At 39.6% G+C, this 54,438-nt stretch carries 47 protein-coding genes; 9 read left to right on the top strand and 38 right to left on the bottom strand.

From position 1 onward, the window contains the following. Window positions 1-391 precede the first annotated feature (391 nt). The 11 genes from lysS to JOC36_RS08155 form a co-directional block, all read right to left on the bottom strand. The gene (gene lysS / locus JOC36_RS08205) at window positions 392-1,876 is read right to left on the bottom strand and encodes a lysine--tRNA ligase (protein WP_205146012.1); all 1,485 of its coding nucleotides are present in this window, start codon (window positions 1,874-1,876) and stop codon (window positions 392-394) included. 93 nt (window positions 1,877-1,969) lie between these two features. Beyond that, window positions 1,970-2,902 (bottom strand): Hsp33 family molecular chaperone HslO, encoded by a 933-nt coding sequence (hslO, locus tag JOC36_RS08200; RefSeq protein WP_205146011.1) that lies wholly within the window; start codon window positions 2,900-2,902, stop codon window positions 1,970-1,972. Between the two features lie 118 nt (window positions 2,903-3,020). Beyond that, entirely contained in the window at window positions 3,021-5,102 is a 2,082-nt protein-coding gene (gene ftsH / locus JOC36_RS08195) for an ATP-dependent zinc metalloprotease FtsH (RefSeq protein WP_205146010.1), read from the bottom strand. Between the two features lie 60 nt (window positions 5,103-5,162). Further along, window positions 5,163-5,759, bottom strand: a complete 597-nt coding sequence (hpt, locus tag JOC36_RS08190) for a hypoxanthine phosphoribosyltransferase (protein ID WP_239517571.1) — start codon at window positions 5,757-5,759, stop codon at window positions 5,163-5,165. Between the two features lie 105 nt (window positions 5,760-5,864). Next, window positions 5,865-6,842: a tRNA lysidine(34) synthetase TilS gene (gene tilS / locus JOC36_RS08185; RefSeq protein WP_205146009.1), complete on the bottom strand. Its 978-nt coding sequence runs from the start codon at window positions 6,840-6,842 to the stop codon at window positions 5,865-5,867. Window positions 6,843-6,902: 60 nt separating this feature from the next. Next, window positions 6,903-7,277 (bottom strand): FtsB family cell division protein, encoded by a 375-nt coding sequence (locus JOC36_RS08180; RefSeq protein ID WP_205146008.1) that lies wholly within the window; start codon window positions 7,275-7,277, stop codon window positions 6,903-6,905. A 115-nt stretch (window positions 7,278-7,392) separates the two neighbouring features. Continuing rightward, a complete protein-coding gene (locus tag JOC36_RS08175; RefSeq protein WP_205146007.1) occupies window positions 7,393-7,665 on the bottom strand; it encodes an RNA-binding S4 domain-containing protein in 273 nt (90 codons plus the stop codon). Continuing rightward, the gene (locus JOC36_RS08170; RefSeq protein WP_205146006.1) at window positions 7,652-9,241 is read right to left on the bottom strand and encodes a putative polysaccharide biosynthesis protein; all 1,590 of its coding nucleotides are present in this window, start codon (window positions 9,239-9,241) and stop codon (window positions 7,652-7,654) included. The genes JOC36_RS08175 and JOC36_RS08170 overlap by 14 nt, the downstream gene beginning before the upstream one ends. A 3-nt stretch (window positions 9,242-9,244) precedes the next feature. Further along, window positions 9,245-12,748 (bottom strand): transcription-repair coupling factor, encoded by a 3,504-nt coding sequence (mfd, locus tag JOC36_RS08165; protein WP_205146005.1) that lies wholly within the window; start codon window positions 12,746-12,748, stop codon window positions 9,245-9,247. A 15-nt stretch (window positions 12,749-12,763) separates the two neighbouring features. Then, window positions 12,764-13,330, bottom strand: a complete 567-nt coding sequence (pth, locus tag JOC36_RS08160; RefSeq protein ID WP_205146004.1) for an aminoacyl-tRNA hydrolase — start codon at window positions 13,328-13,330, stop codon at window positions 12,764-12,766. 182 nt (window positions 13,331-13,512) lie between these two features. Continuing rightward, on the bottom strand, window positions 13,513-16,011 hold the full coding sequence (locus JOC36_RS08155) for a YhgE/Pip domain-containing protein (protein ID WP_205146003.1): 2,499 nt from the start codon (window positions 16,009-16,011) through the stop codon (window positions 13,513-13,515). A 108-nt stretch (window positions 16,012-16,119) separates the two neighbouring features. Here JOC36_RS08155 and JOC36_RS08150 point away from each other — a divergent pair, with 108 nt between their 5' ends. From JOC36_RS08150 to JOC36_RS08140, 3 genes are all read left to right on the top strand, one after another. Then, a complete protein-coding gene (locus tag JOC36_RS08150; protein WP_205146002.1) occupies window positions 16,120-16,740 on the top strand; it encodes a TetR/AcrR family transcriptional regulator in 621 nt (206 codons plus the stop codon). A gap of 121 nt (window positions 16,741-16,861) precedes the next feature. Next, window positions 16,862-17,494, top strand: a complete 633-nt coding sequence (gene cbpA, locus JOC36_RS08145; protein WP_205146001.1) for a cyclic di-AMP binding protein CbpA — start codon at window positions 16,862-16,864, stop codon at window positions 17,492-17,494. Window positions 17,495-17,775: 281 nt separating this feature from the next. Then, a complete protein-coding gene (locus tag JOC36_RS08140) occupies window positions 17,776-18,678 on the top strand; it encodes an aspartate carbamoyltransferase catalytic subunit (protein WP_205146000.1) in 903 nt (300 codons plus the stop codon). A gap of 42 nt (window positions 18,679-18,720) precedes the next feature. On the opposite strand, the gene arcC is transcribed toward JOC36_RS08140, so the two are convergent. The 5 genes from arcC to dld all read right to left on the bottom strand — a co-directional run bounded on the left by arcC (window position 18,721) and on the right by dld (window position 25,703). Then, a complete protein-coding gene (gene arcC / locus JOC36_RS08135) occupies window positions 18,721-19,656 on the bottom strand; it encodes a carbamate kinase (RefSeq protein ID WP_205145999.1) in 936 nt (311 codons plus the stop codon). A gap of 28 nt (window positions 19,657-19,684) precedes the next feature. After that, entirely contained in the window at window positions 19,685-21,142 is a 1,458-nt protein-coding gene (locus tag JOC36_RS08130) for an amino acid permease (protein ID WP_205145998.1), read from the bottom strand. 90 nt (window positions 21,143-21,232) lie between these two features. After that, window positions 21,233-22,309 carry an ornithine carbamoyltransferase gene (argF, locus tag JOC36_RS08125; RefSeq protein ID WP_205145997.1) on the bottom strand — a complete coding sequence of 359 codons (1,077 nt, stop codon included), beginning with the start codon at window positions 22,307-22,309 and terminating at the stop codon, window positions 21,233-21,235. A 45-nt stretch (window positions 22,310-22,354) separates the two neighbouring features. Next, window positions 22,355-23,590, bottom strand: coding sequence for an arginine deiminase (arcA, locus tag JOC36_RS08120; RefSeq protein ID WP_205145996.1), 1,236 nt, complete (start codon window positions 23,588-23,590; stop codon window positions 22,355-22,357). A 427-nt stretch (window positions 23,591-24,017) separates the two neighbouring features. Further along, window positions 24,018-25,703 carry a D-lactate dehydrogenase gene (gene dld / locus JOC36_RS08115; protein ID WP_205145995.1) on the bottom strand — a complete coding sequence of 562 codons (1,686 nt, stop codon included), beginning with the start codon at window positions 25,701-25,703 and terminating at the stop codon, window positions 24,018-24,020. Between the two features lie 238 nt (window positions 25,704-25,941). Between dld and JOC36_RS08110 the strand changes: the two genes are divergently transcribed. Further along, entirely contained in the window at window positions 25,942-26,109 is a 168-nt protein-coding gene (locus tag JOC36_RS08110) for a hypothetical protein (protein WP_205145994.1), read from the top strand. Between the two features lie 71 nt (window positions 26,110-26,180). Here the strand turns inward: JOC36_RS08110 and JOC36_RS08105 are convergent, their stop codons facing one another. From JOC36_RS08105 to JOC36_RS08095, 3 genes are read right to left on the bottom strand one after another with little or no spacing between them, the layout of a single operon-like run. Beyond that, on the bottom strand, window positions 26,181-27,371 hold the full coding sequence (locus JOC36_RS08105) for an ABC transporter permease (protein WP_205145993.1): 1,191 nt from the start codon (window positions 27,369-27,371) through the stop codon (window positions 26,181-26,183). Next, window positions 27,361-28,038 (bottom strand): ABC transporter ATP-binding protein, encoded by a 678-nt coding sequence (locus JOC36_RS08100; RefSeq protein ID WP_205145992.1) that lies wholly within the window; start codon window positions 28,036-28,038, stop codon window positions 27,361-27,363. Before JOC36_RS08100 ends, JOC36_RS08105 begins: the two co-directional genes overlap by 11 nt. 8 nt (window positions 28,039-28,046) lie before the next feature. Then, complete coding sequence (locus JOC36_RS08095) at window positions 28,047-28,976, bottom strand: efflux RND transporter periplasmic adaptor subunit (protein ID WP_205145991.1); 930 nt, start codon at window positions 28,974-28,976, stop codon at window positions 28,047-28,049. Between the two features lie 373 nt (window positions 28,977-29,349). On the opposite strand from JOC36_RS08095, the gene JOC36_RS08090 reads away from it, so the two are divergent. Next, window positions 29,350-29,628, top strand: coding sequence for a hypothetical protein (locus JOC36_RS08090; protein WP_205145990.1), 279 nt, complete (start codon window positions 29,350-29,352; stop codon window positions 29,626-29,628). Between the two features lie 34 nt (window positions 29,629-29,662). Here JOC36_RS08090 and JOC36_RS08085 read toward each other — a convergent pair whose 3' ends face one another. The 3 genes from JOC36_RS08085 to JOC36_RS08075 form a co-directional block, all read right to left on the bottom strand. Beyond that, entirely contained in the window at window positions 29,663-30,451 is a 789-nt protein-coding gene (locus JOC36_RS08085; RefSeq protein WP_205145989.1) for a hypothetical protein, read from the bottom strand. Between the two features lie 111 nt (window positions 30,452-30,562). After that, entirely contained in the window at window positions 30,563-31,192 is a 630-nt protein-coding gene (locus JOC36_RS08080) for a hypothetical protein (RefSeq protein ID WP_205145988.1), read from the bottom strand. A 91-nt stretch (window positions 31,193-31,283) separates the two neighbouring features. Then, window positions 31,284-31,631 carry a winged helix-turn-helix transcriptional regulator gene (locus tag JOC36_RS08075; RefSeq protein ID WP_205145987.1) on the bottom strand — a complete coding sequence of 116 codons (348 nt, stop codon included), beginning with the start codon at window positions 31,629-31,631 and terminating at the stop codon, window positions 31,284-31,286. Window positions 31,632-31,754: 123 nt separating this feature from the next. Between JOC36_RS08075 and JOC36_RS08070 the strand changes: the two genes are divergently transcribed. Both JOC36_RS08070 and JOC36_RS08065 read left to right on the top strand, forming a co-directional pair. Continuing rightward, window positions 31,755-32,624, top strand: coding sequence for a YihY/virulence factor BrkB family protein (locus JOC36_RS08070; protein WP_205145986.1), 870 nt, complete (start codon window positions 31,755-31,757; stop codon window positions 32,622-32,624). Between the two features lie 1,016 nt (window positions 32,625-33,640). After that, entirely contained in the window at window positions 33,641-34,756 is a 1,116-nt protein-coding gene (locus tag JOC36_RS08065) for a hypothetical protein (protein ID WP_205145985.1), read from the top strand. Window positions 34,757-34,828: 72 nt separating this feature from the next. On the opposite strand, the gene JOC36_RS08060 is transcribed toward JOC36_RS08065, so the two are convergent. Continuing rightward, on the bottom strand, window positions 34,829-35,668 hold the full coding sequence (locus tag JOC36_RS08060; RefSeq protein WP_205145984.1) for an undecaprenyl-diphosphate phosphatase: 840 nt from the start codon (window positions 35,666-35,668) through the stop codon (window positions 34,829-34,831). Between the two features lie 211 nt (window positions 35,669-35,879). Here JOC36_RS08060 and JOC36_RS08055 point away from each other — a divergent pair, with 211 nt between their 5' ends. After that, window positions 35,880-36,134, top strand: a complete 255-nt coding sequence (locus JOC36_RS08055; RefSeq protein ID WP_205145983.1) for a PspC domain-containing protein — start codon at window positions 35,880-35,882, stop codon at window positions 36,132-36,134. A 196-nt stretch (window positions 36,135-36,330) separates the two neighbouring features. Here JOC36_RS08055 and JOC36_RS08050 read toward each other — a convergent pair whose 3' ends face one another. The 8 genes from JOC36_RS08050 to JOC36_RS08015 all read right to left on the bottom strand — a co-directional run bounded on the left by JOC36_RS08050 (window position 36,331) and on the right by JOC36_RS08015 (window position 44,076). Next, window positions 36,331-37,893, bottom strand: a complete 1,563-nt coding sequence (locus JOC36_RS08050) for a bifunctional metallophosphatase/5'-nucleotidase (RefSeq protein ID WP_205145982.1) — start codon at window positions 37,891-37,893, stop codon at window positions 36,331-36,333. A 15-nt stretch (window positions 37,894-37,908) separates the two neighbouring features. Beyond that, window positions 37,909-38,700, bottom strand: coding sequence for a phosphonate ABC transporter, permease protein PhnE (phnE, locus tag JOC36_RS08045; RefSeq protein ID WP_205145981.1), 792 nt, complete (start codon window positions 38,698-38,700; stop codon window positions 37,909-37,911). Next, window positions 38,700-39,482 (bottom strand): phosphonate ABC transporter, permease protein PhnE, encoded by a 783-nt coding sequence (phnE, locus tag JOC36_RS08040; RefSeq protein ID WP_205145980.1) that lies wholly within the window; start codon window positions 39,480-39,482, stop codon window positions 38,700-38,702. Before phnE (JOC36_RS08040) ends, phnE (JOC36_RS08045) begins: the two co-directional genes overlap by 1 nt. Beyond that, on the bottom strand, window positions 39,482-40,246 hold the full coding sequence (gene phnC / locus JOC36_RS08035; protein WP_205145979.1) for a phosphonate ABC transporter ATP-binding protein: 765 nt from the start codon (window positions 40,244-40,246) through the stop codon (window positions 39,482-39,484). Before phnC ends, phnE (JOC36_RS08040) begins: the two co-directional genes overlap by 1 nt. Window positions 40,247-40,377: 131 nt before the next feature. Then, window positions 40,378-41,310, bottom strand: a complete 933-nt coding sequence (locus tag JOC36_RS08030) for a phosphate/phosphite/phosphonate ABC transporter substrate-binding protein (RefSeq protein ID WP_205145978.1) — start codon at window positions 41,308-41,310, stop codon at window positions 40,378-40,380. A 181-nt stretch (window positions 41,311-41,491) separates the two neighbouring features. Beyond that, a complete protein-coding gene (locus JOC36_RS08025) occupies window positions 41,492-42,604 on the bottom strand; it encodes an LCP family protein (RefSeq protein ID WP_205145977.1) in 1,113 nt (370 codons plus the stop codon). A 20-nt stretch (window positions 42,605-42,624) separates the two neighbouring features. Next, a complete protein-coding gene (locus tag JOC36_RS08020) occupies window positions 42,625-43,581 on the bottom strand; it encodes a thymidylate synthase (protein ID WP_205145976.1) in 957 nt (318 codons plus the stop codon). Window positions 43,582-43,593: 12 nt separating this feature from the next. After that, the gene (locus JOC36_RS08015; RefSeq protein ID WP_205145975.1) at window positions 43,594-44,076 is read right to left on the bottom strand and encodes a deaminase; all 483 of its coding nucleotides are present in this window, start codon (window positions 44,074-44,076) and stop codon (window positions 43,594-43,596) included. 224 nt (window positions 44,077-44,300) lie between these two features. Here JOC36_RS08015 and JOC36_RS08010 point away from each other — a divergent pair, with 224 nt between their 5' ends. After that, window positions 44,301-44,546 carry a Veg family protein gene (locus JOC36_RS08010; protein ID WP_205145974.1) on the top strand — a complete coding sequence of 82 codons (246 nt, stop codon included), beginning with the start codon at window positions 44,301-44,303 and terminating at the stop codon, window positions 44,544-44,546. A gap of 184 nt (window positions 44,547-44,730) precedes the next feature. On the opposite strand, the gene JOC36_RS08005 is transcribed toward JOC36_RS08010, so the two are convergent. The 7 genes from JOC36_RS08005 to metG all read right to left on the bottom strand — a co-directional run bounded on the left by JOC36_RS08005 (window position 44,731) and on the right by metG (window position 54,203). Beyond that, window positions 44,731-46,092: a hemolysin family protein gene (locus JOC36_RS08005; protein ID WP_205145973.1), complete on the bottom strand. Its 1,362-nt coding sequence runs from the start codon at window positions 46,090-46,092 to the stop codon at window positions 44,731-44,733. A 48-nt stretch (window positions 46,093-46,140) separates the two neighbouring features. Further along, window positions 46,141-47,508, bottom strand: coding sequence for a hemolysin family protein (locus JOC36_RS08000; protein WP_205145972.1), 1,368 nt, complete (start codon window positions 47,506-47,508; stop codon window positions 46,141-46,143). A gap of 72 nt (window positions 47,509-47,580) precedes the next feature. Beyond that, window positions 47,581-48,477: a 16S rRNA (adenine(1518)-N(6)/adenine(1519)-N(6))-dimethyltransferase RsmA gene (rsmA, locus tag JOC36_RS07995; RefSeq protein WP_205145971.1), complete on the bottom strand. Its 897-nt coding sequence runs from the start codon at window positions 48,475-48,477 to the stop codon at window positions 47,581-47,583. Next, the gene (rnmV, locus tag JOC36_RS07990) at window positions 48,474-49,037 is read right to left on the bottom strand and encodes a ribonuclease M5 (protein WP_205145970.1); all 564 of its coding nucleotides are present in this window, start codon (window positions 49,035-49,037) and stop codon (window positions 48,474-48,476) included. Before rnmV ends, rsmA begins: the two co-directional genes overlap by 4 nt. 3 nt (window positions 49,038-49,040) lie before the next feature. Next, window positions 49,041-49,844 (bottom strand): TatD family hydrolase, encoded by an 804-nt coding sequence (locus tag JOC36_RS07985; RefSeq protein ID WP_205145969.1) that lies wholly within the window; start codon window positions 49,842-49,844, stop codon window positions 49,041-49,043. A gap of 130 nt (window positions 49,845-49,974) precedes the next feature. Beyond that, complete coding sequence (locus JOC36_RS07980) at window positions 49,975-52,131, bottom strand: cation:proton antiporter (protein WP_205145968.1); 2,157 nt, start codon at window positions 52,129-52,131, stop codon at window positions 49,975-49,977. A gap of 77 nt (window positions 52,132-52,208) precedes the next feature. Then, window positions 52,209-54,203 carry a methionine--tRNA ligase gene (gene metG / locus JOC36_RS07975; RefSeq protein ID WP_205145967.1) on the bottom strand — a complete coding sequence of 665 codons (1,995 nt, stop codon included), beginning with the start codon at window positions 54,201-54,203 and terminating at the stop codon, window positions 52,209-52,211. Between the last annotated feature and the right edge of the window lie 235 nt (window positions 54,204-54,438).

Raw genomic sequence — 54,438 nt, 5'->3', positions numbered from 1 at the left:
AAACTCTCATTTTGTAGTTTGATTGTACTCAATCAATTTTGTTGTTTAACAGAAGTTAAACGAATTTACTAGCGAATTGACTTCGCAAATGTTTTTCACCAACTATGTTGGTGACCCTACACATTTGTTAATATCGAAACGATATTCAGTTTTCAATGATCTACTGTTAGACGGAAAGGATAACTCCTCAACGCAACTTTTATATTATAGCAACTACTAAAACCTACGTCAATAATTATTTCCAATAAGTTTTTTCGTTGTTGTTTTCATGTCGTCACTGCCTGTGACAACTCTTAAGATAATACAGATATCTCAAACCATTGTCAACGATTTCACGCACAAAAAAAGGACAATTAGAAAAACTTAACTAATCGTCCTTTTTCATTTTTAATTAACGCATTGTTGGGAATAACAAAACGTCACGAATTGAATCCGCATCAGTCAATAACATAACCAAACGATCAATTCCAATTCCCAATCCACCAGTAGGTGGCATACCATATTCAAGCGCTTCGATAAAGTCTTCATCAATACCTTCGGCTTCATCATTACCGGCAGCACGTTCAGCAGCTTGTGCTTCGAAACGTTGGCGCTGATCAATTGGATCATTCAATTCAGTAAAGGCGTTGGCGTATTCGCCACCATCAATAAAGAGTTCAAAACGATCTGTAAAGCGTTCGTCATCAGCATTCTTCTTAGCCAATGGTGAGACTTCAACTGGGTGACCGTAAACAAATGTTGGTTGAATCAATGTCTTTTCAACAAATGTTTCAAAGAATTCATTAATGATATGACCAACAGTCCAGTAGTCTTCATACTTAACACCATGTTCATCAGCAAGCGCACGTGCTTCTTCCAATGTCTTTGGCTCCCAGAAATCGACACCCGTCTTTTCTTTAATCAGATCGACCATGTGCTTACGGGCAAATGGCTTGCCTAAATCAATTTCAGTCCCTTGATAAGTAATCTTTAGATCATCTGATACTACTTTAGCAGCAGCCTTGAAGATGTTTTCTGTTTCAGTCATCACATCATCAAAGTCCCAATAAGCGGCATATGTTTCCATAACCGTAAATTCAGGGTTATGCTTTTGATCCATTCCTTCATTACGGAAAACACGTCCAATTTCGTAAACGCGTTCCATACCACCAACAATCAAACGCTTTAAGTGTAACTCTAGCGCGATTCGCATATACATATCAATGTCTAAGGCATTATGATGTGTGACGAATGGACGCGCTGAGGCCCCACCAGCAGAATTTTGTAGCATTGGTGTTTCAACTTCGATGAACCCATCCTTATTCATATAATCACGGATAGCTGTAATAATTTGTGATCGCTTATAGAAACGCTCATACGTATCATCATTAGCAATCAAATCCAAGTACCGTTGACGATACTTAGTTTCCACATCATTCAAACCATGATATTTGTCAGGTAATGGGCGAAGTGCCTTAGACAAATGCGTGATTTCTTCAACGTTAATTGAAAGCTCACCAGCACGGGTCTTCATCACAGTACCCTTAAAGCCTAAGATGTCACCCAAATCTGACTTCTTAAACCACTCATAAACATCTTCACCAACAACAGGCTTTTGGATGAACACTTGGATACGACCAGTGCGATCCTTAATATCAGCAAAACTAATTTTACCTGAACGACGCTTCGTCATCATCCGCCCAGCAATTTGAACTTCATGATGCGCAGCCTCTAAATCTTCAGCTGATGTTTCATCATATAATTCATGTAACTCTTCCGCAGTATGTGTGCGATCAAAACGGTGTCCAAATGGATCAATCCCCGCTTCTCGCATCTCGTCAACTTTTTGACGGCGTGCAAGCATTTGATCATTCAATGACTCTTGTTGTTCTGCCATGTAATCTGCCCCTATCTATTCTTCTTCAATCTGTTTAAAAAAACTATCTATTTAAGATTGCCAAGGCTGAGGTGATTTTGCAAGCTTAAACAACTACTTATCTTCATTTTCGCTAGCATTATCCTTGTTTTCATTCTGCTTAGCTTGCATTTCACTAATAATGTTAGCTAATTCATCAGCCGCAAAGTCAATTGTCTTACCAGTAAAGCGATCCATAATTTGAAGTCCACCATCTTGATCATGCATTGCTTGCAACTCATCAATTGGTAGTGTCTCCAACATCTGGGCATAACGTGCCTTTGACGTTTCAGGATATGGCGTTACGCGCGTACGATCAACTTCTTCTAAATCATCAGCGCCAAACAATTCATCGAGCAGATCCATTGGATTGTGTTGCTTTTCTAAGATATCACCAATGGCTGGGTAATCAGCCAATTTTGCTTCTAGCTTATCAAGGTCTTCGTCCTTGGCATCTGGCAAAGTTGAAACAATAAATCCTCCGGCCGCAATAACTTGACCGCTCTCATCCAAATCAACAGAAACTGCCACAGCAGAAGGAATCTGCTCTGATTTAGCCATATAGTAAGTTAGATCATCACCAATTTCACCAGTCACTAATTGTACTTTACCAGTGAATGGTTCCATGTCTTCACCCATATCTTTAGTCACAGTCAAATAGCCATCAACACCAACGGCTTCTCCAACGTTTTGTGACCCATCTTCTTTAAGTGGTAACTCAACTTCAGGGTTCGTGACATAACCACGCACTTGTCCTTCAGCTGACGTTTCAACCACAATCTTACCAGCAGGTCCATTTCCATCAATTGTCAAAGCTAAACGATCATCATCCTTCAACAATGCATTTGAAAGCAATAATCCACCAATTAAGGCCCGTCCTAATACTGTAATACCAAGTTCAGAAGTTTGATGATATTCTGAAACCTTCTTAATCATTTGTGTTGCATCAACAGCAATTGCGCGAAAAGCATTATCTTTGGTAACTGCACGTACTAATTCATCTGTCATGGGATATTCTCCTTAATTGATATACTAATTACATTTTAATCACATTATACGCTATTTCTAACGATTCTTTAAACCAAAAAAGGACTAATCTGCGATTAGTCCTTTTTATTGTAGCTAATTAGATTTCCTCATCATTTGAGTCTTTTGGCGTCATTTCACGCTTTGAATCATCTGATGAAGTTTGTGCTTCATCTTCAGCTAATTTGTTATTAGCAGCAGCACGAGCTTCTTCGTATGACATTGGTTCTTCATCATCTTCTTGAACCGGTTGTTCGTCTGGCATATGACCAGTTTCAAACAAGCTCAAAATCTGCTTTTCATCCAAAGTCTCATACTCAAGCAAAGCTTGTGCAATCGCTTCATGTTTGTCTTGATATTCAGCAATAATTGACATCGCTGTATTGTAACCATCCGTAGTCAAACGACGAACTTCATCATCGATGACCTTGGCAGTGTCTTCTGAATAAGACAAACCGTTTCGACCCATTTGAGCAGAATTTTGGTTTTCCAACTCAACCATACCAAGCTTATCAGACATACCATATTGCGTTACCATTGAACGCGCAATTTGGGTTGCTTGCTGGAAGTCATTTGATGCTCCTGAAGATTGTTGATTAAAGATGAACATTTCAGCAGCACGTCCACCCATCAAACCAGCAATTTGGTCAGTTGCATCTTGCTTTGACATCAACATTTGATCTTCACGAGGCAACATAATGGCATATCCACCAGCACGTCCACGTGGGACAATCGTAACCTTATGCACAACACGGGCGTCATTCAAAACTAAACCAACAATGGCGTGTCCAGCTTCGTGGTAAGCCACCGTACGACGTTCCTTTTCAGAAATCGTTCGGTCCTTCTTAGCGGGTCCAGCAATGACACGATCTTCAGCTTCATCCAAATCTTTTGGTGTAATCACTGAATGATTTTGACGTGCAGCTAGCAAAGCCGCTTCATTAAGCAAGTTTTCCAAATCCGCCCCAACAAAACCAGGCGTCTGTTTGGCAACTTCCTTCAAATCAACTGTTGAGTCCAAAGGCTTATTTTTAGCATGAACCTTCAAAATCGCTTCACGTCCCTTGACATCTGGTTGGCCAACCAAAATCTTACGGTCAAAACGACCTGGACGAAGCAACGCTGGATCCAAAACATCAGAACGGTTAGTAGCAGCCATCACAATGACACCTTCACTACCAGAGAATCCATCCATTTCAACCAAGATTTGGTTCAAAGTCTGTTCACGTTCATCGTTACCACCACCGGTACCTGAACCACGTTGACGTCCAACCGCATCAATTTCATCAATAAAGATAATGGCTGGCGCCACTTTCTTAGCATTTTCAAACAAATCACGTACACGACTTGCTCCAACACCGACGAACATTTCAACGAAATCAGAACCTGAAATTGAGAAAAATGGCACTTTTGACTCACCCGCAACGGCACGAGCCAACAATGTTTTACCAGTTCCAGGAGGGCCCTCAAGTAGGACACCGGAAGGAATCCGCGCCCCTAATTTAGAGAACTTCTTTGGATCACGCAAGAATTCAACAACTTCTACCAATTCTTGCTTTTCTTCTTCTTCACCGGCAACATCCTTAAAGCGGACTTTGTTCTCGCTTGGATCTTCAGGCTTAGCCTTTGACTTACCAACGCCCATGATGTTTCCACCACCACGTCCGCCTTGGCCACCTTGCATACCGCTCATCATCATGTAGAACAAACCAACCATTAGCAAAACAGGTAGCAATGTTACTAACATGGTTCCCCAGAAGTTAGATGGTTGTGGCTTAGTATTAACTTCAGTCTTAGTGTCAGCAGCATCCTTTTGGATTTCTGAAATCACACTACCATTACTTACAACTTCGGTTTGGAACTTCTTTGTCTTACTATCATTTGATTCAGACATGATACCATTCAAAAGGCTACCGTTATTCTTTTGGTTATCCTTTGAATCCGATTGTGCTTTACGGTACTCACCAGAGATTTCATACACTCCTGCTCCAGGTTGAACCGTCATCTTTTTGATCTTTTTGTCTTGTAAATCAGTCATGAACTGCGACGTCGTTGTCGCCTTAGTTGTTGTGGATTGCGTAGGTCCAGCAACCCAGTAGAACAAACCAAGGAATCCTAAGGCCAGGATGACGTAGAACAGACTGTTGCGAACAAAATTACCATTGTTCTTTGGGTTTCGCATCTATTCCTCCTACGAATACAACACTTCGTTGTATTCGATTAGTTTAATTTAACAATTATATTAATGGTCAGGTGTGATATCAGTTGTATCAACCAAATCAGCATGTTCGGGATCATAAACAGATTGCTTTAACACACCAACATATGGCAAGTTACGATACAATTGCTTGTAATCAAGTCCGTACCCCACGACAAAGGCTTTTGGTACATCAAAACCAACATAGTCCACTTTGGCGTCGACAACACGACCATCCTTTTTGTCTAACAGGCTAGCAACTTTAATTGACTTGGCCCCACGCTCTGCCAGCAATTCTTTCATAAATTGCAATGAACGTCCTGTATCCACGATATCTTCCATAATAATAACATCACGGTCATGAATATCTGTTTGTAGATCAACTACTAAGTCAACCTCACCACTTGAGGCAATCCCTCCGTGATAACTTGAGACATCGATGAATTCTGTTTCAGCATATTGCATATAACGCATTACATCAACGGTCCACAAAACAGCTCCCTTTAATACAGAAATAATAACAGGAGTCCGGCCTTCATAATCAGCGGCTAATTGTTGCCCAACACGCTTTGCGGCCTCAGCGATGTCTTCTTCACTATATAAAACGCGTTCAATATCGTTATTCATGTCCCATTGGTTCATGTAGTTGTTCTCCTAAAATCTAATCCACCTATCGTTACACAGCTTTAAGAGTAACACAAATAAAACAGAATGTTTAGCAAAATTAACAAAACACCAACAAGTTCTTTAACCAATTTTAACTAAACTGATATACCGCCCTTTTCGACGTAATACATCAACTTGATTTAGACGAATTTCCCCACTTGAAATACTTGGATTTCGCATCATTTGAATCGCTTGTTTAATTTGGCTGTTTTTAACTGAAAAACAGCCTTGTTGATTTAACCAACGTTGCAAAATAATCTCTATCGCTGCGTCTGGCATTTTCCAATCAAAGGTACCCTCAGCTAACTGTTGATAATAAGTAGGCAACTGTTTTTCTAATAAATATTCCATACCAGCTAATTGGTCAGCAAATTCCTCAAGGTGCTTAGTCGTTTGCTGATTAATCTGCTCTAGCTCGGGCATCACAGCATTTCGAATCCGATTACGGGCAAATTGATTGTTTTGATTTGAGCTATCCGTCACCCATGTAGATAAAGGTTTATCAATAAGCTTATCAAGCGAGGCTTTAGGTATCCCTAAAAACGGGCGGATTAAAGCCAATCCATCATTAAGCTTTACACTAGCTTGCATCCCCTTTAGCTGAGTGATATTACCACCTCGGACAAGTTTATATAAAATCGTCTCAGCTTGGTCATCTTGATGATGCGCAGTTACTAATTTATTAGCACCAATCGCCTTAGCTTCATCAATGAGCGCAGCATACCGCCGATGACGCGCTTGCTCTTCCACCCTAGTTGTCGGCGTTTTTTCCCAGTCTAAGCGTACAATTTTTGATGACCAAAGGTTTTTTGTTTGATCAAGGCTTCGGCGCACACTGGCTTCTTCAGCCGCCGCATCCGGTCGTAATTGATGATTAACATACAATACACTGACTTTCGGTTGTAAATCTGCTGGCAATTGTCCATTGGTCAACCAAGCCAACAGGATTGAAGAATCATGCCCCCCCGAAAAAGCAACTAAAAGATGATCATCTGCATCAAACAGTTTAACTTGACGAACATATTCAATTAATTCACGCTGCCGTTTGTTCATTGGCATGCTTAATCTCCTTAACTCTACATAATAAAAAGGGTCGAGCACATGCTCGACCTTTTTTGACTAATTATCTGGTAGGTTGAAGACAACCTCACCCTTTTTTGAATACAAATAACGATCACGTGCTAACTTTGACAAATAAGTATCATCCTTAACATCACGACGTGTTTGCTTTAATTGCTTATTAGTAGCCTTAGCACTGTCCAACTTCTTTTGCATTTTGTTTGAAGCTTGAACGGTTTGGTTATAACGCGCTGAATGCGCTTGATATTGCCAAGCAAAAGTTAAGGTTAAGACACAAATCATCGCAGCACAAATCAAACGACGACGTCGATGTACTTTATGCTGATGTATCTGCTCTTGTTTTTTAAATTCTAACGATCGCTGACCAGCATCATTCAATGGTTGAATATTCTTATTGTTTTGATATTTTGCCATTGCTGGCCCCTCTCGTCTTCTCAATAATTTATACCCTAACAATAGCCGAAAAGGCGATGTTTCTTAAGCCCATTCATCTAATCTTAAACTTTTTATATAAAAAGATAACAGAACGTTATTCCGCCTCTCCATCCGTTGTGTATTGTTCATCAACAATCGAATACATCTCATCAGATTCGTCTTTTTTAGTCGTTTCAACAATTTTGTCGACCCGAATTACTGATACTTTATTCCCAAAACGAATTGTTAATTCATCCCCAACTGTCACGTCATTTGATGATTTAGCTGTTTTACCATTAATATCAATTCGACCCTGATCCGCAATATCTTTGGCAACGCTCCGTCGTTTAATCAGACGTGAAACTTTTAAAAACTTATCTAGGCGCATCTTTGTTCTCCTTTATTCGGTTAACTAGCCGATCACCTTTCGGCAAAGCTAGTAACTCATCTTCATTAAATATTTTTAAATACAATAATAAAATAATCCCGATGGCTCCGCCACCGACAACAGCGAAAACTGTAGTGACCACACTATCTAACCGGCCCTTTCCCAATAGTGTATCACCAACAACTCGGATAACCCCAGCGCTTAACACAACAGTGATTGTCGTTAAACCCAGTGATAGCCACCACCCTTTGCTACTCATTTTGTGCCATAACTGGCTTGGAATCCGATAGATTGTAAAAACAAGCAATGGTACTAAAGCAAGTAAAGTGGCGACTGCCGCCCCAATAATTCCAAAGTTCGGAATTAAAAACTGATTGAGCCCCCATTTAATAATAAGACTTACTCCAACTAACCAAAAGAGGCCCTTAGTTTTATTCAAACTTTGCAAAACATTCGTTAATACGGTGATTAAAGTGGCCGGAACGACAATTAAAGTGTACCAGGCTAATGCACTGTCACCCTGTCGTGAGCTAAAAAGCATCTCGTTAACCACTGGCAATACTGTGATTAATCCAGCTGCAGTTAATACCGAAAACACCAATGATATTCGGACAGTCATTTGAAATGTTTTTTTCAACTCTTGCCAGCGCTTATTTTGCCAATGCTCATGTAGGGCCGGCAAAAGCGCGGTTCCTAACCCGGTCGCTACCACCATCCCTAGTTGAACTAATGGTTGCCCACGATCATACACACCTTTTTGTACTTCAGCCGCACTAGCTGACAACCCATTGACTTGCAGTAATCCTTTAACCGTAAACGAGTCAATTAATTGCAACAGCACTAATAGAGCCGCTAAAACTGCTAAAAGTCCGCCCTCAAACCATAAGCGACGCCATAATGTCCGCCAAGCCACTGGAATATTACCAGTTTGAGATACCGAATTAGACCGCACAGTCCCTGTTTTAGGCCATAAAGATATTATCGCCGCAATCCCGGCCAGGGTTGCCGCAAACGTAGCCCAAGTTCCGATTTGATAGACATTCCATTGTTGTTGCATTCCCCACCAAGCAACGACTAAGATGATTCCGACACGAACAACTTGTTCAATAACTTGCGACACTGCCGTGGGGGCCATATCTAATTGCCCTTGCGTATACCCTCGGCCTACCGCCAAGAATGGCATACATAAAAACATCCAAGCGACCGCTTTGATTTCAGGAATTAATCGAACATCATGCATGCCCGTTGCAATCAGATTTGCTCCACCATAGATGGCCGTAAAAATAAGCACACTCAAGCCCATTAACAACCAAAACAAACGTTTTGCGACCTGCTGTTGTTCCTGTAAACTGCCTTGTTCAGCAACCATTTTAGAAATAAACAACGGCCAACCACTTAACGCCATCACCATCCCAATTCCATAAATAGGATACACTTGCTGATATACATAAAAGCCTTGATTACCAACAATATTTTGAAATGGTACGCGGTAAACAGCACTTAATATTTTTGCTACTAAGCCAGCTAAAGCTAGCAGCCCGGCTCCCGCAAAAATTCTCTGTGATTGCTTAGCCATATGCTATGCCTCCTCAACCAGTGCCTTGAACAAATGACGTAATTGATTCAACCAGTCCATCGGCTCTTGCTTAGGTTGAATGGCTAATTGTGCCTGCAATGGCTGGTGATTTTGCTTGATCTGTCCAGCCATCTTTTGAGCTTTGAATTGTGCTTGCAAGGCGTCGGCAGTGACTGGTGCGTCAGGCGTAAACTGCATCAATAACAACTGTTGCTTATTACCCTGTCGTTTAATCGACGCCACACCTAGCTTATCAGCCAATGCTTTAACGCGACCTACCAAGACTAGTTGTTGGGCTGAATTTGGTAGTTCGCCAAAACGATCAACCAAATCATCTTCAATTTCATCAAATTGCTCCGGTTGCGTTGATTTACGAATGCGCTGATAAATTTCGATTTTTTGTGGGCCATCAGGCACATAATCGTTCGGCAAATAAGCTTCCACTTGCAAGTCCAGCTCTGCATCTGAAGCCTTCGTCTTCGCCTTACCTTGTTTCTTGGCCACCGCTTCATTCAACATTTGCATATACAAGTCATAACCAACACTGTTGATAAAGCCGTGTTGGCTTTGACCCAGCAAATCTCCTGCACCACGAATAGATAAATCACGCATTGCAATTTTAAAACCAGAACCAAGCTCAGTGAAATCACGAATTGCTTCCAAACGCTTTTCACTTTCTTCATTCAACGTTCGTGTTCCTGGATACGTAAAGTAGGCATACGCAATATTATTTGAACGCCCAACCCGACCACGCAATTGGTATAACTGTGACAATCCCATGTGATCAGCATTTTCAACAAAAAGTGTATTCGCATTGGGAATATCCACACCAGTTTCAATAATGGTTGTGGTCACCAAGACATCATATTCACCATTAATGAAGTCAACCAATATTCCTTCCAACTGTGCTTCACTCATTTTACCGTGGACATAAGCTACTCGCGCTTCGGGTACCAAAGATTCAATCATCGCCACGACTCGTTCAATATCATCAACCCGATTATGCAAATAAAAGGTTTGTCCTCCACGCGCCATTTCGCGTTCAATTGCATTTGCTAAAGTACGACCGTTTTGTTCCATGACATATGTCTGAATCGGGTAGCGATTTGCTGGCGGCGTTTCAATGACTGATAAGTCACGCACCCCAACCATCGACATATTTAGCGTACGCGGAATTGGTGTCGCTGTTAAAGTCAACACATCAACATTCTTTTGCAATTCTTTTAGACGCTCTTTATGCTTCACGCCAAAACGTTGTTCTTCATCAATCACCAATAAGCCTAAATCAGCAAAGTGGATATCTTTGGATAAAATCCGATGCGTTCCAATCAAGATATCCAATTCATGATCTTCCATTTGCTTGATAATCGCTTTAGCTTCTTTAGTTGATTGGAAACGCGATAGTAGGCCAATACTAATGCCAGTTCCTTCAAAACGATTGGTAAAGCTATCATAATGTTGTTGCGCCAAAATTGTTGTTGGCACCAGAATGGCAACTTGTTTACCGGCATGCGCTGCCTTAAAAGCTGCCCGCATCGCAACTTCAGTTTTACCAAATCCAACGTCACCAACTAATAACCGATCCATTGGCCGCACCTTTTCCATATCACGTTTAATTTCTTCTGATGAACGCAATTGATCAGGTGTTTCAGGATAAGGAAAGGCATCTTCAAACTGCTTTTGGGCATCATCATCAGGTGGAAAGGCAAAACCTTGCTTTAACTCACGTTCGGCATACAAATCCAAAAGTTCATCCGCAATGTCTTCAACTTTTTTGGCCACTTTGGCTTTAGATTTCTGCCATTCTGTTCCGCCTAGTTTATTTAGCTTTGGTGCTTTTTCAGCCGCTCCAACGTACTTTTGTACTAAATCAAGCTGGGTAACGGGAATAAAGATTTTAGCATCTTTTTGATACCCAATCGTGATGTAATCTTGCTTTACACCATCCCGTTCGATGGTCTCCATGCCTTCATAAATACCAATACCATGATTAACGTGGACAACATAATCACCGACTTCTAGTTCGTTGTAACTCTTTAACCGTTCCGCATTTGTTAATGTTTGACGCCGTGGCGCCTTCTTTTTCACTTGCTGAAATAGCTCATGTTCGGTTAGGACAATCAACTTTTGTGCTGGCCAGTCAAAACCGGCACTCAATGGTTGCACTGTTAATTGGGTGCGATCAGATTTTAGTTCATTCGTTGGTACGACATTGACCTTAATATCAAAGTCATCCAACGTTTGTTCTAATTTTTCCGCACGTTCCTTGGTATTCGTCAAAAACAGAACAGTATTACCCTGCTTTTGCCAGCGTTCAACTTCATTTTTCAACATTGGCATCTGCCCAAAGAATTGTTGGCTTGGTCTAACTGTGACATTGGTCAATGACGTTTGTTTTAAATTACCAATGCCCCGTTGCAATGGTGAAATCATGATACTAGCTTGCTCAAGCTTTTGGGCCTGCTGCGTAAAATCAAATCCCAAGTCAATTTCATCCAATGCTTGTTGCTCATCAGCCTTTTGCTGCCACCACGCTGTATTTTCTTCAGCCAATTGTTTAGCATTATCAACTGCCCGTGGATAGTCATCAAAGACGACAAAAGCATCCCGTGGCAAATAATCAAACAAACTTGCCGCATCTGGATACAAATACTTCAAATACTGCCTAAACTCAGGTAAAATTTGCCCTTGATTTAATCCATCAATTAAGGGCGTCATGGCTTCAGTTAAGTGTCGCTTATCAGCGCCTTCCAGCCGATCTCGATTTTGGGTGAAAGCTAATTCAAAACGAGTCTTTGTTTGAGCCAATTGTTCATCTGTAGCAACCAAGTCAGTTGCTGGTAAAATTGTAACTTGATTTAAGTTTTCTTGACTACGTTGCGTTGCCACGTCAAACGTTCGTAATGAATCCAATTCCGTATCAAAGAAATCCATTCTAACTGGAAACTCAGCATCCAGAGGATATACGTCAACGATTGACCCACGCACCGCAAATTCACCTGGTTGACTCACCGCCTCACGCTTTTGATACCCCATCGTATGCAATTGCGCGCTTAAATCATCTAAAGCATATTCGTGTGAAAAATCAATTGTCAAACTGGCTGCCATAAAATCAGCCACTGGTGGTAAATAACGGGTAACCCCTGTAATACTAGTCACCACAATGGCTCGATTATCTTCTTGCAAAGCATGCAACGCTTTAACACGAGCAATCGGCACATCAAGCGCCGTTACCGCAATTTCATTGGCTAAACTTTCCTCAGCAGGAAAAATATGTACGGAACGCTCAGGCAATAAGCTAGCTAAATCCTCGGCAATCTGATCCGCATGAAACTGACTATCCGCAACCACCAACATTGGTTGATCCACCTGCTGATTTAAAGCCGCAATATAAGCATTCTTCGCCGCTCCCGACAAACCAGTAATCACATGGCGACCGCCGGATTTGGTAGCTGTTGCTAATTGAGTTAAATCTTGATCCTGTGCGATTAAATCAACTAACTGCATGTTAGGCTCCTTTACTTAGTTATAGTGATTCATCAACGTTTGAATATCATCTCCTGCTGCAAAATCTTCAAAAATGTCCAAAGCTTTATCAATTCCGGCTAATAGCTCAGGTTCTTCATCTTCACCAAACTTACCCAAGACAAAATCAATAACTGCTTGATGAGAATGTTTAGGGTGTGAAATTCCAAACTTTAGACGATTAAAGTTTTGTGTATTTAAATGGTTAGCAATGCTTTTGATTCCATTATGTCCACCAGCAGAACCTTTGGCCCGTAACCGTAGCTTCCCCAAATCCATATCCATATCATCATGAACAATTAAGATATCAGAAATATCAATTTTATAGTAATCCATCAAAGGACGCACCGCTTTACCAGAATCATTCATAAAAGTCGTTGGTTTAACTAGTAAAACTTTTTCCCCAGCGTAAAACCAATTAGCCACAAAAGCATGGTGGTCACTATCTTGTTTAAATGTTAAATCATTCCGATCGGCCAAGGCGTCTAGCGTAATAAACCCAATATTATGACGCGTTCGATCATACTCACGACCAACATTTCCTAATCCTACAATCATCTTCATTTGCTTCACCTACTTTTTTAATGCACGAAAGGGGCAGAATCAAATTGACCCTGCCCATTCCTTTAATTTTTTCTTTATCTTCAATTATTATACGCATCTTAGCTTAAAAGCACCATGACCATCCCAGACAAATTCTAAAATAAAAACAGGCATTCCATTACTGAAATACCTGTTCATCTTACTTATACACTCTGAAAATTGCGACGATGATACATCGCATAATAAAGCCACATTGCCACCAACGCCACAACTGTAATGCCAAGCATCACGTAAATATCATGAGTAGGTGTCCCCCCAATCATCATGGTCTGTCTTAGGCCATCAACAGTATATGTCATCGGTACAAAAGCATGTAACTTTTGATAAATCGCTGGTGATAACTGAATTGGATAAGTTCCCGCCGATAAACTCAATTGCGCAACCAACAGTACAATTGTCACAAAGGAACCAGCGCGACCAAACCAAAAATTCAAAGCAGTCACAATGGCTGCATCCATCCAAGCAATCAAAATTAGCAAACCTAAGGTTGCCATGTCATCATCAAAGGTCATTCCCAGAATCCATTTACTCAAATAGAACATCACGATCGCCATTAACGTTGCAATCACAAATAAAATGACTACCTTTGACCCAATCCAACGCCATCTGGCTTTAATATCCGTCCTTGGATCAACTAGATTAACCATCATGTTAATTGCCAACATTCCCACAAACAACCCAACCGAGAACATATATGGCGCCATTCCTGTCCCATTATTTGGCACATGATCCTCGTCGGTTTGGTTAGTTTTAACTGGCTTAGCAAATTGACGATAAACCTTTTTATTAGCAGGAATATCATCAATTTTTTTCACCCCTTTATCCAAACGATCAGACAACGTTTGATTCCCTTTACGGATTTTCCCTAAGGCCGGTTGCAACTGTTGACTACCAGATTGTAATTGATTGGCTCCTTGTGATAATTGATTGGCTCCTTGCGTCAACTGCGCTGACCCATTCGTAAGTTCATTCCCCTTTGACGCCAATGTATTAAGGCCTGATTGCAATTGTCCATTTCCCGCAACCAAGCTACCAACACCTTGTTGCATCGTTGGCACCTGGGCAGCAAGTGTGTGAACGCCTGTATTTAAGCGTTGACTACCACTGGCCAATTGCTTTTGTCCAGCAACTAGCTCTTGACTCCCAGCTTGCAATTGAGCCGACTGGTGATTGAGTTGTTGCAGTCCTGAGTTCAATTGGTTCACCGCGCCCGGAACTTCAGATAACGCTTGCGCTTGGCCTCGTACCTGTTGGAATTTGCCTGGTAGATGAGCGGCGATTTTTTGCAAGCGCTCCAGATCAGCTTGTTTATCCGATAGTTGCTCCAACATTGGACTAATCTGTGTTTGCAAAGTTTTTGTATTTGTCTGCAAGATGCCCAATTGAGCTTGCATTGCTTCTCGATCACTTGCTTGACTTTGCTGCACTGCTTGTTTAATAGCTTGAGTTTGTGCTGGGGTTAAATCTTGTGCCTTAGCGACCGTATCAATGGCAGTGGCTGTTTTGGCTTGCTGTCCAGCCAATATATTTTCCATTGTTTGCGCCGCTTGAGTCGTCGCTTCAATCTGCTTCAACACATTTTGTACTTTGGCTTGAGTCGTCGTACCCGAACTTTGCTTAACCGTTTGGCTTAGGCGCCCTAAATCAGCTTCGATTTCTTGCAAATCTTGGTCACTTAAGCGATTTGCATCCATTTTTGCTTGAGCTTGATTTAGCTTTGTTGACAAGGTCTGACTACCTTTGGCTAATTGATTAACCGCACCAGTATATGCTTGTATGCCATCGTTTAACTTTTCTTGACCGTCCCTTGCTTGATTCAACCCACTGGTCAAACTTTGTTGACCTCGAGACAATTGATCAACACCATTCGTCAACTGAGGCAATTGATTTTGCATCGCTTGCAAACCTTGTCCCAATTGTTGATTCCCAGCTTGCGCCTGATTCACACCCGCTACATATTGTTGTAAACCAACATTTAATTGCGTTGCCCCTGAATTAAAAGCTAGCGTTCCATTAGCTAAGTTTTGCAAACCATCAGTTAAACGAGCACTCCCCTTTGCTGCTTCATTGGCCCCATTGGCCAATTTTTGATTACCATCAGCTGCTTTAGCTAGTTGCTTACCACCCTTTTTGAGCTCCTTGAACATCGTCTTAGTATAAGCTTGTGTCACAGTTTGAGCCACGCGTCCTCGCAAACGTTCAGTGGCTGATTCAGACAACTTACTGGCAATAAAACTATGCCCCGCGCTCGTCTCAAAATCCAAAGCCATTTGTTGCGGATGATCAGTCATTAAAGATGTCGCATTTTTTGAAAAATCCTTTGGAATCTTCAAAACCATGTATGCGTCGCCCTTTTTCAAAGCTTGTTGCGCTTGTTGCTTATTTTTAAATTTAAAATCCAAATCATCCGATTTTTTTAACTCATCCACAAGCTGATCCCCAACATCAACTTGCTTGCCTTGAAATGTCACCGGTTGGTCTTGGTTAACAACAACAACCGGTAACTGATCAATCTTGCCGTAAGTATCCCATAGTGACCCCAAAAATGGTACCGCATAAATGGCAGGTACTAGACACAAGACCGCCACAACCAGCATCATAAAACGATTATTTTTTAAATATTTTAGTTCCGCCTTTAACATGCATATTCTCCCCCTCAAGTTTTGACTCTATCTATATTAAATCCTGCTATAATAACTTCAATAAGCAATAATGAACAATGTGTTCAACAAAATAAGAGGGGTCATGCTATGCGTCATACTGAACGGAACGTCCAAACTGAAGCCAAAATCAAAAATGCCTTTATCACGATGGTCGATGAAAAAGGCATTAATAAAGTCACCATTGCCGATATTGCACGTCAAGCGGGCATCAGTCGTGGTACTTTCTACGTCCACTATGTTGATAAATATGACCTATTAGAAAAAATTGAATCTGAAATTTTCGAAAAACTACAAAGCAGCTTTATCAGCGAACAACTTGAAGCTCCCTTACTAGCGCGTAACGATGAAGACATTGCAAGTTCGACTTACCGTATTTTTAACTATTGTTTGGCTTATATTGATAGTGAACGCGAAACTTTACGTGTCCTTTTGTCACCAAATGGTGATCCCTACTTCTTCAATCGCATCAAAGATATTGTAGATAAACTCTTTACTAATAAATTGAGTGAGTTAAATGGTCATTTTTCAGATGACTTACCAATTTCATACTCAAAAGAAATTTCATTAACAAATTTGCTTAACATCGTGCGCCATTGGCTCAATAGTGAAAACCCTGAAACACCGGAAGAGCTCGCCGAAATCTTAATGCACAGTCGTCTACTAGCGCCACGTGATTTACTAGTTTTTGATGAACAAAATCCATACTAGTCCAATTTTTAGACGTAAGAATCTTCCTTATATTTCTCATTTTTTTCTCACGAAGGCATCGACTTCCCTCAAAAACATGTTAAGATATAACTATTAAGTCTTATATTGGGGGGATAATGCGATGCTTGAAAAATTAGTAAAACCGAAAGAACGATTAACGACCGTCACTGAGTCAACCACACTTAGTGAAGCGCTAACCATTCTGGAGGACTATAATTTTCGAGCTATCCCCATTGTCGATTCAACTGGGCAATTGTATCGGGGTGTTGTTTACAAAATGCATTTATATCGCCATCTTGCCAAAGATGGCGATATGCAGTTACCCGTGACAGCTGTCATGCGAAACATGACCAAGTTTATCAACTTAGATGATTCATTTTTTGATTTAACATTTGCGATTCGTGATTTACCATTCATTTCCGTTCTTGACCAACAAAATCACTTCATTGGCATTATCACCCATACACGTTATATGAAATTACTTGAAGATTCTTGGGAACCTGAAGAAGGTAATTATGTCATTACCTTAGTTGCCGATGGAGAACGCGGTAGCCTTGATCGCGCTGCTAAGATTATGTCTCGTTATACAACATTGCTTTCAATCGTAACAGTCAACCCTACTGAACAATTACGCACAGGACGTATCATTGCCACATTACCAGGTAATTTAAGCGATAAGACACGTCAAAGAATGGTAAAAGCATTAGAGCGTAAAGGCTTTGTGGTTGAAAATACAGAAACCTTATATCGATAAAACGTACTTACAAACAGTGCGTTTTTTTATTTGCGTAAAACATATACCAGATTTTAGTAAAATTAGTAAAATATATTTTTTGAAATTACCGTTTTACTTTTTTTAAAACTGTGTTAGTATGAATACCAATATAACAAGAACCTTTTAAGTGTATCCGTGAGATGCAGAAGGGCTTACAATTTGGAATATTTCAAGGGGTCACGGTATTCACCTGACCAATCTTTGGAAAAGACCACATGTGAACCCAACGGTCTCACATGTGGTCTTTTTTTGGAGGAATTATGGAAAATTTTGTCAATTTAAATGAATTATCAACAAGCGAAGTGCAAAATCTAATCGACAACGCGTTAGCTTTTAAAAATGGTACTCGTGAACCTCAAAAATCAGAACATATGGTTGCCAACCTCTTCTTTGAAAACTCAACACGGACGCACTCAAGTTTCCAAGTTGCTGAACTTAAAATGGGCTGGGAACAAATCATGATTGACCCACAAACAAGTTCAACCAAGAAAGGTGAGAGCTTAAGCGATACCTTGAAGACGCTCGGTGCCCTTGGTATTGAATACGCTGTTATCCGTCATAGCATCAACGACTGGTACAAGCCCCTCATCGAAGAACATTCACCACTAATGCCACATTTGATTAATGCTGGTGATGGAAATGGACAACATCCATCACAAAGCTTGCTCGACTTAGTAACCATCTATGAAGAATTCGGTCACTTCGATGGCTTGAATGTCCGCATCGTCGGCGACTTGCTTCACTCACGGGTTGCCCGTTCAAATGCTGAAATCCTTCAACGCCTTGGTGCAAACGTTACCTTCTCTGGTCCCGAAGAATGGTATCCAGCTGACTTTGACCAATATGGTTCTTACGTACCATTGGACGAAGGCCTAGAAAATCTAGATATTATCATGTTCTTACGTGTGCAACACGAACGAATTGCCGAAATGGATCAAGCTGATTTTTCAGCCGTTGATTATCACCATAATTTTGGACTTACCAAGGATCGTTACGACAAGCTTAAGGACTCTGCAATCATTATGCATCCGGCTCCGGTAAACCGTGATGTTGAGATTGCCGACGCTTTAGTCGAAGCACCTAAATCACGAATCTTCAAGCAAATGACCAATGGGGTTTATGCTCGCATGGCCATCCTTGATGCTGTTTCAAATCACGAATAAGTAAAAAAAGACGCTAAGGGTTACCTTTAGCGTCTTTTTTATTTAATCAGGTACAACAATCGTTGCCCGTTGATTTTCTTGATAATCAGCAATATTATCCAAACTTGTCATAACTGCCTGCTTACCTGTTCGCTCAACAAATGAAATTAAAGCTTCAATCTTTGGCTTCATTGAGCCAGCTGCAAATTCACCGTCTGCAACATATTGCTTAGCTTGAGCTACCGTAATTTCGTGCAAAGCTTGTTCATCAGGCTTGCCAAAGTGCAAGTAAGCCATATCAACCGCCGTCAAAATCACTAATTCATCAGCTTCAACAACTTCTGCCAGCTTAGCAGCAGTAAAGTCCTTATCAATAACTGCTTCGACTCCGGTATAACCATGTTCTGTCTTAACAACTGGCACACCTCCGCCGCCACCGGCAATCAAAATCGCACCAGAGTTCACCAAGTCTTCAACTGCTTGTGCTTCCACAATATTGATTGGTTTTGGAGATGGCACAACTCGCCGGAAGCCACGCCCAGCATCTTCCTTAAATGCCCAGTCCGGGTGTTGTTGCTTCAAGTCAGTTAATTCAGCTTCTTGGTAGAACATCCCAATTGGCTTAGTTGGTTGTTGAAAGGCTGGGTCATCTTGATCAACAACCGCACGCGTTGCCATTGCGGCTGCATGATGTTCTGGTAATGCTTGATCCAAAGCATCTGCCATCCAATATCCAATTTGTCCTTGTGTCATCGCCACCACTGTATCTAATGGCATCGCAGGATTATCAGCTGTTGAACCTAACGCACCCTGCAACAAAAGATTTCCAACTTGTGGCCCGTTACCATGGGTGATTACGAGTTGTGTTTCCGGATTATTTTTCACATAACCAGCAAGTTTTTCAGCTGTATCTTGCAAAGCTCGTTGCTGTGCTTGTGCTGAAGCATCCTTAGTTAAAATGGCATTTCCGCCTAAAGCAAAAATCACGCGTTTTGACATTTTATTCACCTTTTATCTCTCATTTCGACTAAATTGTAATGTATCCCGTTGCCAGAGCAATCACAGTTCCAATTGCAATTAACGTGATAACCCCCATAATTACCCATTCGGTTGTCTTAATCCGCTTTGACCCTACCGTATAAATGTAGAAACCAAATCCTAAGACTAATACCAACGAACTAAGGGCCAAATATTGCAATCCTGATACTGCTACGGCAATAATTTCAAAAGCAACTACAATCAAACCAGGCAACCAAGTTTTAACTTGATGCTGACGCAAACCTAATTGCATTTGATAAGTTCCCACAAAGAAATAGCTAATAACGATTGTGACCGTACATAAGCTAAGAGCAAATTCATAAGCTGAATCCGTAAAAATCAAAGTTAAAATCAAAATTTGTAATAGAATTTGCGTGAAAACTAAACTACCAACTGGTGATCCAACTGCGTTGGTCTTCCCCATCCACTTTGGGAAAATCCCTTGGTCAGCCAAACGTTCCAAAGGCTCAACCGGTAGTAGGAACCAGCTCAAAAGTGCTCCGACAAGCGTAATAATCAATGCCACACTCATGAAGGCTGAGCCAATTGGCCCCACCGTATTTTCAGTAACATAAACCAAACCAGGTTGACTAATCGTAGCCAATTCTTGCTGGCTAAGCATTCCGAAAGGCAACAATGAAATCACGAAGTAAAGGAAGAATAAAACGATTGTTCCAATCATCGTTGCTTTTCCAATATCAGATTTCTTAGCAGCTCGATCACCTAACATTGAAGCTGACTCGATTCCAACAAATAGGAAAATCATTGAGAACAATCCGGTCCCGAACTGCTTAACAAAGTTACCAAATGTCATCTTGCCATAAGTTAGCTGACCGGCATTATCAGCGACCGCTTTCCAGAAGTGCGCTGTAAAAATACCTGAGCGGAAGAAAATAACTCCAAAAATAACGAAAACAAACAAGGCACTGACTTTAAAGAAAGTCACAATCGTATTAAAACTCGAGACCTTTTCAGCACCAAACTTAATCACAGCCCAAGTTAGGAACCATGAAAATAATGAAACAAAAATCAACGTTGCCGGGCTGTTACCCTTTTCAAACGTCGCCAAGAAGGGAACGTACTTTGAAAAAATACTAAACGCTTGCGTAAGCATTAATAAGAACGCTAAGTTTCCACAAAAACCACTTACGAAATAAGCAATTCCCGATGATGCAGCGGCCAACTTTCCTGCCCCCGCATAAGCATAGTCAGTAACTCCGGTCAATTCAGGCTTGGCTTTTGAAAGGCTAGTAAACACCCATGAGAGTGCCCCAATCCCAACCATCACGAAAATCCAGGCAACAATACTGACACCAACGGTACTACCTTGGGCGAGCGTTGATGAGACATTAAAAATTCCCGATCCCAAACAGCTCGTCACCACACCACTAATTAGGGCGATTAACCCTAATTTTTTGGCTCCACCTTTATTTTGGTCTTGATCCATTTTTCTACTCCATTTATGAATAAGAGAGGCCTATCATTCGATACGCCCCTCTCCTTGCTAACGCAATCTCACCGTGCGTTTTTTATTTAATTATGCTTCTGGATACATTGAGACGTCACCCAATGTCGCCACCATAATCGCCTTGATTGAGTGCTTACGGTTTTCAGCTTCTTCGAATTGACGACCTTGTGGTCCTTCAAAGACATCGTTAGTTACTTCAATACCGTCTTCACCAACTAAGTCAGGGAAGTTTTCATGCGCTTGTTGCGCCATCTTTGTATTCATATCATGGTACGCAGGCAAGCAGTGCATCAAAATTGTATCCTTGCGACCAGTTTTTGCCATCGTGTCAGCATTGATTTGGTAATCCTTCAATTCCTTTAGACGCTCTTCCCAATTGTCTTCACCCATTGATACCCAAACATCACCATAAATGACATTTGAATCTTTAACACCTTCGGCCACATCGCTCGTAATCATTGGCTTAGCACCTGTTTGCTCAGCATACTTTTCAGCAATTTCAATAACATCGCTAGCTGGTTGCAATTCCTTAGGAGCCACAATATGCACGTTGACCCCAAGCATTGTTCCAGCAACCAATAATGAATGCGCCACGTTGTTACGTCCATCACCAACGAATGAAAGGGTGATGTCATTACCAAGATGACCAAATTCTTCCTTCACCGTCATGAAGTCAGCAATCATTTGCGTTGGATGCCATTCGTCAGTCAAACCATTCCATACTGGCTTATGACGTCCCTTGGTATCAACAGCATTCTTAGCCATTTCTTCCATGTCTGATTGGGCAAATCCACGATATTCAATTCCATCGGCCATGCCCGCAAAGACACGTGCTGAATCCGCAACTGATTCCTTCTTACCAAATTGACTTGAGTTTGGATCAATATAAACTGTGTTGGCACCTAATTCATCGCCGCCAAATTCAAATGACAAGCGTGTCCGTGTTGATGTCTTAGCAAATAGCAAAATAATGTTCTTATCATGCAAATACTTGGTAACCGTCTTACCACCATTCTTTTGCGTTTCAAGTTCGTCACGCAAATCAATACTTAAGTTGATTAACTCGTGCAATTCTTCAGGTGTAAAATCAATTTCCTTCAAGAATGAACGTCCGTGCATTCCGCGTAATACATCATAATTTGTCATTTTCAGTCCTCACTTTTTAACGTATAATTTGCAATAAAATTCAGCTTAGATATTCTCACGCCAAATTGGTTGTGACATACAACGGCCACCACCACGACCACGTGCCAACTCACTTGATAGGATTTCATTCACCTTAATACCGTGCTCACGCATCAACTTAATTGAAACGTAGTTACGGTCATAAGTGACAACTTCACCTGGTGCAATTGTCAAATTGTTTGATCCATCATTCCATTGCTCACGTGGGGCCACGATTGGGTCTCCACCACCAGTTTCAATCAAATCCAAATCATCAAGGTTCAAAACTTCCTTCAATGATTCCTTTAGATTATCACGGTGTTCCATCTTTACTTCACCGTTATCACCAGCGTGTAAGATGTTAATGTTCATCTTACCTTCATCATTCATAATGCCTGGGAATACTGTGAATTGGTCATAGTTAACCATTGTAAACACAGTATCCAAGTGCATCATCGCGTGATTATGTGGAATTTCAACGGCCAAAATTGTGTCAAAGTTACTATCATCATTTGAGAACAATTCTTCAGCCAAAGCTTGAATTGCACGGCTTGAAGTACGCTCTGAAACTCCGATTGCCAATGTATGGTCGTTCAAAACCAGTTCATCGCCACCTTCGATACGTGCGTTAGTGTTACGGTCAAGCCAGACATCAACCTTACCAGTGAAACGTGGGTGATACTTCATCACAAATTCTGTAATTAATGACTCTGGACGACGAGCTTCAAAGCTCATGTGATTAATCGTCAAACCATTTCCCATCATTGCTTGTGGGTCACGGGTAAAGTAAGCATTTGGTAGCGGATCCATTAAGAATGGGTTTTCTGCGTCTGATCCTGCCACGTCGTGTAGATTTGGATGAGTGAAATCAACTAAATCACGACGCAAACCAGCGTAAATTGTTGCAACTAAATCATGAATTTCAAGTGAGTTTAGATAAGCTTTAATATCCTTCATCGCATCATTCAAGTAATGATGTTCAAATAGGTAACGTGTCAAGAATTCATCACGAACAGCATCATCTTGCAAAACATCTTCTAATAATTGCTCAATATAAACGGTTTCAACCCCGTGGTCTTGCAATGTCTTAGCAAAATAATCATGTTCTTTTTGCGCATTTTGTAAGAATGGAATGTCATCAAAAAGTAGACGTTCCATTGTGTCTGGTGTAATGTTTTCAATTTCTGCACCGGGACGGTGAAGCAATACAGACTTCAAAGTTCCAATTTCTGAATTAACTTGAATTGCTGGATTCTCAATCATATCGAAATCTCCTGTGTAATATTTCATACTGCGACAATAGTTGTCTTTACTACCAAGTTGAAAGCGCTTACTTGATATTTATTATATTAAACCTCCTTATACGGCTTGTAAAATGCCATTATTAATACAATTACAATATTAATCCATTATGCAATTTAATAATCATGCAAAAAATTACTATCTAATCAAAAATTAATCAAACCACTCTAAAACATTAAGGCAATCGGTTCCCTTTTCTCTTATGTGAAATAATTAACAAAACATTATGCATATTTTCATGCTTTTAGGTGCATATTTTTTTTAAATATACAGTCCAACCAGCATTTTGCATACTTTTATTAAAAATATGTTTTTTTCAATTTTTTTCTAAAAAAAACTACAAAAAAAGTTGGCAAACACTATTTCAGCGTTTGCCAACGGCATCTAATTAGTAATTACCCCAATATTTATGAGTTGACGTCATACCAATTCCAGGATTGAAACTGTTTGTTGGGTCGTTCTTTTGATAGTGGGCCTTCAATGCTGGTGCAGCTTCATAAAGATGACCAACATTATGTTCAGCTGGATAAATCGCACCACGTTCATCAAAAATCTTCAACATTTCTTGCTTCACTTCATGGGCATCAACACCTGGCTTTAGGACATAGTCTTGATGCATCACGTGGTCTAAGAAATGTCCATAATATAATTTATATTGAATCTTATCTTCTAATTCTTGTGGAAGCTTCTCAAACCAATTAAATTCATTTCGTGGTAGGGCAACATCAATTGGCAAGATTTGTACATGATCATCTTGATATACTTCCTCCAAACGAATTGCCACACTAGCTGTTACATAACGATGGGTGGCAGCCACCTTGGCTTCATGTGGGGTACACTCAAAGAAATCACCGTCTTCTTCAGCAAAGAAGTCTTTCAAGTACAAACGCGCCTCCTGAATACCCGCTCCTTCCATCTTCAATTGAAGGTAATGCTGGTACTTATCACGGTACTCTTCCATCCGCTTTGGTAACTGATTTGGAATCCAGTTACTCATCATTTGGAGCATCCGATCAGGGAAATATGGTTTAAACGTTGGTACGTGATCAAGAACACGTTCAGCAGTTGCCCGCAAATTGAATAGGTATGGTAACGCATCCGTTCCAATGGTATCAATAACAACAAGTGAATCCTTACCATACTTCTTGGCCAAATCATAAGCCTCGCGGTGCATATATTCACCGGAAACAGGCAAGTTTTTAAATTCCGTCAAAATATGACGACGTAGCCGCTCCAATGCATCTGGATCATTCGTTCCAATATAAAAGACTTGAGATTCACTCGCTTTTGGATAAGTATCCATCCGCACAGCAAAGGTCGCTAACTTTCCAGCGGCCCCAGATACCTCGTATAATTCATCCGGATTGGCATTGTAACGGGTTGGCTCTGATGAATCCACATCACGCACCCGTTGTTCATAATTACGCATATGCGCAACTCGATCATTTGAATCTTTCACATCATTAATATCAAAGTTACGATCTTCTAGATTTTGAATGATTTCTTCTGGTGTATCTCCTAAATCGATTCCCAAATGATTGACGAGTTTTAATTCATCATTTTCATCAATCTGAGCATACAAAGCCAATTCTGTATAAGCGGGGCCACGTTGAATCAAGGCTCCACCAGAACTATTGTTTACACCACCAACCACGGTCGCACCAATATTTGATGAACCAATGACTGAATGAGGTTCTCGATTAACTTTATCTAGTGATTCTTCTAATTTGTGTAATGTTGTTCCAGGGAAGGCCAACACTTGTCGGTTATGATTAATTAATTGCAAGCCCTTAATTCGAAGCCCATTAATAATCACAACATCGCGATCATACTGATCGGCTGGAATTGAGCCTTCCGTTAAACCAGTATTCGCACCTTGCATTAAAATAATAATATTATTATTGTGCAAAACCTTAAGAACCTCCCACAGTTCCATCAAGGTTCCTGGCTTAACGACGGCTAAAGCATCACCTTTTCCAGAACGATAGCCTTCTCGATAAGGTCGTGAACGTTCCTTAGAAGTAATTACATGTTGCTTCCCTACAATGCTCTCAAGTTCATCTACAACTGCCATAATAACCCTCCACCTATTTTATAGTTACACTTTAAGTATAACACTCTCTAAGTAAAACTGTATTATCTAGTTAATCATTTCACAATGTACTTCATTAAAAGGGCCTCATATTTTAAAAAAGATGGTGCTTTTACTCAGATTAGCATTGAAACATTCCTAAATCGCGAAAATTGATGTTATAATTAATCAACATTTTAATGGTACTTATTAAAATACAACAGATAAGGAGATTATCAACATGGGACTATTTAGTAATGACGATTATCAAGTTTTTGAAAAAGGCGGATTACTCTCATCTGATAAGCTGGTTTTAGACAATGTGTCTCAAAAAGAAGCCGAAAAGTTCATTGATGACAAGTCAGGATTTTTTGGTGATGGCAAAGACTACTACATTAAGAAAAAATAGTTTATAAAAAAGACCGCCCATTAAGGACGGTCTTTTTTATTTTAAGCTTTCCATGACGGAAGCAATATCTTTTAACGCAGAATATCAATTAAGTTTTTATCAGCAGCTTGTTTAGCTGGCAACCAGCCAAATACTAATCCAACCGCAGTCGAAACCCCAACTGCAAAGACAACGTCTTGCAAGGTAATGATTGCCTTAATATGCAGCTCATCAGGAATAAATTTTACCGCAATTGTCGCCGCCAAATATCCCATCAATAGTCCAACTAAACCACCAATTGCCGTTAGGATCATTGCTTCAATCAGGAATTGATTACGAATGTTCGACTCAGTCGCCCCTACTGCTAGACGGATTCCAATCTCTTGCGTTCGTTCAGAAACGGAAATATACATCATATTCATCACTCCGATTCCTGCAATAAAAAGAGAAATCGCGGCCACTGCTGAAACAAAGAAAGTTAAGCCATTCAATACCTTACTAATGGTTCCAATTAAAGCGTTCGTATCAAAATACTCGTAAGTTCCTTTATTGCGATTAGTCCCATCCTTTTTCAACATACGTTCAGCTGCCCGACCAATTTTTTGCGGATTTTGACCTTTCTTAACCCGCAAAATTAAATTAGTACCTTCATTCCCCGCAGCTTTCAGATAGGCCTGATATGGGATAATTGCACTACCATAAACATCATCCGTCGCGTAAGTTCCAATAATTGTGTAAGCCTGGTTACCCAACATCACGGACTTACCTAGTGCTTGCTGCGCCGTTCCAAAGTAACGCTTAGCCACACTATCTTGAATTAAAATATCACTTTGTCCAACGGCCAGTTCAGTTGCATTAAAGTAACGTCCATGGGTTAAATGGCTCGGCGCCTTTTTAACGTGGTGCGCGACTGTATAATCAAGTGTGGTTGTAGTTCTCCCTATTTGTGCCTCATCTTGCCCATCATCTTCATTTAATGCTGAAATGTCGATGCGGGAAATTTTATCGCCCAAATTACTTTGTTTCAACAAATTAACATCAGCTTGAGTAAAACCATCGAGATCATTTTCATCATCCGCTGTAAAACCAATTTGCGCATTTTGCGCGCCTTTATTTGAAGACTTAATCTGGCTAGTGGCCATATGGTTAACACCATTACCAACCGCCATAATCGTAATCACGGCCGCAATTCCTATCACAATACCAATAATCGTCATGATTGAGCGCTTTGGATTCATTTTCAATGCTTGAAACGCCGTTAAGACAGTATCTTTAAATTTCATCGGCATCTCCCATCACTTGGCCATCCAAGATTTTAATCATGCGTTGCGCTTGCACCCCCACGGCTTCATCATGGGTCACAATAATTAAAGTCGTACCCTGGGCATGTAACTGCTTAAATACCGTCATAATTTCGTCAGTTGTCTGACTATCCAACGCTCCAGTCGGCTCATCAGCAATAACAATGTTTGGTTGCGTAACGATAGCGCGGGCAATGGCAACCCGTTGTTGTTGACCCCCTGATAATAATTTTGGATAAGTTTGTCCCTTGTCAGCCAAGCCGACTTGATCTAAAACAAATTGCACTTTTTCATCAATATCCGCATGACGCTGACCTTGATAAAGCAATGGTAGACCAATGTTTTTAGCTACCGTCATATTATCAATCAATTTAAAGTTCTGAAAAACCCAACCAACATTTTGATTACGAAAACGCGTATATTGTTTTTTCGATAAAGCTTTTGTATCAATACCATTTAATTCATAGCTGCCTTCAAAATTGCGATCTAACAACCCAATGATATTTAACAATGTCGACTTACCAGAACCCGAATGCCCCATAATCGAAACAAATTCACCATCGTCAATGGTCATATTAATATCTTTCAAAACACGTTGCTGCGTTTTACCACGGGTAAACGACTTATTGATCTGTTTTAATTCCAGCATCACAACACCTAAACTTTCTTACCATCTAACTGACGATTACCTGGATTTTTAATAACCGACACGTCAGCATCCAAGTCTTTGGCATCAAAAATATACGTTGCGCCTGAACGCTTTGCAGTAATCGCCTCTTTGGTTGCGTGACCATTTTGCACAATATAGATATATTTGTGCCCTTGCGTAGTCTGTACCGCTGAAGCTGGAAGAATTAATTTATCTTGTGGGATTTTGATTGTTACTTGTTGGCCAATCCGGTACTTGGGGTTCGCCGTTGTTTTAAATTCATAACTGGTCATCTTCCCACCATTCTGGGCAACTTGGGAAACATAACTAATCTTTTCTGTCGATTTCATATTCCCTGCATTGGTGGTGACATGTACCCGATTTCCAGTAACAACATTATCGTAATCATAGTCGGTCACTGAAGAATCAATGTATTTATTTTGCGATAAAATCATGATTTTCACATTACTGGTATCTTCATCATTAATATCTAAAATACCAGCGTATGGTGCAACAATTTGTCGAGTTGCTTTTTGTAAGGCACCCTGTGCTTTAGTTTGTTCACTCTGAAGCTGTGTCGTTGCTTTCCCAGCAGCTTGTGTATTCGCAATCTCAGTCGCAAGTTTTTGCAAAGTCTCACGTGCTGCCTGTTCTGCTTTGACATCAACCACTTGTCCAATCACTTCACCTGCATTAACTGAAGCGCCATTCACTTCATATAATTGAACTTTACCTGCTGGAACTGGGATGGCTTGTTGATGTCGTGCCTTAACTTCACCAGATTCTGATAAAGCCTGCATTTTAGTCGGCTTTACAGTTTCTTCAGATTGGTCTGGTTTTGCTTGCTGTTGTGGTCGCAATGCCCATATTGTAATCCCCAGCACTAAAATGACTGCAATGACTAACCCAACCCACAACAACTTTCGACTCCTACGCATACAAATTCTCCTCTTTTTGCATCCATTGACCATAAATCACACTTACTATTACGACAATTACTCATTATCCTAATGATATGGTATTTTGCATCGGCAAAGCAACTAAATTACCTGTTCATAATCATTACTATCCTAACGAAAATATTTACTTTCTACAGACTTGTTTTTTGAATCAACTGATGAACCCTAGGTAAAATAGGATTTCTCAAGCGGAACACTTCAAATTTAATTCAACTTTGCTCTAATTTTTTAACGCTTATTTGAATTTATTTATCTAACTGAAAAAAATTAGTTTGACTAAGCTGGATTATTTACCTAAAATTTGTCTACAGACCTACTATCATTTCGATGGGACTCACTGAGGAGAAACGCCATGCAACGTTGGATCAAGCAACTCAACAATCATGAACTTAACTTTTTACGTCAAATTATTGAAGCCGATTTTAAATTAAAAAATTATCAAGCAAATACTGGCACTTCATATTTTGTAGCCAAACGTCAATTAGCTAACCTACAGACCAAAATTGCCAAATATTCGGCCGAAGAATCAGAATTCAAACAGTATTTAGATTATTTAGTGTTCCAAAACGCCGTCGCACCATCCATTGCTGAAGTTATTTATAAAAAGCACTTACAAGAATTGCATGAATAAATTAATTTGTTCAAAAAAAAAGCTAGGTTAAATCCTAGCGCATTTTTATTTTCACTTTTTTTCCAGCAATCGTAAATAAACTCCAACAAAACATCACAATTGGTAACAGAATGGTCAAATAAAATCCCAATCCAAAGAATTGATTAACATTGATATTAAATGTACTTAACCCGGCATTTTGTAGATGTGTATAAATGTTAGCACCTAAAAATACCACTACCGCAAATTGGGCAAAAGCAATTAACAATCCCACGGCTTTCATAAAAAAGCTAGGTATCAATTGGGTAATGATATAGATGATTGGGCAAAGACTCATCACCATAATTGCTACTTTAAGGCTGTTATCACTCATCCCCAACATGTTAAGAGCCGAATCAGACTGCTTCAATAGATCAGACAAATAAACAGTCTGTTCGCCAACACTTGGTAAACTGATTTGCAAAAAAGGTAGCTTATAAAAACTAAATAGGCTTACCAATCCAATTAAAGCACCAATCACGCTAACTCGCGCACGCCGTCCAGCTGTAATTGTCGTAGTTTGGACTAAATCATCAGGCTGACTAACCGGCTCCTTCGGTTCATCATTAGGATTTGGATTTGAATCATCTGATGCTTCTGATACAACATCTTCTTTTGCCTTATGTTGACGCCCAAGATGTTTAGCCCGCATTTGTTGCCGCTCTGCACGTTTTTGATTTCTAGCGACCCGTGACATTGGTTGTCCTTCATCTGAATGTGTCTCAGCAAAATCCTTTAATTCAGTTTCTGTTGGCGTATGACCATAACGGGCTTTGAAATCCGCGATTAACTCATCTTCTTGCATTACCTTTTCCTCCATTTCTGAAAATAGAGCCGTTTATCCAGCAGCACTAAAGACTTCATAATCACTCCACCCCTTTAGAGCAATATAAATCAGCCAAACTTTGCTAGCTCATTAACGGTATTCTTTAATTAACTGCTTCAGCTTCTTTTGAGCTGCTTTATCCTTGGATACGACAAATTTTTCATTCGTCTTAATGTAATTATTCTTCTTACCATTATCGGTATATTCACCAAAACCAGTTGTTACAGACACTGGCTTTTTATCATCTAACTTTAACTCATAAACCGTTCCTGTATCAGCCAAAACATACTTCGTTACTGGCTTTTTGAAATTCATCCGCATTGAATAGTTTTGAGCTAAAGTGTTGTTTTTATGCAGATTTTGCTTACCAACACGACCACTTTTATCAGTATAAAAAACAACACCACCTAAAGCGTGTTGCTTAAACGCTTGCCGGCCTGGCTTACCATAATCTTGTATTTGCAGTTCGCCTTGCGTCGTCTTAGCATACCAATCACCACTTCCAGCTGCCCCATGATCAAAATACCAATCACTCACAGCCATATTACCTTTTTGAGCTCGTTGCCCAGCCCAATTATAAAACGCGCGATTCACTTGGCTAGTCTGCTTGGCATTCAGCTTAACTGGCTTACTATCAGCAGATACATTTTCGGCAATCATGCTCCCGCCAAACAATGCAATACTTCCAAGCAATCCCATCCATACTGTATTCTTATTCATATCGAATACTCCTTAATCGTTTTATCTTATACGCTCATTTTAGCAAACTATTAGGTACAGACAAAGCTTTCCCTTTTGCTAGTTTGCCGGATTACTTGTTTTGCGAACCTGTTTCCACCTCAGCATATCCTTCACCCCACTCCGCCATGGCTCTAATAACTGGTGCAAAGGTTTTTCCAAATTCTGTTAATCGATATTCCGTACGGACTGGGACTTCAGGATAAATCGTCTTTTCAATAAGTTGATCTGCCTCTAATTCGGCTAGTTGTTTAGCAATCATCCGCTTTGACACTGAGGGCAGCTTTTTTTGAAAATCAGAAAAGCGTAAGACATGCTCATTAAATAAATGATATAACATAACACTTTTCCATTTTCCTGAAATAAACTGTAAGGTCGTCTCAACTGGGCAACCTTCAGCGCAATCATAAATTTTAGCCATTTGTCACGCTCCATTCTTAGTTTTCATACCAATAGCTACAAGTTGTCGTATTCATATATTCACTTATATTACAAAATCCGCTAAACTAGTTAAGTTAACTTATTCTAGCAGGAGGAAGCCGTAATGCGCCAACGCTTTAAACAATTTATGCAAAAGCCAGCCGTACAAACAATCCTAGATTACTGTACGCGCATTTATCTAGGCTATTCGAGTGCGGCGATTACGTATTATGCCCTTTTGGCAATTTTCCCCAGTTTAATTGTCATCGGTAATTTACTCTCTATTTTAAATCTCAACTTGAATGGCGTGATGCATTTTTTAAACCGCTCAATGCCAGCATCAGCCACCAGTATTCTCCAACCAATCATTAAGTCGATTTTGACCCAACATGATATTGGAACCCTTTCAATTTCCTTAGTTGTTATGCTTTGGACAATGTCCCGACTGGTCGCATCAATTCGAATCTCTCAAAACACCATTTATGGCGTTCATCCCAAAAACGTTGCCATTATTGATCAATTTATTTCCTTTTTTTGGCTAATTATTATTTTAGGTATCATCTCAGCCATTTTGCTATTTGCCGCCTTCGGTTCTAATATTCTTGAAGCCTTACCAGTCAAACATCAACTCGTTTCCCAAATTAACGTTTTTAAACCTTATGTCGTTTGGATTAGCTTATTCATTGGCGTTAGTTTATTCAATTGGCTCCTACCCGTTAAGAAGCCTTGGTTGCCCTGGGCCTTAGTAGGAACTTTCTTAGAAGTTAGTGCCTTTACCCTACTCACTCAATTTTTCAGTAATTACGTCTCGGTGATCGCCAAGGCCTATTCTTTCTACAAAGCAATGGGATCAGTAATTGTGGCCATGCTCTGGATTAATTTCATGGCTTTGATTAGTATTATTTGTACAATTATTACAGCAATTCTAAATGAATTTTGGCCAGGCAGTTCTTTAAACCGACGCGACCGACTCTATTCTAAAATTAAAAGCTAAATGATTTAAGCATTTTTTCAGCTCCAATTATGGAAGGTTTAACTTTACCCGCTTAGACTGAAGTCATACCTAATTAAGAAGAAAGCTTCTCATAAACTTTTTTCACATCCTACTCCTATAAATCACCTGATATACCATCAGGTGATTTTTTTACACTTGAATATTCTCATTAAGTCATTAATTCTTAGATTTAAGTTCCCTTTTAGGGCCAGTTATTAATGTTTTAAGTTCTCACCATTACACTTGGGTCATACCCAATTAAGAAGAAAGCCTTTCATAATTACTTTTTTCATATCCTACTCCTATTAAAACATCTAGCTTCCCACTAGGTGTTTTTTTGTGCCCACACTGTTTTAGCTGGACTTTAAATTTTTAAATTTAAGCTTACTTTTAGTAACAGTTATTACTCATTTAAGTTACCGTCCTTATACTTAGGTCATACCTAATTAAGCAAAAGTTTTTTCATTAACTTTTCATATCCTACTCCTAATTAAAACACCTAGTTTCCCGCTGGGTGTTTTTTGGTGCCCACAATATATTAGATGCACTTTAAAATCTTAAATTTAAGCTTACTTTTAGTAATAGTTATTACTCATTTAAGTTGCCCTGCTTATACTTAGGCCATACCTAATTAAGAAGAAAGCCTCTCATAAACTTTTTTCATATCCTACTCCTAATTAAAACACCTAGTTTCCCACTAGGTGTTTTTTTGTGCAGAAAAACTTCAGTTGTCAGTCCTTTAATCCTTTTACGCACTTCACTCCGCAATTCAACCCTATACATATTTGTTTAATTTATTAAAACATTTAGTGTTGACAATCAGTTGAATAAGATTAGAATTTTCTAATAAACATACACTTACCACTGTTTTAAAGAGCATCAGATGAGATAGCAATTATTCCATTAACCACAAAATTTTTCACGTAAATTGAGCATGATCGGCGGTTTTATAAAATGAAAAAAACAGCGCTAGCACTTACAACTTCGTCTTATTCTTTTTCACCTTCTATTTCATTATGGCGATTGCTTCATTTTTTCAAGTCATTTATTATCAACAAGCACACGCCCTAACTAATTTTGGCTACTCATATGGTGCTATGGCCATCGCAGGTGCCTTAACTCAAACCTTTTTTATTTATCTACAATGGATTCCAAGTAAAGTATTAATCCCCGCCTCGTTCATCATTTATAGTTGTTCAATGCTCTTCAGAATTTATGCACAATCAAGTCTATTGAGTATTCTATCTGGCCTGCTAGGTGGCATCGGCGCAACACTCATTTCTATCTATATTCGACTCAATTTAATGCACATCGCCGAAAATAGTTCTAAAGACAAGCAAAAAATCATCAGTTCGCGTTATCTAACTGTCCAAATTGCAACATTAGGCGGAACGGCCCTTGCTGGATATTTGATGACTAATATCGCTTCAACTTTCGACTTGAATCTCAAATCACTAGTTTTAATCAGTAGTTTTTCAATGCTACTACTTACTTTTTGGCCCAAAGAAACTAACATTAATCTATATAACAAAAAAACTAACTCAACAAAATTTCATATCAAAAGTATTTCACATATCGATCATAACTTCATATTTATTGCGCTAGCGGCTACCATTTGTGGTTTGTTAATTTCTACTTTTGATCCATTAATCCCAGCTTTTTTCAAAAGTTACCTTAACAGTCCCAAAATAGTTAGTTGGGATACAACTTTAGCTGGCGTACTCACCATCATTGGTGCGTATATTTTTAGTAAAAAATTTATAACAGCTAAACCACTAACCAATATGATTTTGATTATATTATCAACCAGTATCATTTTTCTGATTTCATTTAACTTCCATTCTGATTTAAAATATTATCTTTCAATTTTCTGGTATGCCTTAATCACTTCAGCCTTTATCCAATTAAAAGAGGTCTATGAATTTAACATACAACAACATAAAAAAATTGATAAGGCAAGCTTAGTTGCACTGTCCCAAACCGCCTTCTTAATCGGTGATTCAATTGGAACGCCCATTAGTAGTAAAATCTTCGAAAGTGCCGGCTATGATACCATCCTTATTAGTTACAGTATTTTTGGTGTCATAAGCGCTTTGCTCCTAATTCTCTCAAGAAAATATCTCCTAAAATAAAAACTCCACCATTATTAGAGGTGTGCTCTGACAATAGTGGAGTTTTTATATATTTAATCTAGCAAATTTAAATTATGCTGTAATAACACCCATTAAGATTAAGGCGATTACTACGAAACCAACAACGATTCGGTAGTAACCAAAGGCCTTAAAGTCGTTCTTCTTGATGTAGTCAAGCAAGAACTTAATCGCAATATAAGCAACAATCCATGAAACCAAGAACCCAACTGCTAATACGCCAGCTTGCAACATGGTAAACGTACCACCCTTAAGGAAGTAAGTTCCCAACTTAACTGCAGCGATTCCAAGCATCATTGGAATACTCATGAAGAACGAGAACTCAGTTGCTACGAAACGAGAGGTTCCCAACAACAAAGCCCCTAAAATGGTTGCCCCTGAACGAGACGTACCTGGAATAATCGCCAAAACTTGGAAGATTCCAATAAACAAAGCCATCTTATAGCTCATGGCATTTAGATCCGTTAACCAAGGCTTCTTATCCTTCAAATAATTTTCAATTAAGATGAACAAGACACCATAAAGGATTAACATGGCTGCCACAACCCAAACGTTGTCTTCCATGAAGTCGTTTAGGGCAAAGCCAACTACAACGGCAGGCAAAACACCAACTACAACCTTTGACCACAAACGCCAAGTCTGATTTTTTTCATCAGTTGTTTTTGATGGTGAGAACGGGTTTAACTTTTTAAAGTAAAGTTGAATAACCGCCATAATCGCACCTAATTGGATCACATATTCATACATATGGGTAAAGGCACTCGTCCAGACCGCTCCTCCGGGAATCCCCATCAAAGCGTCTGCGATAATAATATGTCCTGTTGATGAAATTGGGAGGAATTCAGTAATTCCTTCAACAATTCCAACAATCAATGACTTTAATAATTCAAGCATGATTTCTCTCCTATTTTTACTTACAGCTTACCTTACCAAAATTTTCATATGAGCTAAAGCACTCCTAGCACTTTTTTAAAGCTTCTTAAGACAGCTTAGATTATACTAACCTCTAACCCTAGAAAATTAAAATAAGTCCGCTTGAAACATTATACAACGTATAGTATAATGTTGTATATAGAATAAAGACAAACAACAAGGAGGCTTCAACATGAAAAAGAAGTTATATAAGTCAGATGATCGCGTACTTTGTGGTGTGCTTGGCGGCATCGCCAATTATCTCAATGTCGATCCAACCGTCGTACGCCTACTTTTCGTGATTTTAACAGCATTTAGTTTCGGTTTTGCCCTAATTTTCTATATTGGTGCTGCTCTAATTATGCCTGATATGCCACATTTCTCAGCTAAGGCCCGTGAAGACAACGATGCCAAAGCTGATAAAAACGACAAAGATAATGAAATCTAATTAAAACTCAGCTGATGTTTTTTAAAGATAAACCCATTTTAACGGTTAGTTATTGGTATTAAATCAATGACTAACCTTTTTTTGTCTCTAATAGTTCTTTAAACACCTATTTACATTATTCATAAAGCAAATAACCTTTATATATCAGCTAAAATAAACTCACTGGTTAATCCCAGTGAGTTTATCAAAAAGATTATTAAAGCCTTGTGTAACCAATTGATGTAATATTTGTCGGCTGGCCAATCTTGATCTGTGGATGACTGCGGATATATTCTCCAATCAAATCAGCCGTTTCAACTTGAATTTCCCTAACAATTTTTTGAGTCGAAAAAGAAGAGAACCCGCCAGCTCCAGTCGCCCGATAATTATTCATGGCTACTTCATAAAATACCCCATCTTCGAGGGGTTGCCCTTGATACATAACCGTAACTAAACGTTGCCCCATAGGCTGACTAAAATCAAATTTATAATCAATCCCTGACCATACGTCATAATTATAGTGTTGTACTTTTGGATTCAAATAATGTGGATTAACCACAAGTTTACCATTCGGTTCAACAATAAAATAACAAGCATTAACCTCAAGAGCTTCTTTGATATCTGCACCACTTAATCGCTCAACTACTAAGGTATTAGGATAAATATAATTCGTCATAATATCACGCTGTGTAACCGCATCGGGCAATCCTTGCATCTCGTTATTAAACAACGCGGTATTAGCAATCGTCGTGTTACCCGCATCCATTTGAACTTGGTTAACTAACTCTAAAAATGGATGATGATGTAGTCGTGCCGCAAAATGATCAGTAATTTTCATATTTTCTCCGACATGCCCAATTGGATTGGCCAACCACTGATTAGTTGCCGTATATACAGCCCTACTATGCACAACAATTTCTTGTTGCTCCGCAAAATCTCCTGTTGCAATAAGTGTAGCCTGCCCATGCTTGATTTGATGCATCGCATCTAATTGCAGATCAATTTTCCCAATCTGATTAGCTCGATAGCCTGGTTGAGTCGTTGGCACACCATCTACAACTTGAGCCAGCTCGCGATGCTGATGACCTGTAACCAACGCATCGACACCTGGTAGATGTAACAATTGATACCCCTGATTTTCGCCAGTTGGTAATTCAATTGGTTTACCTGTTGATAAATCTTGAGCAAATCCACCATGGTACGCCAAAATTAAAACATCTACCGTTGGTCGTAATTTTTGAATGTATGTTTTTGCCGTTTCAACTGGATCTAAAAAAACTAAATTTTTAATATGGTCCTCTGTTTCCCAATGAGGGATATAATCCGTCGTTAGTCCAATTATCCCAATCCGCAAGCCATTTTGCGTGATAATTCGGTAAGGCTGACCAACAAAAAGCTGTTTTGAAACCTGATCAATGATATTCGCATTTAACAATGTCGCGTCATTTTCAAACAATCGTTCTAAATAATCACGACCATAATTAAATTCATGGTTTCCCAAAACACGTACATCATATCCAACATCGTCAGCCAACTTGGCATACAAACCACTTTTTGAAAACGGCTGACGCGTAATATAACTAGTTAAGGGCGATCCTTGAATAAAATCACCATTTTCAATCGTAATGACCACATTATCAGGGATATTCTGATCCTTAATTTGCTCTATCACTGTCGCTGCACGCGATAATCCTAAGTGCTTGTTAACATTTGGCCGTTGAAAATCATCAGCTTGAAAATATCCATGCACATCTGAAGTTGATAAAATCGTTACCTGCATAAATACCCCTCATCTTTAAACTAAACGCTTACGAATTTGTCCCGATAGATAATCAATGACTGTCACCATCACAATAATCCCTAATAAGATAATCCCAACACGTGACCAATTACGAGTTTGAAGCGCAAAAATTAACGGGGCCCCAATTCCGCCAGCTCCAACAATTCCAAGAATTGAAGCCGAACGCACAGCAATTTCAAAACGATAAAGTGTATAATTCATCAAAGCTGGCATGACTGATGGGAAAGTCGCTAAAGTCATACCATCTAGGCTGGTTCCGCCAGCTGCAGTAATTGCCTCATTAGGCCCATAATCAATATCTTCAATTGCTTCAGAAAATAATTTTCCTAACATCCCGATTGAATGAATTGACACAGCTAAGACACCCGCATAAGCACCTGGACCAACTGCCTTAATAAACATTAGGGCTAGCACAATTTCAGGAAATACTCGGATTACCGTCAAAATGAATTTCCCAATCGATGCATGCGCACTAAATCCACGTTTAGTATGGGCCGCTAAGAATGCAAATGGCAAGGTCAAAAACGCTGAAATAAATGTTCCTAAAAATGCAATCGCTAGGGTTTCAATCAATGCATTAATTAAATCTTCTCCATCCCCTGTGTAAACATAAGCCCAATCGGGGTGGAATAATCCGTTCAAAATTGATTGGGTAACTTCTCCAGCAGTTTCTTTGATGGATGATAAATCAATCCCTGAAAAAGCCCAAATATAAATCAAGATGACAATTAAAGTAATCACCCACGGTTTACTTTGTTGCCAAAGCGTACGTTTTGTATGTTGCATTATGCCAAAACCTCCCGTAAATGATTTGAAATCCCATCAACTACCATCACAACAACTAAGATACCAAGAATCACCACTGCTGTTCGATTATACAAAAACATTGAAAGAGTCTGATCTAAGTATAAACCAACCCCACCAGCACCTAAATAACCCAGTACTGTTGAAGCACGAACATTAATTTCTAATGTATATAAGAAATAGCTCAAGAATTGATTAAAAACTTGAGGAATTACGCCAAACGCCACCACTTGAATGCCGTTGGCTCCAGCTGCTCGTAATGCTTCAATTGGTCCTTCATCAATGGTTTCGATCGCCTCATAAAACAATTTAGAAATCATACCAAAACTAAAAACGGTCAAGGCACCAACACCAGCCATCGGTCCAATCCCAATTACCGCTACAAATAAAGCAGCTAATAACATATCCGGAATGGCTCGGACAATATTTAAGAAAAAACGAACAATACTAAGAATAAGCTTACTTTTAATAATATTGCGTGCTGCCAAAAGGCTAAAAGGAATCGCTAGAATTGTTCCAAAAAGTGTCCCAACTAAAGCCATCTGAATCGTTTGCATAATCGGTTGGATAATCACCGAAATGTATGACCAATCTGGATGCGCCATTTCTTGCCAAATTTCAAAAAATTGATCCCAACTAAAATCACCAGTCACCTCGACCTTTTTCATTGAAGTTAGCAAAATCAACACCAATAAGATAATGGTCAAAAGCCCTTTAACATGCCACTTTTGACTAAACTGTTTTTCTGGTAAAGCTGCTCCCATTAATCTTGGACCTCACTTTCATTATAAATATCAGCGAAGTCTTGCTCAGATACATTTTCAATGGGCTGGTCGTAAACCAATTTTCCGTCACGTAAACCAACAATGCGTGTTGCATAAGCCATCGCTAACGGCACACTATGCAAATTGACGATGACCGTCATACCAAACTCTTCATTCAAACGCTTTAAGTCATCCATCACTAAACGCGTCGTTTTTGGGTCCAACGAGGCAATCGGTTCATCCGCTAAAAAGACTGTTGGCGATTGCATCATAGCACGAGCAATCGCGACACGTTGTTGTTGTCCCCCTGACAATTGATCTGCACGCGTATAATACTTATCCAACATATTGACACGCTTTAAATTTTCTTGAGCACGTTCTTTATCTGCTTTAGAAAATAAGCCCAAGACACTCTTTAGACTAGAATAATATCCAACTCGCCCATTAAAAACATTTCGCGCAACAGAAACCCGCTTTACCAAATTGAAATTTTGGAAAATCATCGCAATATTACGACGGATATGACGTAACTGCTTACCTTTCGCGGTTGTAATATCTTGGTCATCGATATAAATGTGACCTTTTGAGACATCATGCAAACGATTAATCGCACGCAACAGAGTACTTTTACCAGCACCTGACAGCCCAACCACGATTACAAATTCGCCGGATTGAATATCTAGATTAATATCATCTAAGCCAACCGTGCCGTTATCATATACCTTTGAAACATGTTCAATTTTTACTGTGCCCTTTTCAGCCATACCTATTCTTTCACCCTCACTAAATTATGTGTTTATCACCACAGCGCATGCGATGACCTTAGAGAAAAAGGAACTAATCACATGATTAGTTCCCTTCACTTTTAGAATGCTAATAATACGAAGCTGCTTAATTATTTAATATCTTCCAGCTTCTTTTGGTAATCACGAACTTTATCAAAGTTAGAATCCTTGGTATCAGTCACGCCTTCCCAAGTATAAACATCCTTCATAATCTTCTTACCTTGCTTATCGTCATTAGCAACATGCTTCATAGCCTTCTTAATTGCCTTTTGATCATGCTTTGAAACGCCCTTACGGATTGAAATTGTGTCATTTGGAATTTCAGTCGTGTACTTCAAAACACGTGTTTTCTTAAAGACGTTCTTATTATCATTCTTAACTAAATTACGGGCGTCATCAAAGACAAAAGCTGCATCCGTATCACCATTCAATACTGACATAACTCCTTGATCATGCCCCTTAACAGTCACAAGGTTAGAATTTTTCACAACGTTCATCCCATCTTTATTAAGGTCAACAATTGGGAAAATATAACCGGCATCAGAAGTCGTATTTTGTACGGCAATTGACTTATTCTTCAAATCTTTTACATTTTTAATTTTTGAATCTTTCTTAACGAGTACCATAGCGCGGTATGTTTTCGTTAAATTCTTCTTATTTGATCCATCACCCTTTTTATCATTAATATCATAACGTTCTGATTGCAAAAGTGGCTCGACACCATACTTTTTGTGGGCATGTACATATGGGTCAGGTGGCAAGAATCCCATATCGACCTTCTTTGAACCCATCGCCTCAACAACTGTGTTGTAATCAGTTGAAACTGATACGTGGACTGGTACGCCCAATTGCTTAGACAATAACTTTTCTAGTGGCTTTGTCTTTGCTTCCATCTTGTCGGCTTGCGCTGATGGTACAAATTGAACATTGACCTCTTTCATATCAACCTTTTTTTCAGCTGCATCTGCATCTGTCGCTGTAAACAAACCAGCAGATGATACAGCCAAAGTAAGTGCTGTCCCTACAAACAGTTTCTTTAACATCAGAACTATTATCCTCCAAAAATTCGTCACCCAGGGTGAATTCCTAATATTTATGCCTCGTTAAAGGTTACTTACAGTATAAAACCGAACTATAATCCCGTCAACGTTTTTTTATTCGTATTTTATAAATATTTGATTTGAGGCACAAAAAAAGTTCGCGTTTTCACGCGAACTCCCTCTTTTATGGTGTTGGTAATTCTTCTTTATCAGTCTGCTCATAGTTTACATTTCCAGCATAAACTGGCCCTGTTTTAGCTGGCGACAGACCAAGTTCCTTACGCAAACGATTGGTAATAGGTTGCTTAACATCATTACTGATATATTCTGCCGAACCTGCCGAAGTATTATAGGTTACCCCAGTTAAATGGCCTGTTTTAATATTGCCTGCTGCAGCAATATAATTACCACCTATATTTTCCATATCGTTAAACTTTAAATCTGTTTTGATTGATTTACTCATCGCTTCCAAGAAGTCTGGATTAGCTAATTTAAGTGGATTCGACTTCACCTTTTTGGCAAGCGCTTCTAGTACTAACCGTTGCCGTGCTTGCCGACCATAATCGCCTTCTGGATCTTGATAACGCATCCGTGAGAAAGCTAAGGCCGCTTTTCCATCCATTTCATGGTAGGTCTTTTTAACATTGTCCTTACCCGTATGTGTAAAGTCAGATGAGCCTTGTTTAAAGGCATATAAATTACCTGGATCTTCATGTGCCGTATCCGGATTATATTTAAAGGTCAGCGGTGAAGTCACTTTAATGCCACCGATTTCATTCACAACTTGTTCAAGACCACGCATGTTTACCAAAGCATAGTAATCCACTGGAACATTTAGCCAAGCTTGAACCGTCTGCATTGTTGTCTTAGCTGAACCAAATTCATAGGCCGAATTTAGCTTGGCCGGGAACTGATTTTCATACCCAATGGGTGCCACGATTGTATCTCGTGGTAATGAGACTAAGGTCGTTGTTTTATCCTTTGGATTAACTACTGCTAACATCAAAGAATCGGTCCGTCCTTTATACGTTCGTCCCAATTCCCCAGTATCAGTTCCTAACAGTAGAATTGAAAAAGGTTTACGCTCTTTAATTAATGATTTAGTATCACGAGCTTTTTTAAATCCAGCGCTTTGATAAGAATTTTGGAGGGCATGCCGGGCATTACCAGTTGCCCGAATACCAAATATCGCACCAATGACTAAAATCACAGCCACGATGAGTAAAATAATATTACGCTCACGATAGGCGTGCTCAACGTAGCGTGAACCTCGTCTGCCTTCCCTATGCTCAGGCATAGCAAAACCCCTTCTTTCTCTTAAACTGCCACTGGCGCCTTAATCGACTTGCCTGGGTGGTAGTCTTTGATTTTAATATCATCCATGGTGTAATCAAAAATTGACTTCACTTCTGGATTTAACCATAGTTCTGGTAAGTCAGCCATTGGACGAGTTAATTGTTCATTAACTTGGTCAATATGATTATTGTAAATATGCGCATCCCCAAGCGTATGCACAAATTCACCTGCTTCATAACCTGTTTGTGTCGCCACCATATGCAATAACAATGAATATGAGGCAATGTTAAATGGCACCCCTAGGAACATATCCGCTGAGCGTTGATATAATTGTAGGCTCAATTTACCGTCTGCAACATAGAATTGGAATAATACATGACATGGTGGCAAAGCTTGCGTTGGAATTGACTCAGGATTCCATGCCGAAACAATCAAGCGCCGTGAATCAGGATGGGCTTTAATTTGATCAATCACGTCTTGAATTTGGTCGATGAAACCGCCTTGTACTTTTTGCCAATGTCGCCATTGCGCCCCGTAAACATCACCAAGTTCACCATACTTTTGAGCAAAATCATCATCATTCAAAATGCGGTCAACAAATAGTTGATGTTGTTTATCATATTCAGCAGCAAATTCTTCATCAACTAATGACCGACGACCAAAATCATGCATGTCAGGGCCAGTATATTCGTCAGAATCAATCCACTTTTCAAAAGCCCACTCATCCCAAATATGGTTATTGTTTTCAAGTAAATATTTAATATTTGTATTACCTTGTAAGAACCATAGTAATTCATTTTTGATTAGTTTAAATGGTACCCGCTTGGTCGTTAGTAACGGGAATCCTTCCGCCATATCAAAACGCATTTGCCGTCCAAAAACAGAATGGGTTCCCGTACCTGTCCGGTCAGTTTTGATGGCACCGTTATCTAGAATGTCCTGCAGGGTATCCAAATATGCTTGTTCATTTTGGCTCATCTCATCTATCTCCTAATCACTCGTGATGTAACGTTCAAAATGCATTTTTTCAACATCCGAAGCGCTAATTTCAACCTGTTCTAGTTCGACTTGTTTTTCATCAATCAACTCCATTGCAAAATCATCATTTCGATAATTTCTAAGGTAATTAATTTTTTTAATGCCTGCTTGTAATAACAACTTCGTGCAATATACACATGGAAAATCAGTGACATAAATTTCGGCTCCATCAGAAGCAATGCCCATTTTAGCCATCTGCATAAGTGCGTTTTGTTCAGCATGAACAGCACGAATACAATGGCCATCGACCATTAAGTCGCCGACATCCTCACAATGGGGGGTGCCCGCCACTGATCCATTATAACCACTCGCAATGATTCGCCCTTGCTTGACCACTACTGCACCTACCTGTAAACGCGTACAAGTTCCACGCGAAGCCATCATCACAGCTTGCAACATAAAATATTTAGGCCATGATACACGTTCTTCAGTCATAAGCTCTCCAATCCAAAATTACATTAGTACTATCATACCGCAAAATATAAACATACCGCAAAGTGCAAAAAGTAAACTTTTGTTCTGAAAATTATTTTCTTCCAAAAATGCCATAAATATGGTAAAATGAAAAACGAGCTTGTTGTACATAATTTCAGGCTGAACTAGTCTCGATTTCATTTGTCGAGAGATTGCGAGTGTGACTCGCGAAAGGAAGTGTTTCTATGCCTGCAACATTAGCAGAAATTAAGCAGAACCTTGATCGTCATCTCGGAGAAGACGTAGTCTTGATCACTCACGAGAGTCGTCATCGAACTGTTGAACATAAAGCAGTCGTCCGTGAAACTTTCCCCGCTGTCTTTGTCTTGGACTTAGAGCAGGAAGGGCATGAATTTGACCGGGCATCATTTAGTTATACTGATGTTTTAACTGAAAATATTGAAATTAATTTTAAGGATACACCAGCATAAACTAGTTGATTCTTCGCCTAGTTTTGCTTTTGTTTTATTATACTAAAGCCCATTTCGCTGAAAAAGTGAAATGGGCATTTTTTAATATTTTATTTTTTATACAAAAAAACCACTCGCTACATCATGCACCAAAAAGTTCGTTTAACTTTAAGCCGCATCATATTTTCATGAGTGGTCTCTTTATTTAATTTTGTGTTGGCTCAACTTTTGACTCAGGAATTTTTGTAACTTCAAAATCACTAATGTAAGCGTCCTTATAGTGCAATGCCTTAAAGTGGAATGGACCCACTTGCATTTCACTACCAGCTCGCGCATTTGGATTGTTATCAAGCATATATCCTGTGAGTGTTACCATATCAGAACGGTCAAATTCCTTTAATTCGGTCTTGAAATAGCGTTCAAAATCATACAAAGTCATTTTTCCAGAGACACGATAATGCATAATCCCCTCATCGTCGGAACCTAATTTTTCAACGAGATTATCGGCAACATCATCAACTTCATCGCGCACTGTACCAAAGAGCTCTTCATAAATATCCTTATCAGTAACGATTCCAGACGTTCCACCATATTCGTCCTTTACGACAACCATTGGTGTTCGCTTATCAATCATTTCTTGAAGAGCATCTTGGATTGGCATACTTTCAGGTACAGTTGGCATTTGCCGCAGAATCTTGCGCACTGATGGTGTATCATCAGCCGCTGCTTGGCGCATCAAATCATAATTGAAAATGTAGCCCAAAACTTTGTCTTTATCATTGTCCGCAACAACCGGAAGACGTGAGTACTTTGTTTTAAAGTAAACTTGCACGGCTTCTTTAATCGTCGTATTAATATCAACAACTTCCATTTGCGTCCGATCAATCATGATATCAACAACGTTTTTATCATTCATTTCAAACGCACGTTGCATCAATAAGTAATCTTCATCTTGCAATTGTCCTTGTTGCGCTGCGTTTCGTGACAAACTCAAAATTTCTGCTTCTGAGTAAACATCACTATCTTCAGATGCCGTCTTTAGTCCCAGCACATGGGTAACCCCATTTGCCGATACATTCAACAACCAAACAAATGGATAGAAGATAATGTGGAAAAAGTGAAGCGGTCCTGAAACTGCCAAACCGACTTTCACCGGAAATTCAATTGAGACATTCTTTGGCACTAACTCAGTAAACACCACTTCAACATATGTCAAAAGGACCAAAGCAATTACAGAAGCTATCACTCCAGCACTAGGACCGGTCATTTCTTGAATGATACCCATCTTCAACAACAAGTGCGCCACAGTTGATTCCCCCATAAATCCAAGCAATAGCCCAGACAATGTGATTCCAACTTGTGTCGTTGACAAATATTCATTTAAATTATCGACCATATAGATGGTGCGATTAATTTTACGTGATGGCTTATCACGTTCATTTTGCATCTCTTCTAAAGTACTACGTCTAACTTTAACCAATGCGAATTCTGCTGCCACAAAGATAGCTGCAAAAACGAGTACCAGAATAATAATTAATAATGAAAGCCACAGCTGTACAGTAGTCAATTATTTTTCCTTCTTTCTTTAATAACCGTTATTAAACAAGCAGCGTTTTTAATCTTCTTCAACTTCTACTTCATCAGCATTATCTTCAGTTAACGGATACTCAGTTACCTCAAAGTAATTAATATAAGCATCCTTAAAGTCTAAGGCCGTAATTTCAAAATTGGCAACTTGATTTGGTTCATTGACGACCAGATTTGGGAAATTATCCAACATGTATCCTGTTAGCGTGACCTTTTCTGAATCTTCGAATGACGCAATATTTTCATGGAAATAACGTTCAAAATCATCAAGGTTCAATTTACCTGACACGCGATAATGCATATTTCCATCATCGTCAGATCGAATCTTAGTAATTAAATCATCAATCGTGTCATCAATTTCATCACGAACTGTTCCAAACAATTCTTCATAGATATCTTTATCCGTAACAATTCCAGATGTTCCACCGTACTCATCCTTAACAACAACCATTGGTACCCGATGATCAATCATTTCTTGTAGAATTTCAGTAATTGGTTGATCCTCAGAGATATTTGGCAAGTTCCGGAGAATCGTTCGAACCGGTGCATCCATATCAATCCGACCTTGACGCACCAAATCGTATGAATAAATATAGCCTAAAATTTTATCTTTATCATTGTTGGCAACAACTGGAATTCGTGAATGCTTGGTTTCCAAATACATGTTTAACCCATCACGAATAGTTTGTGTCACATCAATCACATCTAGTTGCGTCCGATCAATCATAATATCGCCCGCAACTTTATCATTCATTTCAAAGGCACGCTTCATATAGCGTAAGTCGTCTTCATCAATCTCACCAGCTTGAGCCGCATCCTTTGATAATGAGACAATTTCAGCTTGTGAATAGATGTCTTCATCAGGATGAGAATTATAACCCAAAATCTTTGTAACCCAGGCCGCTGTACGATCAAATAACCAAATCATTGGATAAAAGACTACGTGGAAAAAGCGCACGGGGCGTTCAATCTTAAGCAAAACATTTGTTGGATCATCAATGGCAATATTCTTAGGCACCAAGTCAGTAAAGACCGCGTGAATAAACGTAAACAACAGAATTGCAGCAATTGAGGCAATGCTGTGCGCAAACTCAGGTGGCAAAAGATGCGTACTCAAAATTAAGCCCGCAATAAACCCTTCACCTAACCAACCTAAGATAAGTGATGTCAAAGTAATTCCAACTTGCGCAGTTGAAAGATATTCAGTTAAATGATCGAGCATGTAAAGAGCACGATCAATCTTTGGTGATGGCTCCTTACGATCAGCTTGCATCGCCTTCAAGGCACTTGGACGTACCTTTACCAGTGAATACTCTGTTAATGTAAACAATACTGCTAATGCCAAAATGACAACAATAACAATCAGATTAATAATTATAGACGGACCGGAATCCATGTGTGTGTACCTTCTTTCAAAATATATAATTTATTGTAATTTTACAAAATAATTGGAGATTATCTCATTATTTTAGACGTTATACACGCCCGCGTCAAATAGGGCATTGTGCAAACGAATAAAGTCCTCAAGGGTTAATTTTTCAGCCCGAATTTTTGGACTAATATCTGCGGATTCTAATGCATTTGTAAGTTTTTCCTTCATAGTGTCATCTTTACCAAATGCAGTAATCAAATTATTCCATAAAGTCTTACGCCGCATCGCAAATCCGATTTTAAAGAGCTGGAAGAGCTTCTTTTCATCTTTAGGCTGCACCTTTAATGGCTCACGTGGCGTTAACGTCACGATCGCCGAATCCACATTCGGGTTAGGCACAAAGGCTGTTCGTGAAACATTAAATGCCAAATGAGCTTGCATCCGATAATTGACCGCTAAGGTTAGTGCACCATAATCTTTGGTCCCTGTCTCAGCAGACAAACGATCGGCCACTTCCTTTTGCATCATCACAACAATATCATCAAAAGCGATGCCAGATTGAAGCACCTGCATCAAAATTGGCGTTGTAATGTAATATGGTAAATTAGCCACCAATTTAAGCGGCGCATCAGGATCATCAAAATTAGCTTGAATTTCTTCGGCCAAGTTAACATTTAAAATGTCTTGATTAACAATTTTGACATTGTCATATGGCGACATCGTATGGTCTAAAACGGGAATTAGTCGTTCGTCAATTTCAAAAGCGACTACCTGTTTGGCTTGCCGAGCTAATTGCTCTGTTAGTGCACCAATTCCAGGTCCAATTTCAATGACATTATCAGTTGGTTGGACATCCCCAGCCGCTACAATATTTTTTAGAATATTGATATCAGTTAGGAAGTTTTGCCCCAAAGATTTTTTCGTATTAATACCATACTGATTCATAATTGCTTGCGTCCGGACGGGCGTTGCAATATCTGGTACATCTGTCATGCATTTTCCTCTTTTATTTCTTGAATTGTCTTTTCTAAGGTCGCTTGGTTAACACCAAACATTTGGAGTCGCTTTAAAAACTGCTTACCATTGACATACCCTAGCTTTAATTTTTCCGAGACTTGCTGGCGTAATTGAGCCGCTTGCGGACCAGCTAATAAACCGAGCTTTAATAAAGCTTGCCTCGTCACATCTGAAGTTGTCTGCTGATCAGTAACCGTCACAACATCAGCTAACGCCTTTTGAATGGTTGCACGGTCCGCATACTCAATCCCCAAACTGTGGTGCTTGATTTGGCGCCCCGCTTCATCCTTTGTCAGAAAGGCATGCTTGGCATCTGGTACCGCTTGCGTGATTAATTGTCGCAATCGTTCCCCATTAAAATCAGGATCTGTAAAAACAATGACACCACGTTGCTGAGCAGCTGATTGAATGGCTGCAATAGTATCAGCACTTAACGCTGATCCATTCGTCTCTAATGTATCGGCATCTACTGCATGTTGAACAGCTTGCGTATCCGCTTTGCCTTCCACAACTATGACTTCTTGAATCTTTGACATTAATTAACGCTCCAACCAAAGCCGATGAGCATTTTCAGTCGTAATTTGGGCTAACTCATTGTATGACATTCCCAATTGTTCCGCCATATTTTCAAGGGTATAGTGTGTAAACATTGGTTCGTTCATTTTACCACGCATTGGCGTTGGGGCTAAGAAAGGCGCATCCGTCTCAACCACAATCCGATCAAGCGGTACAACTTGCAAAGCTGCCTTAATATCATCAGACTTCTTGAAAGTTACCATCCCAGAAAAGCCAATATACATTCCCAAATCTAAAAAGCGTTGTACTTCTTCTGGTCCGCCAGTAAATGAGTGCATCACCCCACCAAATTCTTCAACATGATGTGCTTTTAACATTTCATAAACGTCATCAAAAGCATCACGTGAATGAACTGTTACTGGCTTGTTTGTTTCACGCGCTAAGTCTAATTGTGCCCCAAAAGCCGCTTTTTGAACTTCTACACTTGGATTTTCATCCCAATGATAGTCCAAGCCCATTTCACCCAAGCCAACAACTTTATCATCGTTTAATTGGTCCCGTAAAATGGCTAATTCTTGCTCATTAAATTCACGGACATCTTCAGGTTGGAAGCCCACAATCGCATGAACACCTTCTAATTCGTGGGCCATTTCCACAGCACGTGCGTTTCCAATGTGATTATAACCAACCACATTCATTTCCATAATACGATACTCACGAGCACGCGCCCAATAAGCTGGAACGTCTTCTAAAAACTCATCTTCATTTAAATGTGTGTGTGTGTCATAAGCATCGCTTGGACGCTTTGACGGATCATAAATTGCCATACTTTGCCTCTTTAATGTTCATTTCAGTGTTAAGTACCTCTATCATACCAAAAAATATGGGCTGACTTAACCTATCCCTTAAAATAAAGAGAACGCTATTTAACATAGCGCTCCCGGGGTTGTTGCAACCTTATTCTTCTTCTTCTTTTTCAATTGCCAAAACCAGTGATTGTGCCGCATTAACTTCATCGTAAAGGGCTTTAGCCAAGCCTGAATTCAATGAACCATTTTCGCGACCATCTTGAATGTACTGCAATTCTGCTTGCAACGCATCCATCATAACTTCTTGTTCGGCCACATCCGAGTCAAAAGAATTCTGGATTGCATTTTGTTGCCTAATTTGCATGTTCCGCATCGCGACTGCTAGACGAGGATCATCACCTGCTTGTTCAATCGATTGGATATCTGTTTCAACAGCTGGATCAACCACTTTTTGAATTTCTTTCATGGCACTTGACCAACGTTCACGTTGCTTTTGCTTAAGCTTTTTCAAATCCTTACGACCATCTTCAGTCGTATCCAAAGCCAAGTATTCACGTTGTTCATTAATTCGTGCTTTAACCGCCTCTTGCTGATCAGCGGGCAAATGCTTCAAGTGTTTAAGCTCACGTTGAATATACTTTTCAATCCGTGCTTGCTTACGCTTCTTGCGTCGTTCTGATGATACATGCTGATCAACCCAATGCATTTGCAATTGTTCCAGTTTATGCCAAAAAACACGCGCACGGTGTTGCAAACCACGCCAACCACCATTACGTGAATTATGGGACATTCGTTGATAGAACATCGCTGCATCACTTGATAACTGATCAGTATCCATGGCATCTTCGACTGCTTGGTTTGACACCTTCTGCATGCGGTTCGCCGCTTGTTCCCAAACATCGCGATCCAACTGTTCTTCCCCGTAACCAAGTTGACTTTGTAGTTGGCGCGTTACTTGTTGTTTAACCTGTGGCGCCGCCGATGAATCTTCGACCGCATCCATTCCTTGGCTGATCATCTCAAGATGTGCCTTATCAAAGTCTTCCGTTTCAAATTCAGGTTCCACCGCTGGTAACACTCTTGGTAGTACGAATAAAGGTACCACCAAACTTAGAATAATCACGACTGTCGCGATTAACAAAATATTATCACGGTAAGGAAAGGCGTTTCCATTATTCAAGGTATATGGCAAAGATAGCGCCATGGCCATCGTCATAGCCCCATGTACGCCACCGATGGCAAAGACAAAAGCATCTTTTTTTTGTTCCCCTTTATCAATAAAACGCTGTACATCTTCACGCCGTGAAAATGCCATCGAAAGAAAACGAACTGCCAACATAATGAGGTACATCAGAATACCAACACCTACCATTGGAATCCAGCCATTTCCAGTTGTATGGATAAAGGTCTGCACAACCCGCACCAATTCTAGTCCTAGTAAGACGAAAACAATACCATTTAATACTTGCGAAATCATTTCCCAAACTTGATTAGATAGATTACTCAATTTAGCTGAAATAAATTGTAGACGAGAACGCTCTTCGTTATGCACAACCCCAGCAATTACCACCGCAATAATTCCAGAAACATGCAAATAATGTTCTGCAATTAAATAAATAGCAATTGGGCTAATCACTTGAATTAAAATTTGTGCCGTATAATCATCCAGTTGAAAACGAATCAGATTTTGACGAAGCCATACAACAAACATTCCTAGAACTAATCCAACAATGGCGCCACCAAAGGCTGCCACTAAGAACTCTTTAAATCCAGAAAGAAATGAAAAATGTCCCGTATTTAACCACAAGAGGGCTAGTTCCAAAATAACTAGACCACTTGCATCATTAAACAATGATTCCAAGTTCAAAGCTCGTTTAATTCCAGATGGCATTTCAACACCTGATGTGACCGAATCCAATGCGGTCGCATCAGTTGGTGTTACAATCGCCGCTAACGCAACTGTTAATGGCAATACCCAATGTAGTAATGATTGCTCCGTAAATCCAAGAATCACGACCGTTAACACAGCTAAAACTCCAGCCAAGCGAATAATCGATGAAAAATTCTTAGATAGTACACTCGCATTTGTATGTTGTCCTTCATAGAACAAAAGCGGTGCAATCACCAACATTAGAAATAAATCTGGTTCTAATCGAATTTGATGCAATGAACCTGGGATCAAGGCCAAAATAACTCCACCTAAAATCTGCCAAAATGCTTTTGGAATTTTAGGCATTAATTGTGATAAAAAATTAGCCACAATTATCGCAATCAAAATGACGACCATGCCAAATAATATATCCATTTAAATCCTCCTGCTTGCCAAAGTTTCAGAGCAAAATAAAAGGCTCAAACAAACTTGAGCCTTTTATTATTCTTAACTTAGCCCAAATCAGCACCTGGCTCGATTGAATCAGGTAAGAATGTCAAAGTAACTTCTCCATCCTTTTCGGCAGATAGAATCATACCTTCTGAATACTCACCCATCATCTTACGAGGCTTCAAATTGGCAATAAAGGCAACCTTCTTACCAACTAAGTCTTGGTATTCAGGGTAGAATTTCTTCATCCCTGACAAAATTGTCCGACCGTTCTTTGAACCATCATCTAATTTAAAACGTAGTAACTTATTTGACTTCTCGACTTCAGATACATCAGTAATTAGACCAACTCGAAGATCAAGTTTCTCAAAATCATCAAATTCAACTTCAGGCTTTGTCTCAAGTTTTTCTGGCTTTTCATCCCCGGCCTTTTCTTGCTTATCTGAACCACCCGTCATTTCATCACGAATGTAAGCAACTTCGGCATCAACGTCAACACGTGGGAAAATTGGTTGACCCTTAGGCACAACGTGACCACCGGTTGGCAAATCTTCGAACTTCAAACCAGCAATTTGTAGATTTGAATCTGACAAACCAAGTTGTTCAAAGATTGCCTTTGGTGCAGATGTCAAAATTGGTTGAAGTAAGATTGCGACAACCCGAAGTGATGCAGCCAAGTGAGCCATAACTGCACTCAAATTATCTGCTTGTGCTGGATCCTTAGCCATCGTCCATGGAGTCGTTTCATCAATGTACTTATTGGCACGCGAAATCAACTTCCAAACTTCAGCTAATGCATCTGAAGTATGCAATTCTTGCATATACTTATTGTAATTTTCAATAACTGAGGCAGCTGTTGCTTCCAAATCAGCATCAAATTCAGTTGAACCAACTGTCAATTCAGGAATGACACCATCGTCATACTTATTAATCATTGCCACAGTCCGATTCAACAAATTACCTAAGTCATTTGCTAAATCATAATTCAACTTTGATACGAAGTCCTCTGGTGTAAATAGGCCATCATTTCCATATGGCATTGCACGTAACAAGTAGTAACGCACTGCGTCAACACCATAACGTTCGGCCAAAGTATCAGGATAAACGACATTACCCTTTGACTTAGACATCTTTCCATCACGCATTGTTAACCATCCGTGGGCAAAGATTTTCTTTGGCAATGGCAAGCCTAAGGCGTGCAACATAATTGGCCAATAAATTGTATGGAAACGCACGATTTCCTTACCAACTAATTGCACATTAGCAGGCCAAAACTTATCAAATAACTCAGTATTATCACTGTCATAACCCAAAGCAGTAATATAATTTGAAAGCGCATCAATCCATACGTACACGACGTGCTTTGGATCAGATGCCACAGGAACACCCCAGTTGAAGGCAGTCCGTGTCACAGCCAAATCTTCTAGTCCTGGCTTAAGGAAGTTATTAATCATTTCATTCATGCGTGAGTTTGGCTCAACGAAATCAGGATGTTCCTTATAATAATTCATCAACCAGTCAGAATACTTACTCATTCTAAAGAAGTAAGATTCTTCTTTAACTAATTCAACTTCGTGGCCTGATGGCGCTTTACCACCAATGACATTTCCGTCTTCGTCGCGATAAACTTCAGCTAATTGTGATTCAGTAAAATACTCTTCATCATCAACTGAATACCAACCTTCATATTGACCCTTGTAAATATCACCTTGATCTAAGAAACGTTGGAAAATCTTTTGAATTGCTTTTTCATGTTGTTCATCAGTCGTACGGATGAATCCATCGTTACTAATGTCCAACTTCTTCCAAAGTTCTTTAATATCCTTAGCCATGCCATCCACATATTCTTGAGGAGACATGTTTAGCTTTTCAGCTTTTTGTTCAATCTTTAAACCATGTTCATCAGTTCCTGTAAGGAAATAAACATCATCACCTAACAAACGATGGTAACGTGCAGCCGCATCAGCTAATACAGTCGTATATGTATTTCCAATGTGTAATTTACCTGATGGATAGTAAATTGGTGTTGTAATGTAAAATGTATTTGGTTCTGCCATGTATATTTCCCTCCCACTACACAAATGAGTATAGCGCCTTTGTTCTATTTTATAAGCTAGTTACTTATAAAGCTTAAAGACAATTATATCAATAATTTATTCACTCTGTTCTATAAATATTAGAATTCAGGACGAATCGTACAAAAAAAGCCGTCATTACTGACGACTTTCTAGTTCGCATTGCGACGTCCTATCCTCGCAGGAAGAGATCCTCCAACTACTTTCGGCGCTATTG

The sequence above is a fragment of the Weissella uvarum genome (assembly GCF_016908785.1).
GTDB lineage: Bacteria > Bacillota > Bacilli > Lactobacillales > Lactobacillaceae > Weissella > Weissella uvarum.
The sequence above is the reverse complement of the archived record's forward strand: the minus strand, read 5'-3'. Positions and strand labels throughout refer to the sequence as shown.

What these genes read in the sequence shown, in the direction of transcription:
- JOC36_RS08015 (WP_205145975.1), bottom strand. Translation starts at nt 44,076, where the DNA reads ATGACTGAAGAACGTGTATCATGGCCTAAATATTTTATGTTGCAAGCT.
- JOC36_RS08060 (WP_205145984.1), bottom strand. Translation starts at nt 35,668, where the DNA reads ATGCTTGAATTATTAAAGTCATTGATTGTTGGAATTGTTGAAGGAATT.
- rnmV (WP_205145970.1), bottom strand. Translation starts at nt 49,037, where the DNA reads ATGTCAAAGATTCAAGAAGTCATAGTTGTGGAAGGCAAAGCGGATACG.
- JOC36_RS08175 (WP_205146007.1), bottom strand. Translation starts at nt 7,665, where the DNA reads ATGCGCCTAGATAAGTTTTTAAAAGTTTCACGTCTGATTAAACGACGG.
- pth (WP_205146004.1), bottom strand. Translation starts at nt 13,330, where the DNA reads ATGAAGATGATTGTAGGATTAGGAAATGTTGGTCGTGAGTATGATCGA.
- JOC36_RS08155 (WP_205146003.1), bottom strand. Translation starts at nt 16,011, where the DNA reads ATGTTAAAGGCGGAACTAAAATATTTAAAAAATAATCGTTTTATGATG.
- JOC36_RS08130 (WP_205145998.1), bottom strand. Translation starts at nt 21,142, where the DNA reads ATGGATCAAGACCAAAATAAAGGTGGAGCCAAAAAATTAGGGTTAATC.
- JOC36_RS08010 (WP_205145974.1), top strand. Translation starts at nt 44,301, where the DNA reads ATGCCTGCAACATTAGCAGAAATTAAGCAGAACCTTGATCGTCATCTC.
- JOC36_RS08020 (WP_205145976.1), bottom strand. Translation starts at nt 43,581, where the DNA reads ATGAGCCAAAATGAACAAGCATATTTGGATACCCTGCAGGACATTCTA.
- phnE (WP_205145981.1), bottom strand. Translation starts at nt 38,700, where the DNA reads ATGCAACATACAAAACGTACGCTTTGGCAACAAAGTAAACCGTGGGTG.
- ftsH (WP_205146010.1), bottom strand. Translation starts at nt 5,102, where the DNA reads ATGCGAAACCCAAAGAACAATGGTAATTTTGTTCGCAACAGTCTGTTC.
- argF (WP_205145997.1), bottom strand. Translation starts at nt 22,309, where the DNA reads ATGACAAATTATGATGTATTACGCGGAATGCACGGACGTTCATTCTTG.
- metG (WP_205145967.1), bottom strand. Translation starts at nt 54,203, where the DNA reads ATGGCAGAACCAAATACATTTTACATTACAACACCAATTTACTATCCA.
- JOC36_RS08100 (WP_205145992.1), bottom strand. Translation starts at nt 28,038, where the DNA reads ATGCTGGAATTAAAACAGATCAATAAGTCGTTTACCCGTGGTAAAACG.
- lysS (WP_205146012.1), bottom strand. Translation starts at nt 1,876, where the DNA reads ATGGCAGAACAACAAGAGTCATTGAATGATCAAATGCTTGCACGCCGT.
- JOC36_RS08090 (WP_205145990.1), top strand. Translation starts at nt 29,350, where the DNA reads ATGCAACGTTGGATCAAGCAACTCAACAATCATGAACTTAACTTTTTA.
- JOC36_RS08170 (WP_205146006.1), bottom strand. Translation starts at nt 9,241, where the DNA reads ATGGCTAAGCAATCACAGAGAATTTTTGCGGGAGCCGGGCTGCTAGCT.
- JOC36_RS08065 (WP_205145985.1), top strand. Translation starts at nt 33,641, where the DNA reads ATGGCGATTGCTTCATTTTTTCAAGTCATTTATTATCAACAAGCACAC.
- JOC36_RS08110 (WP_205145994.1), top strand. Translation starts at nt 25,942, where the DNA reads ATGGGACTATTTAGTAATGACGATTATCAAGTTTTTGAAAAAGGCGGA.
- JOC36_RS08150 (WP_205146002.1), top strand. Translation starts at nt 16,120, where the DNA reads ATGCGTCATACTGAACGGAACGTCCAAACTGAAGCCAAAATCAAAAAT.
- JOC36_RS08050 (WP_205145982.1), bottom strand. Translation starts at nt 37,893, where the DNA reads ATGCAGGTAACGATTTTATCAACTTCAGATGTGCATGGATATTTTCAA.
- JOC36_RS07985 (WP_205145969.1), bottom strand. Translation starts at nt 49,844, where the DNA reads ATGGCAATTTATGATCCGTCAAAGCGTCCAAGCGATGCTTATGACACA.
- hpt (WP_239517571.1), bottom strand. Translation starts at nt 5,759, where the DNA reads ATGAACCAATGGGACATGAATAACGATATTGAACGCGTTTTATATAGT.
- mfd (WP_205146005.1), bottom strand. Translation starts at nt 12,748, where the DNA reads ATGCAGTTAGTTGATTTAATCGCACAGGATCAAGATTTAACTCAATTA.
- JOC36_RS08030 (WP_205145978.1), bottom strand. Translation starts at nt 41,310, where the DNA reads ATGTTAAAGAAACTGTTTGTAGGGACAGCACTTACTTTGGCTGTATCA.
- phnC (WP_205145979.1), bottom strand. Translation starts at nt 40,246, where the DNA reads ATGGCTGAAAAGGGCACAGTAAAAATTGAACATGTTTCAAAGGTATAT.
- rsmA (WP_205145971.1), bottom strand. Translation starts at nt 48,477, where the DNA reads ATGACAGATGTACCAGATATTGCAACGCCCGTCCGGACGCAAGCAATT.
- JOC36_RS08085 (WP_205145989.1), bottom strand. Translation starts at nt 30,451, where the DNA reads ATGCAAGAAGATGAGTTAATCGCGGATTTCAAAGCCCGTTATGGTCAT.
- JOC36_RS08000 (WP_205145972.1), bottom strand. Translation starts at nt 47,508, where the DNA reads ATGGATTCCGGTCCGTCTATAATTATTAATCTGATTGTTATTGTTGTC.
- JOC36_RS08080 (WP_205145988.1), bottom strand. Translation starts at nt 31,192, where the DNA reads ATGAATAAGAATACAGTATGGATGGGATTGCTTGGAAGTATTGCATTG.
- JOC36_RS08105 (WP_205145993.1), bottom strand. Translation starts at nt 27,371, where the DNA reads ATGAAATTTAAAGATACTGTCTTAACGGCGTTTCAAGCATTGAAAATG.
- dld (WP_205145995.1), bottom strand. Translation starts at nt 25,703, where the DNA reads ATGGCAGTTGTAGATGAACTTGAGAGCATTGTAGGGAAGCAACATGTA.
- JOC36_RS08070 (WP_205145986.1), top strand. Translation starts at nt 31,755, where the DNA reads ATGCGCCAACGCTTTAAACAATTTATGCAAAAGCCAGCCGTACAAACA.
- JOC36_RS08140 (WP_205146000.1), top strand. Translation starts at nt 17,776, where the DNA reads ATGGAAAATTTTGTCAATTTAAATGAATTATCAACAAGCGAAGTGCAA.
- arcC (WP_205145999.1), bottom strand. Translation starts at nt 19,656, where the DNA reads ATGTCAAAACGCGTGATTTTTGCTTTAGGCGGAAATGCCATTTTAACT.
- JOC36_RS08075 (WP_205145987.1), bottom strand. Translation starts at nt 31,631, where the DNA reads ATGGCTAAAATTTATGATTGCGCTGAAGGTTGCCCAGTTGAGACGACC.
- hslO (WP_205146011.1), bottom strand. Translation starts at nt 2,902, where the DNA reads ATGACAGATGAATTAGTACGTGCAGTTACCAAAGATAATGCTTTTCGC.
- cbpA (WP_205146001.1), top strand. Translation starts at nt 16,862, where the DNA reads ATGCTTGAAAAATTAGTAAAACCGAAAGAACGATTAACGACCGTCACT.
- phnE (WP_205145980.1), bottom strand. Translation starts at nt 39,482, where the DNA reads ATGGGAGCAGCTTTACCAGAAAAACAGTTTAGTCAAAAGTGGCATGTT.
- JOC36_RS08055 (WP_205145983.1), top strand. Translation starts at nt 35,880, where the DNA reads ATGAAAAAGAAGTTATATAAGTCAGATGATCGCGTACTTTGTGGTGTG.
- JOC36_RS08180 (WP_205146008.1), bottom strand. Translation starts at nt 7,277, where the DNA reads ATGGCAAAATATCAAAACAATAAGAATATTCAACCATTGAATGATGCT.
- JOC36_RS07980 (WP_205145968.1), bottom strand. Translation starts at nt 52,131, where the DNA reads ATGGATATATTATTTGGCATGGTCGTCATTTTGATTGCGATAATTGTG.
- tilS (WP_205146009.1), bottom strand. Translation starts at nt 6,842, where the DNA reads ATGCCAATGAACAAACGGCAGCGTGAATTAATTGAATATGTTCGTCAA.
- arcA (WP_205145996.1), bottom strand. Translation starts at nt 23,590, where the DNA reads ATGATTGAGAATCCAGCAATTCAAGTTAATTCAGAAATTGGAACTTTG.
- JOC36_RS08095 (WP_205145991.1), bottom strand. Translation starts at nt 28,976, where the DNA reads ATGCGTAGGAGTCGAAAGTTGTTGTGGGTTGGGTTAGTCATTGCAGTC.
- JOC36_RS08025 (WP_205145977.1), bottom strand. Translation starts at nt 42,604, where the DNA reads ATGCCTGAGCATAGGGAAGGCAGACGAGGTTCACGCTACGTTGAGCAC.